Genomic DNA, 47,931 nt, shown 5'->3' on the forward strand with positions numbered 1-47,931 from the left:
CTAACCAAAATGCTTGAGTGGAATTGAGGTCGCGACTCATGATGATCTCCAATGCTAAAGAGACCACCAGTGTGATCAGTCAACAATAAGGTGGGTAGATGGGGTTTATGGCGCGCTTACATTTCTCTCGCATCAATTTAGCAGCTTCCCATGCCTTTACTGGCTCTTCATCCTCCCTGTCTTTATGGCACCTCTTATATTTCTTTCCCGAGCCGCACCAACAAGGATCATTTCGTCCAATTTTATTTTTACCCACCTACTGCTCCAGTCTCGATTGATGCTTTAACAACGTATTAGAATACGGTTTCTGATATTGAATGAACACGCTGCACTATTCAACATTCTTACCCTGCGCGCTCAAACATCTCTAATCATCTGTTATTTAAAAAATTAATAATAAATTGGTATTATATCCAAAACTCACGTACGCGCTAGTTTTGCTGTTCTAATCATACTCTATTCATAAAATTGGCTTAGGTCACGCCCTGGCAGAAAAATTTCTTTGCGCCATAGGTACATGCTGGTAATCGGCTTTGGTGGGAAGTAATTTGCGGTGGCAGCTTAGATGCTGATCGCCCAATGAATTGGGCTCTTACAACACCCCATGCAGCAGACTCTGTAAGAGCCCGACTTCGTCGGGCGATGGTTTACGGTGGCAGGATTACTGCTGATCGCGCAACAAGTTTCGCTCTTACAGCTCCTACAGCGCCCACAACTCAGCCATGGGGCACGATGTCTTGCGGTTGCCAAATAAATAGGCCCATTTCAATGGGGCTGCATCAGGCCTAGGGAAGCGACCGAAGTCGTCGGGTGATGGCTTCCGGTGGCTGTGGCTATAGCTCTATCCCCTTTTGGGCTTTGATACCTTGGTCCTTAAAAGCATGCTTAACCACTTTCATTTCAGTAACAGTGTCGGCGAGATCAATGAGCTGTTGCGGGGCGTAGCGGCCTGTTACCACAGCGTGCTGCATTGCTGGGCGGGCTTGTAGGTCGTCGAGGACTTGGTCTAGGTCTAGGTACTCGTAGCGCAGGGCGATGTTGAGTTCGTCGAGGAGTACCAAGTGGTAGCTTTCATCTTGCAGCATGCGTTTGGCTTCTGCCCAGGCGGCGGTGGCAGCTTCAACATCGCGTTCGCGGTCTTGGGTGTCCCAGGTGTAGCCTTGCCCCATGACGTGGTAGTCCACGTTGGGCAGGTTGCGGAAGAAGGCTTCTTCGCCGGTACTGAAGGCGCCTTTAATAAACTGCACCACACCGACTTTCATACCGTGCCCTAAGGCGCGGGCGAGCATGCCAAAACCGGAGCTGCTTTTGCCTTTACCGGGGCCGGTGAGCACTAGCAGCACGCCCTGCTCTTTATCGGCGCGGGCGATGCGCTCGTTCATGATTTTCTGCTTGGCCGCCATGCGCTGGGCATGGCGTTCGGGGGTTTTGGCGTTCTCGCGCATGGGGCGTCCTCTTTTTAAAGCGCTTTATTAAGCTCTCTATTAAGCTCTTTATTTAAATTCAGGCTTTTAATACGTAGCGCAACGTCTCAACCACCTGATCGGTCGTGGTGCACCAGGCTTGGGCTTGCGCGTCGACTTCTTTCAGCGGGTGAACGATGTCTTCGCTGTGTAGCGTGATGTAGGGCTTGGCCAAGGCGGCGCAGTAGCCTGCATCGAAAGCGGCGTTCCACTGCTTGTATTGCTCGCCAAAACGAACGACAACGAGGTCGGCCTGCTCGATCATGGTGCGGGTGCGGATGGCATTGACCTTGGATGACTGGTGATCACGCCAGAAGCCATTGTCAGGTTTACCCAGGTGGTCACCGGCGGCATCAGAGGCAGCGTGGTCGGTTACCGGGGCGGTGAACACGATATCCAGGCCCGCCGCATCAGCGCCGCGCTGAATCTCTTCGCGCCAGTCAGTGTGAATCTCGCCGGAAAGGTAGACGTAAAAGCTCATAATATTCTCCTGCTGAGTTAAATTCAGGTGTGAAAGGCACACAGCATAGCGCAGTTCAATTTTATGGAAAAATCTTCCACATCCCTCGTTAACCGTTATTGATGCTAATCGCCTGCCCGGTAAAAATATCCGCAACCAGCTTGGGCGCAGAGGGGAAGTAGCCGTGGAAGTAGCTCGCGACCAGCGCGCGCTCGCGGTAGATCGGTTCGGCTTCGCTACCGGCGAGTTTGCGGGTGCGTGCCAGCGGCGTCATGGTGGTTTCGAGTAACGAATGGTGATAGGTATGGCCACGCAGCTCGCCTGCCCCGGCGTGTAGGCTTTGCAGGCCTAGCGCGGTGAGCTTACCGGCCATTTTCGCGGTGCCGTTAAGCAGCCCAAGCATCGCGTGGCTTTCGCCTTCGCCATCCACCAATTGCTCAACGCAGGCCATTAAGCCGCCGCACTCTGCGAGTATCGGTTTGCCCGCGCGGTGATGGGCGCGAATGGCTTCTAACATGCTGTGGTTGGCGCTCAATCGAGCCGCGTTAAGCTCGGGATAACCACCCGGCAACCAGAGCGCATCGCACTCGGGTAACTGGTGATCAGTCAGCGGTGAAAAGAAGCTGACCTCTGCGCCCATGGCGCGCAGCACGTCGACATTGGCGCGGTAGATAAACGCAAAGGCGTCGTCTCGGGCGATCGCAATGCGCACGCCATTCAGGTAGTCCGGCACCGGCGCTGGCGTTTCCGCGCTAAGCGTGACCAGCTTGGGCAACCGGCCTAAGCCCGCTTCTTTCAACACCTCGGCGGCGGCATCCAACTGCGCATCCAGGCCGCTTAGCTCGCTGGCCTGCACCAAGCCCAAATGGCGATCAGGAATCTTCATTGCCTCATTGCGGGGAATGGCCCCCAGCAGCGCAATGCTTTCCGGCATGCTGTCGGCGAGGAGTTTGCCGTGGCCGGGGCTGCCGACGCGGTTGGCAATCACTTCATGAATAGCGAGATCGGGGTGGTAGTTGGCCAAGCCCTGCGCCACCGCGCCAAAGGTTTGTGCCATGCCCCAGGCATCAATCACCGGCAGCGCGGGGATGCCTGCCAAGATCGCCAAGTCGGCGCTGGAGGGCGAGCCATCAAACAGCCCCATGGAGCCTTCGACCAGAATCACATCGGCTTCCTGGGCGGCTTCGGCTAAGCGCCAGCGGCATTCCTCTTCGCCGGTCATCCAGGGGTGAAGCTGATACACCGGCTGGCCAGAGGCCACTTCCTGAATCATGGGATCAAGGTAATCGGGGCCGTGCTTGAAGACCCGCACGGTAAGCCCGGCGTTGCGGTGCAGCCGTGCTAACGCCGCGGTGACCATTGATTTCCCCTGGCCGGAGCCGGGTGCGCTAATTAACGCTGCGTGTGCTTTGCCCTGGAACATAACGCTCCTTTTAACGGTTGATGGTTAAGCATTTTCATGCGATCAGGGCTGAGTGTCGGCGGGTCGAACCTTTCTTTGCTAAAGTGAAGGTCTTCGTTTAATTCTATGTTCCGCTTCGTTTCACCAACCGGGGTTACCGCATGCGTATTCTGTTTACTGGCGGCAGTGGCAAAGCTGGCCGTCATGCCACTGCTTATCTTCGTGATCAAGGTCACCGCGTTACCAATCTGGATTGGGTGACATCTGACGTGCCCGGCATCACCACCCTGAAAACCGACCTGACCGATGCAGGGCAAGTGTTCAATGCCTGCCATGCTTATGCCGGATTCGACGAGCTTGAGCCGGGCACCGGCGTACCGCGTTACGATGCCATTGTGCATTTCGCCGCTATCCCCGCCATCCTGCACCGGCCGGATAACGAGACCTACCGCATCAATACGCTAAGCACTTACAACGTGCTGGATGCCGCCACCAAGCTGGGCATTCCCAAGGTGATCTTCGCTTCCAGCGAGACCACCTACGGGGTCTGCTTTGCCGATGGCGAGAAGAAACCGGACTACCTTCCCATCGACGAAGAACACCCCACCGTGCCGGAAGATAGCTACGCGATGAGCAAAGTGGTCAACGAGGTGACCGCCCGCTCCTTCCAGGCGCGTTCAGGCATCGACATCTACGGTCTGCGCATCAACAACGTTATCGAGCCCCACGAGTACCATCAGAACTTCCCAGCCTACATGGACGACCCTGCCCTGCGTCGCCGCAATATCTTCGCCTACATCGACGCCCGCGACCTGGGCCAGATGGTCGATTGCTGCCTGAAAACGGATGGCCTCGGTTACCAGGTGTTCAACGTCGCCAATCTCGATCTCTCGGTCGGCCTAACCAACGCCCAAGTGATCGAGCGCTTCTACGCAGGCGTACCGATCAAGCGCGAAATGGGCGAATTCGAGACCTTCTACAGTATCGAAAAGGCCCGCCGGTTGGTCGGTTTCGAACCTCGCCACACGTGGCGGGATGAACTGGCGCCATAAGCTAGGCCTTTATCGGCACAAACACCGGCGCGCCATCCACCTCTACCACTGCTAGCTTTTGGCGGTAGAGGCTTTCCAGCGCGCTGGGCACCAGCATGGTTTCTCTTGGGCCCCAGCAAGCATCCCCGTTGGGGTACATCAACAGCACGTGGTCGCACCAGCGGGCAGCCAAGTTCAGGTCGTGCAAGCACATCATGACGGCATACCCTGCGGCGGCCTGCTCCGCCATTAGCGCCATCACGGCACTCTGATGATGTAAATCCAAGTGGTTAGTCGGTTCATCCGCCAGCCACACATTGGGCGCCTGGGTGAGAACAGTGGCAATCGCCACCCGCTGACGCTCACCGCCGGAAAGCGTGCTCACCAAGCGGTCGCGTAGATGCGCTGCATCCAGGCGCTCAAGGGCGGCTTCTGCGCGGGCGTAGTCATCGGCGCCTTCCATCTGCCACGGTGAGAGATAGGGATGACGACCAATCAGCGCAGTTTCCAATACGGTCGCGGGAAAGCCATCCTGACGGTCTTGAAACACCAACCCCAATCGCTGAGCGACGTGGCGGCGGCGCAGCTGACCAAGCGCTGAATCGTTAAGCTGAACGCTGCCTGAACGTGGCGCCTGAAGCCCAGCCAGGGTGTGTAATAGCGTCGTTTTACCCGCGCCGTTAGGCCCTAACACGCCCCACACTTGCCCTGGCTCGATGGTTATATTTAGCGGCGTACCACCTTCGCGGCCGGGCACATCGATGATGAGATCGCGGGTAGCCAGTACGCTCATCAGCGGCTCCGGTAGAGCAGGAATAGGAAAGTGGGCACACCCAATAGCGCTGTGATCACCCCAACGGGCAGCTGTTCCGGAGCGATCAGGGTACGCGCCAGGGTATCGGCCAGCACCAACAGCGTGCCGCCCGCCAGTGCGCAGGCGGGCAGTATCAGCCGCTGGTCGTTGCCTAACAGCAGACGCAGTATATGCGGCACCACTAAACCGACAAAACCAATGCTGCCAGCGGTGGTGACCGCCGCCGCCGTCAGCAAGCTGGCAGTAACGTAGATACACCACTCCAGCGGTCGAACCGCCACGCCCAGCGCGGCGGCCTGCTGTGGGCCTCGGGCCAGCACATTCAGGCTACGCCCAAGCGGAATCAGCACTACGCAGGTGGCCAGCAATAGCAGTAGCGGCGGCCAAGGCGTGCGCGAATAGGAGAGATCGCCCATCAGCCAGTAGAGCATGCCCGGCAGGCGCTCGGCGGGGCTTAACGCCAGCATCAGCGTAATCACTGCGCCCCACCCCGCGGCCACTACAACGCCGGTTAGTAGCAGCCGCGAAGGTGTCCACCCGCCGCTGCCGTGGGCCAAACCAAAGACTAAAAACGTCGATAGCAGCGCGCCGCCAAACGCCGACCCTGAAATCGCCAGCCCGCCTAGCCCACCTAGCATGGCCGCCAATGCGCCTATTGAGGCACCGCCGGAAAGTCCGAGTACATAAGGGTCAGCGAGGGGATTGCGCAGTAGTACCTGCATCAACGCCCCCGCTACTGCCAACAAACCACCCACGGCAAACGCCGAGAGCGCCCTAGGCAAACGCAGCTCCATAACCATAGTGCGCGCCAGTGCATCACCTTCGCCTTGCAACAAGTCCATAATTTGCCCAGGAGAAATCTGCGCACTGCCGACACCAAGCGCTAACAGTAGCGCTGCCAGCGCCGCGAGTAATAGCAGGCTAAGCGGGAAACCCAGGCGCGTTAGCATTAGCTGCGCTCACGATTTTGGCGGGCAATATCAAGCTTTTCACACAGGAGCTCAGTGCCCTCCATCAGGCGCGGTGTGGGTCGCTGAATCAGTGAAGGCGGCACAAAGAAGAGATTCTCTTCCGCAACCGCTTTCAAGTTGGAGTACTGCTCCCAGTGGGTCAACCAGTGGCGATTCTCTTCACCCATGCCCCCGGCAATAATCGCTTCAGGGTTGGCTGCCAGTACCGCTTCATCGTCGATACGCGGCACAAGGCGCGTTTGCTCGCCAAACACATTTTCACCGCCACAAATCTCGACCACTTGACCAATCAGGTGCTGGTCGTTAACGCTCATTAATGGCTCATCCCACACTTGGTAGAACGTGGCGACCGGCTCGCGGTCTCGATAGCGCTCTTCCAGGTCATTCATGGTCGTACGGAAATTATCGGCCACCGCCTGCCCGGCCGCTTCCGTTCCTGCCAGCCGCGCCAAGCGTTCGATGGCGCTGGCCACGCCATCCATATCGCGAGGCTCAATGTAGAACACCGGCATGCCCAAGGCTTCGAGGGTTTCAAGCTGTTCAGCGGGGTTGCCGGTTACCCAGCCAATCACTAAATCCGGCGCCAAACCCACCAGTTTTTCTAAATCAATCCGGGTATGGCTACCCACCGACGCCACTTGTTTAGCTTCCGGCGGATAGTCGCTATACGAGACGACGGCGACCACTTGATCTCCCGCGCCAGCCGCGTAGGTCAGTTCAGTAGCGCCGGGGGAAAGTGTGGCAATGCGCTGAGCGGCATTATGAAGGCAGACCTCACGATCACGATCATCTACTGCGCAGCGCGACTGATCGTTTGCCAATGCAACCGTTGCCATGAATAGCAGCGCGAGGCCTAAGGCCCCGCGCGCTAAGCCATGGTGACTATTGGCCAAAGTGAACACTCAAAAACCCTGCCCGGCCGGCGTTGATATAATCGGCACCATCAAATGAACGGGTGGTGATGTAGTCTTGATCCAGCGCATTTTCAACCGTCACGCGCGCACTCCATAGCGGGGCAAATTGCCAGCCAGCTCGTAGATTAACAAGACCGTAGCCACTTAGGCGATCGTCATTCTGGGCGTCGCGGTAGCGGTGGTTTTGTGCTATCCAAGACCCTCCCAGCGACCAGTCGCCAAGCTCACGGTCTATATCGACACGTACGCTCTGCGTGGCACGGTTTTGCAAGCGATGGCCTGTCAACCGGTTTTCGGGGTCGGTATAGGTCAGTGCAGCGGCCAGGGTCCAGTCAGCTATTTCCACGCCACTGGAAAGTTCAGCCCCGCGGATTCGTGACGTAGGCACATTGGACTGGATACCTTGCCCGGTGATCAAGTTATCGATATCGGTTTGATAGAGCGCCGCGTCCCAGAACCAGTGGGCGTATTGCCCGCGCGCACCGACTTCCAACGTTTCGGAGGTTTCAGCTTCCAGGTCCGGATTACCGAAGCCTGGGTAGTAAAGCTGATTGTAGGTCGGCGCATTGAAAGCGGTGCCATAGTTGGCCCGTAGTGTGTGGTAGCTGTCCAGCTCGTAACCTACTCCTAGGCTGCCCGTTACTTCTTCCCCATAGGATTCGTTGTCGTCGAACCTCAGGCTGGCCTGCAAAATGACAGGGGAAAAATCCAGCAGCGCCTGTGAAAATACCGCTGCATTGCTGCGACTGGTTTCATCGTAATCGATGCTGCTGTCGACCTTGTCTTGGCTGTATTCAGCCCCTGCCACCAGCTCATGGGCGCCGGATGTAAAGGTGTTTTCCCAGCGCGCGGTGTGCACTTTGGTGTTGAACACGGAATCACCCGAATCGGCAAAATTATCGCTCTCATCGCGTGACTCGCTTAACGTGATGCGGCTACGCCAATAGTCGGTGAGCGGCAGCTCGCCGTATACCCCGGCCACTTGCTGAACAAAGTCGTTTTCGCCACCGTCGTATTCGTTGTTACCGCGGGCACGTAGCGCCAGCACCCCCATTTCGGCACCGGAATCGAAGGTGTGAGAAACCCGCGCCAGGGCAGACGTATTATCGTAACCCTTGTCATCACCGTCGCGGCGAATGGGCTGTCCGTCGGTAGCAAAATGGCTACCGGCGAAACTGTAGCGGGTGCCGCCTTCTTGGCCGCTGATACCGGCGCTTAGGCGCTGGGTGTTAAATGAACCACCGCCGACTGAAATACGGGGTTGCGGGCCCTCTTCTTCACCATCAGGCGTAAAGAGTTGGATGACACCCCCAATCGCATCGGCGCCGTAAAGGCTGCCGCGGGGGCCACGCACGATTTCAGCGCGGTCAAACATACGCGGATCGAGATACGACCAGGCAGCGCCGCCGCTGGTGGCAGAACGCAAGCGAATGCCGTCGATTAACAGCACATTTTGGCTACTGCCCGTGCCGCGAATATAAACGCTGCTGTTTTTACCAAAGCTGCCATTCGAAGAGACATCCACGCCGGGCTGCCCACGGAAAAGATCGGTAATGCTTACCGGGTCTTGGCGGCGAAAAGTGGCTTCATCCAACACGGTGACTGAAGAGAGGCTTTCATTAGCGGTACGCGGGGCAAGTGCCGCGGTCACCACCACAGGATTGAGGTCAGCATCAGCGGAAGTGGCGACGGGGTTCTGCTCGTTGGACTGAGCATGCACGGCCAGCGGTAGCGCGGCCATGACAAACGCAGCCCGTTTGGCGGTGGTGTGGAAACGGTGGTTCATGTGAGATCCCTTGCTCGTCGTGCTCACCCGCACAACACAGTTTTTTTGACCGAGCGCAGGGAAAAACAAGGGAGTAACGATAGCGTTGCGCCACCGTTCACTGCCCTAAGAACGCCCTCCGCGTCTCGGCATGGTTGGTTCAGTTAGAACCATTACTCTCGGGCCGGTCTCCGGGCTGACGAGCGAAAGGCGTCTCTAGCAATAGCAGAGCCACGCTTTTCCGAACGACCACCTTCCCGTGCGTGAGCACAGTGGCGTAATTAGCCGTTCTTATCTCGATCACCGTTGCGGGGGCAGCGTTGGAATCACGCAAAGCGTTCACCAACTTCCCGTTTCACTAGCGGCTGTTTAACCGCTAGCACCTGAGAGTGGGCGTAAACTAGCAACTTGCCAAAGGGAGGTCAATTGAATTGGAGCGGGGTATCACGCACAGGAAAGCCGCCAGTGGCTACTTGAGCGCCATCACCAACCCATGGCGCACATACCATACCTCTTCAGCTTGGGCGGTGGCGTCTTGGGTGAACCAGCCATTGAGATCACGCAGGCGCCGCTGCTCTGGTTCCATGGGCACAACCCCACGGCCAACGTCGGTGGCGATAATGATTAACGCCGCGTTTAACTCGTCGGCGCGCTGGCAAAGCTGGATCATATCGCGCTGCCACTGCTGGCGCAGGGCATCGTTATCATCACGTTCAAGAGCAGCACCTAGCCACTCAAGCACGCCGGTGATAATCAGCGGCGTATTGGCGACTAGCGCTTGCTGGCTATCGATGAAAGGCTGCGCAGCATCAAGCCGCCACCACTGCGCTTCGGGAAAGCGAGCGATTACGGCGTCGCGTTTGCCAGCGCAGGCACCGCCGATGAAGAGCTGCATTGCCATTCCCCTTTGCCATGTTCGTCTTTTTGATAAATAAGCTGCCACCGCCTGCCCTGGGCTTGAAGCACCGTGCCGTCCCAGAAGTGGATCGTTTCAAAACGGCGGCGCAGTTCACGAATCACGCCGCCATGGGTGACAGCCAGTATCTTTTTGTGACCATTGGCATGAGCATTGGTCGCCAGATCATAAAGCCAGCCATCCAGACGCTCGCGCAGTTGGGCTGCCGATTCGCCACCGGGAATTTGCAGCTCACCCACGCTATCAATCCAGGCACGGTAGTGCGGCAAGTCTTTTAGGTCGTCGTAAACCTTGCCTTCGTACTCACCAAAATCAAGCTCGCGCAGCCGTGGTTCGAGGGTGAGCGGCACGACAGCCTTGGTGATGTCCGCCCACGCCAGGGTTTGTTGGCAGCGGTTAAGATCGCTTGAGTAGATAGCATCAAACCGCTCATCCACCAACGCGTCGCGCAGTTCTAGAAGCCCAACTTCAGCGTCAGGAAACAGCAGCGGAATATCGCGCTGGCCTTGATAGCGACGCTCTAAATTCCAAGCGGTGATACCGTGGCGAACTGCCACCAGCTCCACAGTAAGATCAGTAGCCAAAGCTCTCCCCCTTCGATGGTGGCGCCTACCATATCGCCGTTAATCCCGTTAAACAGTCGCAACATTAGCCAGCGGATTAGTAACACAAAAACAGTGACCATTAGCATCATCAACACTATCGCGGGCGCTAGCAGTGCCATCAGCACGATCGGCACCAACGCAAGCGCCACATCTTGGCCGCTAAGCGACTGCTGCCAGCTCCACGCCAAACCCTTCTGTTGGGCGCAGGGAGTCAGCACCAGTAACGCAACGCCTGCCCAGCGCCCTAGCGCGGGAACGACTAATAGCCACCACCAGGGTGCGTGATAAGCCAGCAATGCCCACAGGAGCACGGCCTTCCAGGCAAGCAGAAACACCAGCGCCAACATACCAAAGCTGCCGATTTGCGGGTCTTTCATGATTTCCCAACGACGCGCCAGGGGCTGATTACTACCCAGCGCATCGGCGATATCCATAACGCCGTCTAAATGCAGCCCGCCCGAAATAGCCACCCAAATGCTTAGCAATGTCAGCGCGGTGATCGGCGCGGGAACGTTGTGTATTCCGAGCGCGACTAGCGCTAGCACAGTGCCAATCAACAGCCCCACTACCGGATAGGCGCGTACTGCCCAGCGTCGGATATCAGGTGTCCAGGGAACGGCTATTGGAATTGGGACGCGAGTAAGGAACTGCAGCGCAAGCAGAAGACCGAACAGGGCATTTCTCAAATCGACAGCTCCTTCATTAACAAAATGCCTTTGCGGACTTCCAATCAATGACGCACCCCGCCACCACTTCTATTACCGAGTCCGCCTCTTTCGCTAGCCAGCGGTGAACGCGCTGAAGAAACGCCAGATAGCGCCAGGTTTCAGCATCCGAGGGCGGCAGCGCTTCGTTGATATCATTGGAGACAATCACTAGATAGAGGCTACGTGCTCGGGCATCGGCAAGTGCGCTTGCTAGCAGCGCCAGGCCCTCCTCTTCGCTGAGCTCACTGGCGTACAGCACCTGGCTGGCCCAGAGCGTTAAGCAATCCAGCAGCACGGCACTACCACTTGGCACCTTAGCCAGCGCTTGATCAATGGCAAGTGGCTCCTCCAGTGTTTTCCACTGAGCGCTCTGCCACTCCTCTTGTCTGGATTGACGATGACGGGCTACGCGCGCGGCCATTTCGGCGTCGTATACGTCTGCGGTGGCTAAGTAGTAACAGGGCGAACTGCCCGCTGCATTCACAACCTGCTGCTCGGCAACATCGCTTTTACCAGAACGCGCACCACCGCTAACGAAGACAATCATTCAGCACCTTTATCAAGCGTCGATTGGCGGGCTCGTCGCGTAGCGCCACTCGCAGCCATTCGCCATTAAGCCCGGCAAAATTATGCGTATGGCGCACCAGTACGCCCCGGCGCAACAGGCGCTCAAACAGCACGTCGCTCGTGATGCCGCTTGCACGCTGCTCGGCCCCCGGGCGGAACAGGAAAAAGCACGCTTGGCTGGGCACCATGTCCAGCCCCAATTCAGCGAGCGTTTGGGCCATGCGTGGGTGCTCACTGGCCAACCATCGCTGAGTGCGTCGGGTAAACGCATCATCCGCCAGCAGAGGCGCTACCAGTTCCGCCGCCAGATGATTAACGCTCCACGGCGGTTGATGGGCCTGTGCTGCTTGAACCGTGGCCGCATCCGCTAGCAGGTAGCCCAGCCGGAGACCCGGCAGGGTATAAAATTTGGTCATGGAGCGTAGCAAGATCAGATGCGGGTAGCGCGCCAATAACGTTGTCAGCGGCGCCTTATCTTGGCTGTTATCCACCATATCGATAAAGGCTTCATCGACCACCACGCGACAATTCAGAGCAGCGGTGTGCTCCAGCAAGACCACCATGGTCGAGAAGTCGATAAGCGTCGCGGTAGGATTATTGGGTCGGCATAGAAACAGCACATCGATGTCGCTTAACGCTGTCAGCAGCGCATCAATATCCAGACTAAAATCCAGTGGGGACAGCGGAATCTCGCTAATCGACAGCCGGTGGGCATGACAGGCGCGGGCATACTCGCCAAAGCTTGGGGTTAGTATGGAGGCTCGTTTACCCGCATGTAACGCAGCGGTCAGAAAGATGGCCTCGGCACCTCCGTTGGTCAATAGCACCTGTTCGGGCTCAATCTGATGATGGGCGGAGATGGCCTGACGAGCAGCGGAATAATCGGGCGATGGGTAATGATCAAGGCCCGCTAGCTGCCGCGTTAGCCAATCGCGCACCCACGCGGGCGGCCCCAGCGGGTTGAGATTGGCGCTAAAATCGTCCAGACGGTGATCGGCAGGCAAACCGAAGTGCGTTAGCAGCGTCTCGGCCTGGCCGCCATGCTTGGGCCATGCAGAGCTGGGTAATGGAGAGCTGGTCCATTGAGAGCCGGGGCATGCGGGCGTACTCATAGCAATCCTCGCAGAATAAACATCAGTCCAGCCATCACGAGCACCGACAGCAACATAAAGAGTAGCCAGGCGCCGTGCATCAAACGGATAGTAGCGCCGATATGAGCAACACGCAGCGTCTCAAAGGGCTCGCCAAGGGTCGCTCGGTGGGAAACCACACCTTGATAAAAGTTGGTGCCGCCCAACTGTACACCCAGCAGCCTCGCTACCATGGCTTCCGGCCAACCAGCGTTCGGGCTGGGATGGCGAGGCGCATCCCGGCAAGTGCCACGTAGCGCACCTTTCCAGCGTAACGGTAAAACAGTAAAAGCGCTCAGCAGCAGGCCAGCGAGCAATAGACACAGCGCGGTTAAGCGTGCGGGTACCCAGTTGGCCACATCGTCCAGCTTCGCGGAGGCAAAACCAAAATCAGCATAGCGTTGGTTTTTATAGCCGACCATCGAATCCAGCGTATTTACCGCCTTATACGCCAGGGCTAGCGGCGCCCCGCCAATCAGGGCAAAAAACAGCGGTGCGGTAATGCCATCGACGGTGTTTTCAGCCACGGTTTCCACAGTGCCCCGGGTGATTTCCGCTTCGTCCAAGCGATGGGTGTCGCGGCCAACAATCATGCCCAGTGCTTGGCGTGCGGCGGGCAAATCGCCCTTGGTCAGCGGCTCTACCACAGCGCGGGCCGCATCGCCCAAACCTTTGATCGCCAGTGTCGTGGAGAGCAGCCAGAGTTCAGCGACCAATGCCAGCCCAGGGTGCAACTGCGTCAACACTGCTAACAGCAGCCAACTGATACTCCACACGCCGCCTACCACGATGAGCGTCAGCAGGAAGCCGCACACTCTACGCTGCTGCGCAGTCCCGCGATTCCACAGCTGTTCAAAGCGACTGATAAACCGCCCGACCAGCACCACTGGATGGGGTATTGAGCGTGGGTCGCCAACGATTAGATCGATCACAATCGCCAGGGCGATCAGGATGATGCCTGTTAAATCAAAAGGCGCGCTCATACTAATCCTTCGCTAGAGCAAGCTAGCGAGTTTAGCGTTGCCTGATACACCGCTCTTCCAATTGCTCGGCCAAGTGGTGTACCGGAACCTGCATAAGGGGTTTGCATCCCTTGCTGAGTGGCCGCCACACATACACAGTCCGTAGAAGTGCCTGTGGTGGCTGTACCGCTATACGTATCAATAATGCCAGCCTTATAGAGCGCTTGAACCTTGGTCTCTGTTATCGACAAACAGGTGTTTACTAGCGCGCCGTCAGTCAGTTGGGCATCGACAAACACAAACACGTTGATAGTGCCTGCCACGAGGCGAGGATCTTGTGAGTGAAGCGCGGTGATATCCACCGCATTGCCTGTCCCCGCCGTCACCAGCGCCATAACGCCATGCTCACGCTGCGCCAATGGCATGCTGACGATGGAGGCGCTGCTTAAACGTACGGCTGTCATCATGGCAATTGATGAAGAAGGTAACCCCTGGGCACCCAGCCAGGCGCTAAGATCCGCCACGGGGGTGCGCCCATCGTAATTTTTATCAACATGAAAGTTGGCAAAGCAGTGCGTACTGCCAAAGCCATCGCCTATCAGCGCACTACTTAGAGTGCGCAGCGGCACCTGAGAGGTTATCGCCAAGCAATGCTCGCTTTGCGAGAGCGTTAATGGCTGGTTAAAAGGAAGCGTTTTCGGCGTGCTCAACAGTGTGCTCATAGTGCAGCTTTATCGCTAACACCGGCATCGGTGAACGTAGCCATTTCCCCCATCATCGCTGTGGCCGCCTGCAGCAAGGGGTACGCTAGCGCCGCGCCGCTGCCCTCGCCTAGCCGCATGCCCATATCCAGCAGCGGCTTGGCGTCTAGTGCACGTAACGCAACATCGTGCCCCGGCTCTTGGGAACGATGGCCAAAAATCAAATAGCCGCGCACTGCGGGACACATCCGGCAGGCGGTGAGTGCGGCGACGGTGGCGATGAAGCCATCCACAATCGCAGGCAACCGATGCGCTGCTGCAGCTAAATACGCGCCGGTCATGGCGGCGATCTCCAGCCCGCCCAGCTTGGTCAACACTTCTAAGGGTGCCTGTGAATCAGCATTGCGCGCCGCGATGGCACGCTCAATGACGGCCACTTTAAGGGTTAGCTGCTGTGGGTCAATGCCCGTGCCAGCGCCCACTAGGCTTGCCACCGGCTCGCCGGTTAACACTGCTAACATGGCGCTGCTGGCGGTGGTGTTGGCAATACCCATCTCCCCGACTATAAGGCACTTTGCCCCCGCCTTTATTGCCCGCTCTACCGCCACCACGCCTGCATTAATGGCCTCTGCTGCCTGCTCAGGCTGCATCGCATCTTCTATCGCCATGTTGGCGGTACCGCGGGATACCTTGGCATTCACCACACCAGCTGCCGTGATATCGCTCGCCACGCCGACATCCACCACTTCAACACGCGCGCCAATCTGCCGGGCAAACACGTTAACCGCCGCGCCGCCCTGGGCAAAGTTAGCCACCATCTGAGCAGTCACCGCTTGCGGAAAGGCTGAAACACCCTCCGCGGCAACGCCGTGATCGGCGGCAAACACAATAACGGCCGGCGGTATTACGCTGGGCTTCAGTTCGCCAGTGATAGCGCTAAGCTGAATGGCTAATGTCTCTAGGGCACCTAAGCTGCCTGGCGGTTTGGTTAACGTATCCAAGTAGCGACGCGCTTGCTCACCTGCATGAAAATTAACTGGCTGGATGTCGTCAAGAATCGCGTGCATGCAGGCTCCGGCTTGGTGAGTAGACAAGAAATATTAAACGTAGCGCGCAAAAGGGTAGCAAAAGCCTGAGTGCTATACTTGCTATTTCACTGGTGGCTCTACCAAGCTGTTGGGGTTCTTTGGATTCATCCGCGCATTTGCGGGAAAAATTCGACGCCCCATATTCGGGTAATAAAACTACAATTGTGGTTTTTATTGCCGTAAAGTCTCTTATATCGACACTAAAAAATGTAAAATAACTACATGTGTTACACACCGTCTTTATCATGCAGAGGTCCCTATGCCGAGCTCAACACCTGCCACTCTAAACCCCACCGTTGCTGAGGTTACCCAGCGCATCCGTGAGCGCTCCAAGCACCGGCGTGCTCTCTATGAATCTCATATGGCTGACCAGCATAAGCAAGGCGTACATCGCGGTGAGCTCTCCTGCGGTAACCTCGCGCACGGTTTTGCAGGTTGCGACGTGCCTACCGATAAGGGCCGACTAAAGTTAACCAATAGTGCCAACTTGGGCATCATATCCTCCTATAACGATATGCTTTCAGCCCACCGACCATTTGAAGACTACCCTGCCGCTATTAAAGAAGCCGCACGCGGCATGGGCTCAACCGCTCAATTTGCCGGTGGTGTGCCCGCCATGTGCGACGGTGTTACCCAAGGTCAACCGGGCATGGAGCTATCGCTTTTCTCCCGTGATGTGATCGCCATGGCAACCGCGGTTGCGCTTTCCCATAATATGTTTGATGCAGCGCTGTATTTAGGTATCTGCGATAAAATCGTGCCAGGTCTCTTTATTGGTGCCGCACGCTTTGGCCACCTACCCGCCATTTTTGTCCCCGGCGGCCCCATGACAACAGGCCTGCCTAACGATGAGAAGGCTAGAGTCCGTCAGCTTTATGCAGAAGGCAAAGTAGGTCGCGATGAGCTTTTAGAGGCCGAATCACAGTCGTATCACAGCCCTGGCACCTGCACCTTCTACGGCACTGCCAACTCCAACCAGCTGATGATGGAGATGATGGGGCTACACCTGCCCGGCGCCTCTTTTGTTAACCCAGGTACTCCGCTGCGCGAAGCACTTACCCGTTACGCCACTGAACAAGCGATTCGCAATACCGAACAAAGCGGCAACTACCGTCCGTTCTACAAGCAGATTGACGAACGTGCGATCGTTAACGCTATCGTAGGTTTGCTTGCTTCCGGTGGTTCTACCAACCATACCCTGCACTTGGTTGCCATGGCGGCGGCGGCGGGCATTACCATTAACTGGGACGACTTCACGGACCTCTCAGCCGTCGTACCCAGCATGACCCGCATCTACCCCAATGGCCAAGCGGATGTTAACCACTTCCAAGCTGCTGGCGGCATGAGCCTGCTGATTCGTGAGCTACTCGAGGCTGGGCTTATCCACGGGGATATTCCCACTGTCTTTGGCACCGATATGATGGCCTACACTCAGGAGCCTTTCCTTGAAGAGGGTAAGCTTACCTGGAGAGAAGGACCGGCCACGAGCCATGACACTGACGTCCTGCGCCCGGTTAGCAATCCCTTCTCGCCCACCGGCGGGCTTACCGTGCTTGACGGCAACCTGGGCCGCGGCGTGATTAAAATCTCGGCAGTAAAACAGGACCATCGCGTCATTGAAGCACCGGTACAGCTGTTTGATGATCAAAATCAGGTAAAAGCGGCGTTTGAATCCGGCCAGCTTGATCGTGATGTGATTGTGGTGGTGCGCTTTCAGGGCCCCAAAGCCAACGGCATGCCTGAACTACACAAGCTCACCCCGTTCTTGGGTGTGCTTCAAGACCGCGGCTATAAAGTTGCCCTGGTTACGGACGGACGTATGTCTGGGGCGTCGGGCAAGGTTCCGGCCGCTATCCACGTAACGCCAGAGGCCGTTGACCGTGGGCCGCTCTCGAAACTTAAGGATGGCGATATCGTCCGCCTGGATGCCGATAGCGGAGAGCTAAACGTATTAATAGACGCCGCAAAATTCAATGCCCGTCCATGCGCCGAAGCCAATCTGGAACACAACCACTTTGGCATGGGCCGTGAGCTCTTTGGCGGCTTCCGCCACCTGGCCACCAAGGCCGAAGAGGGAGCGGGCGTATTTGGTGGTTTCGAGGCAGAAGTACTAGCGCGGGAGCTGGAAAAAATCGAACAGGAGGACCAATGAGCCGACCGGCCCTCATTGGCGACATAGGTGGCACCAATGCACGCTTGGCGTTAGTCACGCCAGGCGAGATCACGCCGCACGATATTGTGAATCTTCCCTGCGCTGACTACCCCGGCGTTATTGAAGCGGTGCAGGATTATTTACAGCGTGTCGGTGCTACCGGCGATAAAGCGCCTCAAGAAGCGTGCTTAGCCTTTGCTTGCCCCGTTCACGCTGAGCGGGTCAAGATGACCAATAACCACTGGGAATTTTTAAAAAGCGAGGTTCAGCAAGCGCTGAACCTCGCTGTTTTTAAAGTCATTAACGACTTCACCGCCCAGGCGCTGGGTGTGCCTCATGTCGCTGCCAGTGAATTGGTCGAAGTCCAGCCAGGCAAGTCACAAGCGCACGCCACACGCCTTGTCATCGGGCCTGGCACAGGGCTAGGCGTTGCCGGGGTATTCCCCGGCCAGCGCGCCTGGATTCCACTGCCTACTGAAGGCGGCCATGTTACCTTCGCGCCCACGGATGATACCGAGCGAGCGATTGTGGATGTGTTTAAACAGCGTCGTCCACGAATCAGTGTAGAGCGGGTCTTATGCGGCCAGGGTTTGTTAGAACTTTATCAAGCCTACTGCACGTTTGAAGGTGCTGAACCACGCTTAGCTAGCCCGGCGGATGTCACAAAAGCAGCTAATGAAGGCGATAGCCTCGCCACTACCGCCCTGCTGCGTTTTCTAAAAATTCTGGGCGATGTATGCGGCGACGCCACCTTGACCATGGGCGCGAGGGGCGGTGTTTATCTGTGCGGGGGCATACTGCCGCGCCTGCTCAATTGGTTACCCAAAAGCGAACTGCGCGCCGCTTTTGTCAATAAAGGACGCATGGGAGCTTATAACGCAGACATCCCCATCTGGGTGGTCGCCGCCCCCTGGACAGGCTTGTTAGGCGCCGCTGAGGCACTGCATAACGAAGAGGTTTTTTAATACCATTTCTAGCACCTCTAACAACACTCCTAACAACACCAATACGGAACCTGCTATGCCCGCCGCCTTTTTTGATGTGCCGTTTTTACTCGGCATGATGCGCCTGCACGAAGCACCCGCCATGCACGAACCTGAGCGATTAGCAGAATGGATTGAAGCGCGCCTGGAACAAGGCCTTAACTGGTTTGACCATGCAGACATTTACGGCAGCGGCCAAGGGGAGACGCTTTTTGGCGCCGCGCTACGGGCGCGCCCTGCCCTGGCTCAGCGGGTCAATGTCGTCACCAAAGCGAGCATCGCCAACGACAACCCCGCCCCTGGTTCGGGCAAGGTAAAGCACTACAACGCTAGCCCTGCTTATCTTAATAGCGCCATTGATGGCTCACTTGCGCGTTTGAATGTCGAACGTCTCGATCACTTCCTAATTCACCGCCCCGATCTACTGATGAATACGGAAGCGACCGGCCGGGCGCTGGACGACGCCATTGACGCCGGCAAAATTGGCGCAGCAGGTGTTTCCAACCATTTGCCCAGCCAGTGGCGGCGCTTACAGGGCGCCATGCATCACCGCTTATCAGCTAACCAAATCGAGCTCTCGATTGCCCACACAGCGCCACTGTTTGACGGCAGCTTTGATGATCTCTGTGCCGAAGGCCACGCGCCCATGGCATGGTCACCTTTGGCAGGTGGGCAGTTAATGCATGGCGCCGTTGGTGACTGTTTGGATAAGTGGGCAACAGAGCTTGATAGCACCCCTAGTGCTTTAGCGCTGGCATGGTTGCGCAGCCTCCCCAATTCACCGGTCCCGGTGATTGGCAGCGTTAAACCTGATCGAATCAGCGATATGCTCAAAGGCCCTGCTACGCTACCCCGGGAAGCGTGGTATGAATTGCTGGAAGCCGCCCGCGGCCACTGCGTGGCATAAGGCTATTTGTATAAAACGACGCGGTACAAAACAACTATTACGTTAATTACACTAAGGAGCCACTGATGACGCCAATCATCGCCTTTGGGGAAGCACTGGTGGATATGCTCTCCAGCCGTCTAGGGGCGGCAAAGGATGCACAGGAAACCTTTACGCCCTACGCCGGTGGTGCTCCCGCTAATGTGGCGGTCGCCTGCGCTCGTTTAGGCGTACCCAGCCAGTTTCTAGGCATGGTGGGCGACGATACGTTTGGGCACTTCATCGTGCGCGAACTCAACAGTCACGGCGTCGACACCAGCGGCGTGGTATTTACCCAAGAAGCCCGCACAGCGCTGGCATTCGTTTCCCGGGATGAGGCGGGCGAACGCACTTTTGATTTTTATCGCCCACCCGCGGCTGATCTGCTTTATCGTCTTGAACACCTACCCCACGGTGTCTTTGAGAACCCCGCTATTTTACACCTGTGTAGCAACAGCCTGACCGACCCTGAGATTGCCGATGTCACCTTGGCAATGGCCACCATGGCCAAACGGGCAGGTTGCCTGGTCAGCGTAGACGCCAACCTGCGTCACAATTTATGGCCCGAGGGCGAAGCGGATGCCAGCTTAGTCACGCAGTTACTAGACGGCGCTGAGCTGCTCAAACTCTCCCAGGAAGAGCTTGACTACTTACGTGCCGACCACCCTGCGGAGTCGTGGCTTTCAGAGCGGCTAGCGGCAGGGGTAAAAGTTATCTTAATCACCGACGGCCCCAACGATGTCTTACTCAAAGGCGTCGGTATCGACCAGCGCATCGCGCCACCCAAGGTTGAAGCAGTCGATACCACCGCAGGGGGCGACGCTTTCATTGGCGGACTGCTGGCGGAACTCTCGGCCCACGGCATTAATGAGAATTGGCACAACGATGCCGATTTTTTACGTCGCGCAGTGAATACCGCCTGCCGCTGCGGCGCCCATGCCGTTACTCGCCCAGGCGCTTATGCCGCCTTGCCCACCCGGGCTGATATTGGCCTTTAACTAGCCAAACGAAACTCCCAACGTGGCGCGCCTTTCACCCAGGCGCGCCATTTTTTAGGCGCGTTTTTTGAAGCCCTATCACAAACTCATAAGTGCGTTTTCAACTTGGACTTATGTCTACCTATGCCAGCTTGTTAAAATGTCAGACATTTAATAGACTGACAACAAAATAGCCCTCTGAGTGACGAGACACGCCATGACGCTGGACGCTCTACCGCCCCACCAGGGGGGCGCTGAACAGTTAGCGCGCCTACTCGCCCAGGCGCTGCTGACAGGCCATTGGCAGCCGGGTGATACCTTCCCCCGCGAGCTTGATATCGGTAAACACTTTGCGGTGAGCCGCAATCAGGTACGCAATGCGCTGACCAGCCTCTCCGCGGCAGGGCTACTGGAACGTACGGCGGGTCGGGGCACGCTGGTGCGCGAAATGGGCGACTGGCACCTGCTCGACCCGCTGATGAGCGAGTGGATGACCGGCCTGGTCAATCTTGACCCTCAGCTGGTACGGGCTATTTACGCCTTTCGTTTTTCTGCCGAACCAGTAGTCGCCGGGCTCGCCGCCCAGGCCGCTGAAGCTGAAGACCTCGAACGCTTGGAGCGCGCCTTTGCGGGTATGGAAAACACCGCAGGCAGCGTTGATGCGCGCGATGAACATGCGGAATACGACGTTGCCTTTCACGATGCCACCTATCGCGCTAGTCACAATTTAGTCTGGCGACAAATGGGGCATTTACTGCGCCCATCCATCATGGCGTTGATTCATGGCTCGCAACACCGTACTGACACTTTGGATGACAGCCTCGCCCGCCATCGCCAAGTACTTGACGCTATTCGCAATCGCGATGTCAGCGCTGCAGAAACCGCCGCCAGAGAAGTGCTGCGCCGCACGGCCATTGACCTTGGCATTGTTAGCTAACATTACTCACTAAATATTTCCTATCCAAAAGGATGACTGGACATGAAAATTACCAAACTCAAGACCTGGCAAGTTCCTCCGCGCTGGCTGTTTCTCAAAATCGAAACTGATGAAGGCTGCTACGGTTGGGGCGAGCCGGTGATTGAAGGCCGCGCCGCAACCGTTGAAGCCGCCGTGCACGAGCTTTCCGACTATTTGATCGGCCAGGACCCTCACCGCATAGAGCACTTGTGGAACATCATGTATCGCGCCGGATTCTACCGCGGTGGCCCTATTCTGATGAGCGCGATTGCCGGTATCGATCAGGCGCTATGGGACCTTAAAGGTCGCGATCTGGGTGTGCCTGTTCACCAACTGCTGGGCGGCGCCGTTCGTGACAAGATGCGCATGTATGCCTGGACCGGCGGCGATCGCCCGAGCGATGTGGGCGCTGGGGCCAAGGCCTTGGTCGAAAAAGGCTTTACCGCTTTCAAAATGAACGGCACGCCTGAACTGCAGATTGTCGACTCCCATCGCAAGATTGATGAAGCAGTGGCAAGAGTCGCGGAAGCGCGAAATGCCGTGGGCCCGGATATTGGCATTGGGATCGACTTTCATGGCCGCGTGCATCGGCCAATGGCCAAAGCACTGCTGCGCGAGCTGGAGCCTTTTCACCCGATGTTCGTGGAAGAGCCGGTCGCCCCGGAGCACTTGCCTTGCCTGAAGGATATTGCCGGTGGCCTGGGTTACCCGCTAGCCACCGGGGAACGGTTGCACACCCGCTTCCAGTTCCGTGACCTGCTGGCGGATGGCATGATCGACATTATTCAGCCCGACATTTCCCACTGCGGCGGTATCAGCGAAGGGCTCAAAATCGCTGCCCTGGCCTCGGCCTACGATGTCGCCCTGGCGCCCCATTGCCCGCTCGGCCCGTTAACGCTGGCCGCATCGCTACAGCTGGATGCAGTCAGCCACAACGCCTTTATCCAAGAGCAGAGCATGGGTATTCACTACAACCAGGGCAACGACGTGCTCGACTACTTGGTCGATAAATCGGCGCTCGCCATTGAAGACGGTTTCTGTGCCATTCCCCAAGGTCCAGGGCTTGGCGTTGAGATCAACGAAGAGTTCGTTGAGGAGCGCGCCAAAGTGGGGCACCGCTGGCGTAACCCGGTTTGGACGCATGAAGACGGTTCAATTGCGGAGTGGTAAGCCATGGAATCAAGCGCAATGCGTGAAACGACTGAAATAGCACATCAGTTGGCCTGGATTGCCGTGGATTGGGGTTCTAGCAACCTACGCGCCTGGGGTCTAGATCAACACGACAAGGTAATTGCCCAAGCCAGCAGCGATAAGGGCATGCTATCGCTTAAAGCCGATGAGTATGAAGCCGAGCTGCTACGGTTGGTGAGTGATTGGCTGCCCACGAATGCGCCTACAAAGGTGTTAGTGTGTGGCATGGCGGGCGCCCGCCAGGGCTGGTTGGAAGCCGCCTACCTGCCGGTTCCAACGCGACTAGACCAACTGAGCCAAGGCGCGGTGACGCCCGGGCTTGCAGGCAGCCAGCTGCACATTTATCTGCTGCCTGGCTTAAGCCAAACCCACAGCGCGACGGCCCACTTTGACGTGATGCGCGGCGAAGAGACCCAGCTGGCGGGTCTGGTCGCCGATACGCCTGACTTTTCAGGCCTCGCTTGTCTGCCCGGCACGCACGCCAAATGGGCTACCCTGGAAGCAGGCGCCGTCACTCAGTTCACTACCTATCTGACCGGTGAGCTTTATAAGCTCCTGGCACGCCAATCGGTTTTGCAGCACTCCATCGGCAGTGATGACTTGAATGATGCGGCCTGTCGTGACGCCTTTGTGACAGCGGTCAGCGAAAGCTATGAAGCGCCCGAAACCTTTAGCAGCCGCCTGTTCGGCGTGCGTGCGCAAGATTTACTCGATGGACGACTACCTACCGGCAAAATGCGAGGGGCCGTACTGGCGGCCAGGCTCTCCGGGCTCGCTATCGGCCTTGAACTCGCTGGCGCCTGCCGTGAGCCGTCAAGCCAAGCGCCAATCACGCTAATCGGTAACCAAGCCCTTTGTCAGCGCTATACGTTAGCCCTCAATGCAATCGGTTTTCAGACACGGCATGTGGATGGCGATGAGGCCGTGCTAGCAGGCCTTCGGCTTGCTCATCATGCATTGAAGGCTTAATGCTGCTCACTATTAACGGAGAAATTACCCATGTCGCTGCCACTGATTGGTATTTTGCGCGGTGTAACGCCTGATGAGGCCGTGGATATCGCGGAAGCGGTGCTAGCCGCGGGCATCACCCAAATTGAGGTGCCGCTTAACTCACCCAACCCACTAGAGAGCATTCGTCGCTTGGTGGAAGCATTTGGCGAGCGCGCAGTCATTGGTGCAGGCACGGTGCTCACGCCAGCTCAAGTACGCGATGTTCACGCTGCTGGGGGACGCTTGATCGTTTCGCCCAACTGTCGGCCAGCGGTGATTAAAGAAACCCACCGGCTGGGTATGGCGAGTTGGCCGGGGATTGTCACGCCCTCTGAAGCCTTTGATGCACTCGATGCAGGGGCGACTGGGCTTAAACTCTTCCCCGCAGTACAGGTAGGATTAGAAGGTATGAAAGCGGTACGTGCCGTATTACCGGCAGGCACACGGCTATATGCCGTGGGTGGCGTTGGGGTCGACAATTTCGCTGAGTGGCGCGCCGGTGGCGTCGACGGCGCAGGCTTGGGCAGTGCACTGTACAAACCCGGCCAAAGCGCTGCTCAGGTACGACAACAAGCGCAAGCCCTTGTTGATGCTTGGTCAGCGGGAGAATAATAAGGAGAGCAAATAACAATGAATACAGACATCAGTGTTTCAACGTGGCAGGCCGAGTTAGCGGTTGATAGCCGCTGCACGCTGGGGGAAGGCCCGCAGTGGGATGCTATTAATCAGCGCCTTTATTGGTGCGATATTCTCGGAAAGCGATTGCACTGGCTCTCCCCCGCTACCGGGGAAAGCGGCCACTATCAGCTTGATCATATGGTCTCGTTGGCCACGCCGCTTGAAGGCGGCGGGCTGCTGTTAGTCGGTGAAGACCGCTTATGCAGGTTCGATACCCATAGCGGTAGCGTAGAAACGTTTTGTGATTTCGAGACCGATAACCCGATAACGCGTAGCAATGATGCCCGTGTCGATTGCCATGGCAGTCTGTGGCTTTCCACCATGGGCAAGAAGGCCGAAAAAGGCGCGGGCAGCCTTTACCGCCTACATCGTGGCAAGCTCACACGGTTACGCTCCGGCTTAACGATTCCTAACGCTATTTGCTTCTCAGCCGATGGCTGCTTTGCCTGGCTTACCGATACGGTGACGGGCGTGGTGATGCGCTGGGCGCTCGACAGTGAAGGTTGGCCCAAAGGTGAACCGCAGCCCTGGGCGGACTTCTCCTCTACTCTGGGCAATCCTGATGGCGCGGTAGTCGATAGCGAAGGCTGTCTTTGGCTAGCACTGTGGGGTGCGGGACAAGTTGTGCGTCTGAATCACAATGGCGAAATCATTGGCCGCGTTGAGCTGCCGGTTAGCCAACCTTCCTGTTCAGCGTTTGCCGGTCCCGACCTAAAAACGCTCTATATCACCACGGCCCAAGAGGGATTTAGCGCTGAGCAGCTAGCCCAAGAGCCAACGGCAGGTTCGCTTTATGTGGTCGAACTCGATATTGCTGGGCTAGCTGAGCCGCCGCTGCGCCTAGAGTAGATTCCCTGTCATTGCAAGCTCACTCACTGTCATTGCGAGCGAAGCGAAGCAATCTCGGGGTATCTGCCACCGGAAGTTGAGATTGCCGCGTCGCTGCGCTCCTCGCAACGACGTGGCCTCGTTCCCGACAATCCCAGCTTAACCAGCAAAGCTTATATACATAACGATCACTAACACCACCAACACGATGCCAGCAGGCACGGCGCCTTTCCAGGGGGTTAGATCGACGTCGCCGCTGTATTCCTGAACCCAATCAGTTTCACGCGGGCGAAGCTTGCCGATGATCAGCATCACTGCCACTAATAACACGAACACCAGCGCCACGAAGTGGAACTCGTGCATGACCTGCGGCAGCAGCGTGAACGGTGGCACAAAATAACCGGCAGCAATCAATAAGCAACCGCCCACCAGGGCAATCTTGGCCGCCATAGGCGGAACACGTTTGGTCAGCAGGCCAACCAGCACCACCGCTAGAATCGGAATAAAGTAGATCGCGTTCATCTTCTGCAGGTAGCCAAACAGGCTTTCCTGGCCGGCCAGCAGCGGCGCGATGATCATGGTAATGATGGCCATGATCCAGCCAAACACCTTGCCTGATTTAACCACCTGCTCTTCGGTAGCTTCTTTATTCAGTACGCCTTTATAGATGCCCAGGCTGAAAATCGTGGTGGTACTGTTAAGCGCAGAGTTAAACGACGACAGAATCGCACCCACCATCACTGCGGCGAAGAAGCCAGTGAGGTAAGGCGGCAGTACGTTAAATACCAGGTGGCCGTAGGCTTCATCGGCTCGCACGCCCTGGTCAGCATAAAGGTGGTAAGCGATGATGCCCGGCAGCACCAGGTACAGCGGCCCCAGCAGCTTGAAGAGACCGGTCAGCAGAACGCCCTTCTGGCCTTCGGCAAGGTTTTTGGCCGCAAAAGTACGCTGGATAATCTGCTGATTGGTGCTCCAGTAAAAAAGGTTGATCAGGAATACGCCGGTAAACAGGGTGAAAAAAGGTACTTGCTGATCAGCGCCGCCAATGGAATTAAGCTTGTCTGGGTCACTCTCTTTAAGGATATTCCAGCCTTCCATAATGCCCGTGCCGTCACTGACGGCCTGCAGGCCGAAATAGACGATGACAAAACCACCGATCAGCAGCCCGACGCCGTTAAGCGTGTCGGAAACCGCTACCGTGCGCAGCCCGCCAAACAGCGCATACACTGAGCCGATAATGCCGACGATCCACACCGTTAACCAGAGCAGCGTCGAGGACGACTCAATGCCGGTTAATCCAGGAAGATCAAGCATTCCCTGTAACCCGATGGCGCCCGAATAGAGGATAATCGGCAGCAGAATCACCGCGTAGGCAATCAAGAAAATAATATTGGTGATTAGCTGCGTCGTTTTATCAAAACGTATTTCGAGTAACTGTGGCAACGTGGCAATACCACTTTTCAAAAATCGCGGCAGGAAAAAGAGCGCCAGCGCTACCAGCGCAATAACCGCCACCACTTCCCAGGCCATTACACTTAAACCATCGGCAAAGGCAGCCCCGTTTAACCCTACCATTTGCTCGGTAGAGAGGTTGGTCATCAATAGTGAGCCAGCAATCAGCGGAAAGGTTAGCGTGCGACCAGCCAGAAAGTAGCCGCTGGTGCTTGAGTGATCATCGCGGCGCGTAATGCGCCAAGTGATAAAGGCGACAAGTCCTGTAAAGAACAGGAAGGACGCCAGGGTCAACGCGTGCATATTGACTCACCTCATCATCATTATAAGTGGCACGCACGTTACGGTATGCGCGGATTAAAATGTCAGACATATTATTCAGTCATTTTAGACGAGCTGAATATAGCCCCGTTATACACCTTTGGTCTTAGTCGCTCCTTCAAAGCGCCAAGTGGGCACAGTCAGCACATAAAAAAGCCCCGACTCTGTTCTTAAACATAACGTTTAAAAACATAAACCAGGGCGGCTGCCAGCGCTGCTGCTATTGATACGCAGCGGCAGCTTACTTAATGATGAAAACGCTCGGCTGATTGGCGGGCGAGTTCACGGATACCGTCCCAGTCTTCCGCTTCCACCATTGCTTTAGGCGTCAACCAGGAACCGCCGACACACATCACATTCGGCAACGATAAATAGTCATCGGCGTTATCAACAGTGATACCGCCGGTGGGACAAAAGCGTGCTTCAGGAATAGGCGCTCCAAACGCTTTGATCGCTTTAGCCCCACCGCTGGATTCCGCAGGGAAGAACTTAAACCGACGGTAGCCGTACTGCCAGCCGGTCATCAACTCAGAAACGGTTGAGACGCCTGGCAGCATCGGTACCGGGCTTTCCACGCCATAGCGGTAGAGAGCGTCGGTGGCACCGGGAGTTACCACAAAATCCGCGCCGACCTGCTCAGCTTGGCGATACTGGGCCGGGGTTAATACCGTGCCCACGCCAATGCTGGCACCGGGTAATGCTTCGCGCATGCGTTTAACCGCTTCCAGAGCACAATCGGTACGTAGGGTGACTTCCAGTACAGTTAACCCCCCTTCCACTAGGGCGCGGCCCAGCGGGACAGCGTCCTCCAAGCGCTCAATAGTGATGACGGGGATCACTTCAGCTTTTAAGCAGATGCTATCAAGCTCGGCGGTACGTGTAGACGGTAACTGTTTATCGATAGTCATGAGTGAGTCTCCAAGCAAATTATTATTGACTAAGGCGGTTAACTCTCAAGGGCGGGCCTAAAGGATTGACCTTAGGGCGCCCAGTAAATCGCCAGTGGGCAGGTTAAAAAGACACGTATCGGCAGTTGACGTACATCGTCGCCGTTCAATGCCTTGGCCAATACGGCGCGTTTATCGTCGCCGGTAATATGTAGAAAATGACGGCGCGCTTGATGTAAGCGATCCGCTGAAAAAGTAATTCGTGGCTGCGGCTGGCTAGGGGTGCGTACTGCCACAAGCAGCTCATCCGTGGCGAGTGCCAGGTCAAGCTCACGGCTGTCAGGAAACAGCGAGGCGGTGTGACCATCGCCGCCCATGCCCAGAATTACGACGCTAGCGGGCCACGCCAATGCATCCATTCGCTTAGCGACTTCCTCGACCCCTTCTTCCGGTGTCGCGGCATCACAAGTTAACGGTATAAACTGAGCGGCCGTCGCTTCACCCTGCAACAGGTGTTCGCGTACCAGCTTGGCGTTGCTATCGGTACTTTCCTCTCCAACCCAGCGCTCGTCGGCAAGGGTGATGTCAATGCGATCCCACGGCAGTGGCTTGGCCGCCAGCGCCTTAAAAAATGGTACCGGTGTCGAGCCACCTGAGACGATTAACAGAGCGCGCTCTTGATGATTTAAATCGTCTTGAAGGGCTTGAAACACCGCTTCGGCAAGCTGCTCGGCGAGCTGTTGGCGTGCTTGGCTCATATTAATAATCCTCGTACCAGCTACGGCCGTCTTGGGTGATCATGGCGATGGAGGCGACCGGCCCCCAGGAACCCGCCGGGTAACGACGCGGCGGCGTGTCACGTTTTTTCCAACCGTCAATCAGTTGGTCACACCAGCGCCATGCGTGTTCGATTTCATCGCGGCGAACGAACAGGTATTGCTGCCCTTTCATGACTTCCAGCAATAGCCGTTCGTAGGCATCGGGAATGCGCGATTTCGGGAAGGCACTGTTAAAGTCCAAATGTAGCGGGCCGGGGCGCAGGCGCATGCCTTTATCCAGGCCACTGTCTTTGGTCAACACTTGGAGAGCGATACCCTCTTCCGGTTGTAAGCGGATGATCAGCTTATTGGAGGCAATATTGCGCTGGTCCGGGTCGAAGATATAGTGCGGCTGCTGGCGGAAGTGAATCACAATCTGCGACAGTTTCTCCGGCATCCGTTTACCGGTGCGCAAATAAAACGGTACGCCCGCCCAACGCCAGTTAGCCACTTCGGTTTTCATCGCGACAAAGGTTTCGGTCTGGCTCTGGGTATTGGCGCCCTCTTCTTCTAGATAGCCGGGTACCGACTGTCCATCGCTGTTGCCCGCGATGTACTGACCGCGCACCACGTCTCGATCTAGCGCTTCGCCCACAAAGGGCTTGAGTGCTTTCAGCACTTTCACCTTCTCGTCACGGATGGCATCGGCATCCAGGTTTGAGGGTGGATCCATGGCAATCAGGCAGAGAAGCTGAAGCAGATGGTTTTGTACCATGTCGCGCAACTGACCCGCCTCATCGAAGTAGCCCCAGCGACCCTCAATGCCCACTTTTTCCGCTACGGTAATCTCCACATGGGAAATGTTGTTCTGATTCCATTGTGTGCCGAATAGCGGGTTGGCAAAACGTAGTGCGATCAGGTTTTGTACGGTCTCTTTGCCCAAGTAATGGTCGATGCGGTAAATCCGCGACTCGGGAAACACCTCGCCAATGGCGTCGTTAATTTCAATTGACGAGTGCAGATCGGAGCCAATCGGTTTTTCAACCACCACGCGGGACTCTTCATCCAGGCTTTTGCTGGCCTGAAGATGGCGGCAAATATCACCGTAAATACGCGCGCCGACAGAAAGATACACCACCATCGGGCGGGGTGACCCCTTTCGCCACTGGCGGATCGCGTCGTACCCGTCGACACTGGAAAAATCGAGCTGCAGGTAATCCAGGCGGGCGAGGAAGCGTTCTAAGCTTTGCTTGTCCTGCTCGCCGCTTTTCAGCCGCTTTTGCAGCACGTCGTTAACCAGTTGCCGAAACGACGCCACGTCGTGCTCTTGGCGAGCCAGTCCCATGATGCGCGTGCTTTCAGGCATTAAGCCTTCACGGTCAAGATGGTATAAGGCAGGAAACAGCTTGCGCATGGCAAGATCACCCAGCGCCCCAAATAGCGCTAAATCGATAGCATTATTTGGATCGCCCAGCGGCGCACCGTGGGAAGCATTGGACTGGCTCATCGTTGCTCCTATTTATAGTTAGTCAATCTAATGTAGTTAGATTACCTAAAACCTACCTGAAAGAAGACATTGTACGCAATAATTTGTGTAATTTTACTACAAAAATTGGGATTATCTACCGTCAACAGCTCATAACATTCTCTCTGCGTTGCTAAAGCGCGAAATGGGCCCGTGACAACAGAGCTATTCCACAAATAATTATCTAAACGACTTGGTTTTTACAGACTTTTTATGGAAGGCCATGTTCTCTTAGCGCATGCTTCAGAATACTAAATGGCGAGTCAGGTATATGACACCTTTTACACCGTTGTTTCATCGCAGTAGGGATATGTATCGGCACTGGGCCCCTGTCTTTAAAATCATGTCGATTCTCTGGGTAGTACTGGCCCTATTCATGCTGGCTCCTCTGATTGTATTGCTTGTCGAGCATGATCCCGACGCCCCCGCCTTTGGTATCTCTGTGCTGTTCATAGTGGGGGCGGCCGCACTTACCTGGCTACTCACCTTCCGGGCCACGTTGGAGCTGAAGCCCTGGCAGATGTTCATTCTGACCGCTGCCAGCTGGGTCACCATCAGCGGTTTTGCCAGCCTACCGCTCGTACTTGGCGCACCCCAGTTGACATTTACCAATGCCGTCTTTGAATCTGTTTCGGCGATTACCACCACGGGGTCGACCATCCTGGTCGGCATCGAACACTTTTCCGATGGCCTGAAACTGTGGCGGGGGCTGATGCAGTGGATGGGCGGCATCGGCATTATCGTCATGGGCATCGCCATCTTGCCGTTTCTGAAAGTGGGCGGTATGCGGCTGTTCCATACTGAATCATCCGACTGGTCGGATAAAGTGATGCCGCGCACGGGTGGTATCGCCAAAGCAACCCTTACCATTTATGTGGCTTTGACCCTGGTCGCGATTGGCAGTTACTGGACCGGAGGGATGACGCTATTGGACGCCACCGTACATGGCATGACGTCGCTTTCCACCGGCGGATTTGCCAACTCCGACGCCTCCTTTGGAGCCTATAGCGGCCAGCCTTGGTTACTCTGGATGGCCAGCTTTTTCATGCTCAGCGGTGCGCTTCCCTTTGTGCTGTATATCCGTTTTATACGAGGTTCAAGCAGCGCCTTATGGCAAGACCAGCAGGTACGGGGGCTGTTGCAGCTGCTGTTTACCGCGGTTCTGCTTATTAGCCTCTGGCGAGTTGCTCACGGAGATAACTGGTTTGAGTCGTTGACCCACGTCACCTTTAACGTCGTATCCATAGTAACCACCACCGGCTATGCCTCTGACGATTATACGCTTTGGGGTGCTCTCCCGATGATGGCATTTTTCTACCTCACCTTTGTCGGAGGCTGCAGCGGTTCGACCAGCGGTGGGATGAAAATCTTCCGCCTGCAGATTGCCACCTTGATGCTGCGTAATCAGTTGCACTACTTGATCCATGCCAATGGCATATTTACCACTCGCTACAATCAGCAGCCAGTAACCAGCGACATCTCACGCAGCGTAGTCGCCTTTTCGTTCTTTTTCTTCATTACCATCGCTGCACTGGCACTAGGCCTTTCCGCGTTGGGACTTGACTTGGTAACCGCCCTTTCCGGCGCCGCCACGGCGGTTACCAACGTGGGTCCCGGTCTGGGTGACATCATCGGCCCTGCGGGCAACTTTGCCGCCCTGCCGGATGCTGCCAAGTGGCTACTATGTATCGGCATGCTGATGGGACGTCTGGAAATTTTGACGGTCGTCGTACTGCTGACCCCGATGTTCTGGCGCCGCTAGCGAATTACCATGAAGGACGACAACATCATGCCGCTTGGCAAACCAATTAGCAGGTCCGCCTCGCACTTCGTTCGTCGGTTGCGCGCTCCCACGCCGTTTGAAATTCTCATCGCGCTGGCGAGTACTGGCGCTGCGCTGCTGATCGCCTGGGGACTGTACGCCTGGCTGGCACTAGCCAATCTTTCGTTGATCTTTCTTACCGCGGTACTCACCAGCGCTGTTTTGGCTGGAAGCTATGCGGCTTTGCTCAGCGCCCTGCTGGGGTTTCTGACCTTCAACTTCTGCTTTACCGTCCCGCATTTTTCGCTTGCGGTCGAAGAGCAGGAGCAGCTACTGACGCTGTTATTCTTCCTATTGGTGGCACTCGTAGTGGGCAAGCTCGCCGGTGATAGCCGACAACGGCTGCTGGAGCTGAGTGAGGCGCGCCTTGCTGAAGAGCAGGAAAGGCTGCGGTCCGCGCTACTCTCATCGGTATCCCACGACTTGCGTACCCCGCTGGCATCAATCATTGGTGCTGCCAGCTCGCTGCGCACCCTGGATGCTCAGTTGACCCAGCAGGATCGCTTCGAGCTGCTGGATGGCGTGTTGAGCGAAAGCGAACGGCTAAATCGCTATATACAGAACCTGCTGGACATGACTCGCCTCGGCCATGGAGATATGAAAAGTGAGCGTGACTGGGTCGCGTTTGACGACCTGGTCTCATCGGCTCGTAAGCGGCTGGGCAGCACCCTCAATGGCCTGCAGATAAAGCAGCACTGGCCTGACGACCTGCCGCTGCTCTACGTGCATCCGGCCCTGATCGAGCAGGCCCTGGTCAATGTGCTGGAGAATGCGGCTCGTTTCTCGCCCCCAAATGGCTGCATCACAATCGAAGCCTGCTGCTCTAGAACTTACAAAGCTGGGAAAAGTGGCTCTGCTAAGCCCAACACTGATGATACGTCTACCCTGCTATTTTCAGTCACCGACGAGGGCCCCGGAATTCCGCCAGCGCTGAGCGAACGGGTATTCGATATGTTCGTTACTGGTCATGAAGGTGATCGCAGCCGACATGGAAGTGGCTTGGGGCTGGCGATTTGCCGCGGCATGCTGGGCGCCCACGCAGGGCAGATCCACGCTAGTCAAGGGCCCGCAGGGATCGGCACTACGATCACCATGTCACTGCCGCTACCCTCCACCAGCGAGGAGGCAGACAATGAGCAGTGATCAAGCGCGGGTGTTGGTCATTGATGACGAACCCCACATTCGCCACTTCTTGCGCATCAGCCTTGCCTCCCAGGGTTTCCAGGTGATCGAGGCCGCCACTGGTCGTGAAGGGTTGGAAAAACTCAGCGCCGGTGCCTCTGCACCCAACGCGGACATCGTTCTGTTGGATCTTGGCCTACCCGATATGGATGGTCAGCAGGTACTCGATGCCATCCGCCAGCATTATGAAGTGCCTGTTATCATCGTTTCGGTCCGCGGGCATGAGGCAGAAAAAGTTCGTGCACTGGATAACGGTGCTAGTGACTACGTTACCAAGCCATTTGGTATCCAAGAGTTGTTGGCCCGAATTCGAGCTTTATTAAGACGGCGCGCCAGTCCCAGTGCTCAGCGATTCAAGCATGGCGGACTGGTGGTCGATATCGCCGCCCACCAAGTCAGTTTGAATAACATCGCGGTTCATTTAACACCTAAAGAGTTTGCCATTCTGGCCCATCTTATCGCTAGTGCTGGACGCGTCGTGACGCAGACCCAGCTACTTCGTCAGATCTGGGGCCCCACCCACCAGGACGACAGCCACTATTTGCGAATTGTGGTGAGCAAACTGCGCTACAAACTCGGCGACGATCCCCAGTCGCCTACCCTGTTACAAACAGAACCCGGCATTGGTTACCGGCTCTCCCTTGAGCCTGACCGTGAGGACAATAGCCCATGAAGATCATTATTCTCGGCGCCGGCCAGGTCGGCGGCACCTTGGCAGAACACCTCGCCCGCGAGGAGAACGACATCACTGTCGTTGATACCGATGCCAAAAAACTGCGCGATCTGCACACCAAACTCGATATCCGCACCGTGACCGGCGCGGGCTCTTACCCTATTGTGCTGCGCCAGGCAGGCTGCGAAGACGCCGATATGCTGATCGCCGTCACCAGCAGCGATGAAATTAACATGATCGCCTGCCAAGTTGCCCACACGCTGTTTCGCACTCCGACCAAGATCGCCCGGGTGCGTGCTACGGCGTATTTAACCCGTAAAGGCCTTTTTGCCCACGAAGCGATACCCATTGATGTCCTCATCAGCCCCGAGCAGGTGGTCACCGACCACGTGCGCCGCCTGATCGAGCACCCCGGCGCCCTACAGGTGCTGGAGTTTGCCGGTGGCCTGGTACAGCTGGTGGCGGTGAAAGCGTTTTACGGCGGCCCGCTAGTGGGTCAGGATTTAGCCTTTCTGCGCCGCCATATGCCCAACGTGGATACCCGTGTGTCGGCTATTTACCGGCGCAATCGACCGATTATTCCCCGCGGCGATACGGTCATCGAAGCTGACGATGAGGTCTTCTTTCTCGCCGCTCGTCGAGATATTCGTGCGGTGATGAGCGAGCTACGCCGGGTCGAGCGGGATTTCCGCCGCGTGGTGATTGCCGGTGGCGGCAACATCGGCGAGCGGCTGGCTGAGCATCTGGAGCATAGCCATCAGGTCAAGATCATTGAGCACGACCTGGAGCGCTGCACCACGCTTTCCGAGCGGTTGGATCGCACCGTGGTGCTCCACGGCAGCGCCACCAGCAAGCGCCTGCTGGAAGAAGAGAACATCGAAGAGTGCGATATCTTCTGCGCGCTGACCAACGACGACGAGGTTAATATCATGTCATCGCTGCTGGCCAAGCGTTTAGGCGCCAAGAAGGTGCTGACGTTGATCAACAACGCCGCTTATGTTGATTTGGTGCAGGGTGGCGAGATCGATATCGCTATTTCGCCCCAGCAGGCGACTATTGGCAGTCTGCTGACGCACGTGCGACGCGGCGACATCGTCAACGTCCACTCGCTGCGCCGGGGCGCCGCCGAAGCGATTGAAGCCATTGCCCATGGCGACAAGCAGTCGTCTAAGGTGGTTGGCCGCACCATCAGCGAGATCGACCTACCGGAAGGCACCACGATTGGGGCAATTGTGCGCGGCAAAGAGGTCATCATCGCCCACGGCGATGTGATGGTTGAGAGCGGCGACCACGTGATTCTGTTTGTGGTCGACAAACGCCGCATTCGCGACGTGGAACGCCTGTTCCAAGTCGGCTTATCGTTCTTTTAATTGGCGCTTTTGAGAGGCTAAATCTCGACCGCGCGACCAATAAATTCAATGGGCCCAGTGGGCAGGCCAGTGGCCGAACCGGTTTCGTCTTCAAGCGTTAGCTCAAACAGCTGGTTATCTTCAAGCGGCGGCAGCTGGTCTAAGCGCATCCGAATGGGTTGGCCTGGCTCCACTAGCCCCAGCGATACCGGAGCCTGCCACTCATCCGCCTTGGTCCAGAACTCTAGCGCCTTACCTTCAGGCACTTCGAACGTACCCAGCGGGATAAGCTCTATTTCCTGCCGCGATGATGCCTGAACTACCCAGCCCGCTGATTGGGTTTGCGGGGCAAGCAGAACCACCATGTACTCAGGCGTAGTTGAAATAGTTGGTTCAGTGACTTCATTTGCCAGCATTACCCCCATGACTAACGCCGCCGCCAAACCAAACCCGGCAGCGCCACGCCAAAATGGCAAGCTATGTAGAATGCGACGAGGCCTTGGAGGCACAACAGCGGAACCCGTACGATTAGCGGGTGTTTTTTGTGCCTTTAAGCTGCGCTCAATACGTGGCCACAAATAATCGGAGGGAGCGACAGGCGTGGTGATAGCGGTATAAGGTAAAAAGCGCTCTTCCCAGGCCATCACGGCTTTTTGCAGTTCAGGCTCATTGGGTAACCGAGCTTCCAGCACTTTGCGCTGCTCTAACGACAGTGTGCCTAGCACGTATTCACCCGCCAAGGCATGGTCATCTTCGCGTTCGTGATCATTAGGGCGGGTCATGCCATACACTCCCGTAAGCGCAGTAAACTGCGTTTTATCCAGGCTTTAACGGTACCGAGGGGCGCCCCAGTATGGGCAGCAATTTCCGCGTGACTGAGGCCATCAACATAGGCGTGAAGTACACAGTTACGCCGCTCGGGCTCAAGTTGCTCTAAACAGCTATCCATCCGCTGGCCGGTCTGCCAATCAAAGGCTTCTTCGGCAACATCAGCGTGCTGGAAGTGTTCGTCGTGATCTAATTCGGTGGGGGCGTTGCTATCGAAGGTAATTTCACGGTCACGGTAACGAATAGCATTTAATGCCAAGTGACGCGCGACACTAAATATCCATGCTCGCGCAGACCCTTTGTCAGGGTCAAAACTATCGGCGCGTTGCCAAATATTTAGGCAGGCATCGTGAACAATATCTTCAGCCATACCACGGTCTTTGACGATTCGTAGTACCACACCTAAAAGCCTGGCACCTTCATGAACGTAAAGTTGATGCAAAGCGTCATGCTCACCATGGGCACATTTGGCCAATACAGCAGCATGATCAAGTTCTGAAGACACGTCAGTCAAACCCTAGCTCCCTGGTGACGGCACCGACGCCAGTCGTCGTTTTCACAGACAGCATATCCGCTAGGGACTCAACAAACGAGTCCCCAGCGAAATTAGCGTTCCAGTCGACTTATTCAGCCGCCCAGAAGATATAATCCGCTTGATAGGTGACTACGGCGGTAGCGCCGTCATGTTCCATATCACAAGCCACATTGGGCGCAACGCCACCCTGGGTGTTTAAACGCTGAATGTAGCTGACGCCTGTCATTGCGCCTTCGCCTTCAGCAGGGTTGGCTTCAACAAGCTGGAGCGGAATGTTGCCATCACCATTGGTGGCCGTGGCTAGCTGGGTACCGGTCACTTTAGAACCATCCAACGCTTCCCACGTGGCTGGCGGGCCATAGTAGCTACCTACTTGGCTGCCATCGCTAGCATTAAGTGCAGCGTCTGGGCCTTTGAATACCCAGCCCATGTTGCCGTCCTCTTTGGTTTCACACATGTAGGTAATGGCGCCAACGCCAACCGTTTCGAGGGCGATGGTGTTGCCGTCCGGCACTTGAACGTCCGCAGGCGTTTCGGCCAAAACGGCATGACTGAAGGATGCAATCAGAGTGGCGGCCAAGGTAGCGCGCGTTAGATGATGAAGTGTCATTTCAGTCTCCTAAAAGGGTTGTTATCAGCTGCCGTAAATAGCGGCTGTATAGGGAATACCCGCGAGAAGACGTTTTGGATGCACTATGTTTAAAAAATAAAAAACCCTGAGCAAGGGCTCAGGGTAACGAGTAGGAATAGTTAGCAGTGTTCGCTATAGCTTAAGCGGTCTTTTGCATCGCAATGGCGGTGTCCAGCATGCGGTTGGAGAAGCCCCACTCGTTGTCGTACCACGCCATAATCTTAACCAAGCGACCATTTACACGGGTGTGATTGGTATCGAAGGTGGATGAGTTGGCATCGTGATTGAAGTCGATGGAGACCAGCGGCTCGGCATTAACCGCCAGCACTGGCGAATTCGCAGCAGCCTTCTCGACAATGGCATTGATTTCTTCTTTGGTGGTATCGCGGCTGGCGGTGAAAGTAAGATCCACCAGCGACACGTTGATCACCGGCACGCGAACTGCCAGGCCATCGAACTTGCCAGCCAGTTCCGGCAATACTAAACCTACCGCCGCTGCCGCCCCGGTCTTAGTCGGGATCATGGAGTGGGTCGCACTACGAGCGCGGTAAGGGTCAGAGTGGTAAACATCCGACAGGTTCTGGTCGTTGGTGTAAGCATGCACCGTGGTCATCAGACCGTTCTCTATCCCTACCGCATCGTTCAGCGCTTTTGCTACCGGCGCCAGGCAGTTCGTGGTGCAGGAGGCGTTGGAAACCACCGTATGCTCGGCGGTTAGAATATCGTCATTCACGCCGTATACAATGGTGGCATCAGCGTCGGGGCTGGGCGCAGAAATAAGCACCCGCTTGGCGCCAGCAGTAATGTGCTTGGCAGCCGCCTCGCGCTTGGTAAACAGCCCCGTGCACTCCATCACCAGGTCGATATTCATCGACGACCACGGCAACTGTGCTGGGTCACGCTCGGAGGAGATCGCGATACGATCACCATCCACCGTGATGCTCTCGTTGTCATGCTCTACCTTGAAAGGGAAGTGGCCATGCACGGTGTCGTGACGCAACAGGTGGGAGTTCAGCGAAGGATCGCCCAAATCGTTGATAGCGACAACCTGTACACGGTCGCGGTAGCTGTTCTCGTAAAGGGCGCGCAGTACATTGCGGCCGATACGGCCAAACCCGTTAATCGCAACTCTTATTGTCATGATATAACTCCTCAATTAACCAATGGTAGCAAGTGTCGCATTTAGTAAAAAATTACTAAAAATACGTATTTAAGCGTCATGAGGCTGAAAATTCGTATAACAACGGCCCCAAAAGGCTTGTAAATATCCAATATGTAGTAAAATTACTATATAAGCGCTACCGTAGTCCAACATTAAAAGCTGGTCTTAGAAAGCCAATACAAGTAAAGGGTTCCGCCATGAGTGATGCACAACCGCCCCGCCAAGCTATCCGCACTCTACAAGCACGCAAACGCATTGCACTGATTGCCCACGACGGCAAGAAGGTCGAAATGCTGGAGTGGGCGACCCGCTGGCAAAGCGTGCTCAGCCAGCATGAGCTGATCGGCACCGGCACCACCGCCGGGCGCTTGAAAACCGCGCTGGGGCTCGATGTTGAAGGGTTGATGAGCGGGCCGTTGGGCGGCGACCAACAAATTGGTGCACGCATCGCCGAGCAGCGTCTGGATGTACTGATTTTCTTTTGGGATCCTTTCTCGCCTCAACCCCACGACCCGGATGTTAAGGCGCTGCTGCGCTTAGCGGCCCTGTGGAATGTGCCGGTTGCCTGCAATGCGGCGACCGCCGACTTCCTACTTTCATCGCCCTATCTGGGCGAAAGTTACGATATGTCGATTCCAGATGCGAGTGCCTGGGCCCAGGCCAGAACGGTCTAAGCATCAAAGCGCTGTGTTCAGCGGGTATGCAGGTGGCGGGCAACCACCTGCAGCCCGCACTCGTAGTGGCCGCCCAAGGCGGCCAACGCGCAGCTCAGCGTCAACGCAGCAATTCGGTCATAATCCTGCAACGCTGAATTGACCGGCTGGGGGAGGAAATCCAGCAGCCGGTGATCGCCAAAGGTGGCCAAACGGATATTTTCTGGTAAGCCTCCACGCTCCAAGAACACATCAAACACTCCTTCCAGCAGCGTATAAGACGCTGTTACCAGCGCATCGGCGCCGCCCTCCTCATCCAGCAACCGGGCTGCAAGGCGCGCCCCTTCGCTTCGCTCATAGCTCGCCCCACTTAAGATCAGCGGCACAACTTCCATGCCGCTCAATGCCGCCTGGAAACCAGCCCGCCGTTCGCGGCTGATCGACAGGTTCGGCATTGCCTCCAGCCACGCCACACGTTTGGTTGCCCCACCAATTACCGAGCGAGTCAACGCCTCGGCCGCTTCGCAGTCATTGCTCACCACGCTGGAAAACAGTGCGGGATTCAGGCCACGATCCATGCCCACCACACACCAGCCCTCGTCTACCAGATCGGCGTAGAAGGTGTCGTCGCTGGGCAGACAACTGGCGGTGATCAACACCTCACAGCGCTGGGCACGCAGCGCCAGGGCGAGTGCTCGCTCGCTCTCTGCACAGTCATCTGAACTAACAATCAGCAACTGATAGCCCTGCTCCCGCGCACCACGCTCCAGGCGTTTCGCCAGCCGGGCATAACTGATGTTCTCAAGGTCCGGCACGATAAGGCCCAGCAGACGGCTAGCCCCACGACGCAGAGCGGCCGCCTGCGGGTCTATGTGGTAACGGTGCTGACGTACTACTGCCATCACTTTCTCAATCGTTGCCACGCTAATACGGCGCTGCTCGGCCTGGCCATTAATCACGTAGCTAGCGGTCGTGCGCGAGACGCCGGCTAGCCGGGCAATATCGGCGAGTGTCATTCGGGTTCCCCTTGGTGTGACCGGGCAGTTTATCAGCAAGTAAGCGCCTACCAGACCAAAGTCTAAAAGCACGAACCTTGCGTCACGAAGTGAATCGATTCAGCATAGCACTAACACTAGATTCATTGGCAAGGATGAATCACCGCTGAAGGGTCGATTCATCCCACTGGCATCAATGCCATTACCATGATCATTTAACGACGATCACTTATGTACACGCCCTGCACTCGACCCAAAGTACTCACCGGAAGTACTTCGCAGCAACAGAGCGCGTTTACAGGAGAATGCTATGTTGACACTCGGCCCCGATGACATCCTGCTAGGCCGCCACGCGGATAGCTGGCAAACCGCGCTGGACAGTGCCGCTGAAGCGCTGGTAGACGCCGGACTGGTTGAGGCCGAGTACCGCGGCGGCCTGCACGCCCGCGAAGCCCAGTCATCGACGTTCCTGGGCAATGCCATCGCGATCCCCCATGGCACGCCAGAAAGCCGCCGACATGTGAAGCAGACCGGCGTCCGCGTGCTGCAGTTTCCCCAAGGAATCGAGTGGCACGACGGTCAACAGGTGCATGTGCTGGTGACCATCGCGGCCCAGAACGATGAGCACTTGGATATTTTGCGCCAGCTCACTCACGTGCTGGATCGTGACGGCGTTGCCGAGCAGTTAGCCAGCGCCAGTTCCGCTGCCGATGTGGCGCGCCTGCTGTCCAAACCGGCGCTTGAGCCACGCTTGGATGCTGATACGCTATGTGTCAATTTTCCCGCCCAAGATCCGCAAGAGCTTGCCTTGGCCGCCGCTGCCCGCCTGCGTCAAAGCGGCTGCGTCGATAACGCCTTCATTGCCGCTGTCGCCGCCGCTCAACCCACCTGGTTAGGCAAGGGGTTGTGGCTGGCCAGCAGCTCGCAAGGGGTTAATCAGCCCGCGCTTGGGGTCGCCACGCCAGCGTCGCATACCTTGGAAAGCGCTGGCCACCCGGTCCATGCGCTGTTCTGCTTAGCTGCCCACGGTGATGCCCACCGTCCGCTGTTAGAGCAATTAATGGCCTTGCTGGATAGCGGCGCCAGCGACACGCTGCTCACACGCAACAGCGCTCAACTGCTTTCCCTGCTGGCGGGCGAGACCGCAAGCACGCAAACCCGTCGCGTGCGGGTGCTTAATCCCCATGGCCTGCACGCCCGCCCCGCCAAGCAGTTGGTGCAAGTCGCCCGCGCCCAGGCAATGGCGATCAATGTGCGGCTGGAAGAAGGCAGCGCCACGCTGGTCTCGGCGGCCAGCTTGACCAAGGTGATCGGCCTGGGCGCACGCCGCGGCCAATGGCTGGTGCTGTCCGCCGAAGGTGATAACGCGCGTCAAGCGCTCGAGAGCGTGGCGGAAACGATTGAGGCTGGCTTGGGCGAGAAAGTGACGCCCCTTGACGGCGGCTTTGACACCGCGCCCGAAGCCAGCACGACTCAACCGGCCGTCGAGCCACTGGCTGCCGACACGCCCCATACCGGCGTGGCCGCTTCGCCGGGCTTGGCCATTGCCCCGGTGTTTGTTATCCGCCCCATGCAGTTCGACTACCCCGAGCACGCCGATGACGCGGAGCAACAGCTCATCCGCTTGAATCACGCCATTAAAGAGGGCGCGGCCCAACTGGAGGCGCTGGTTCGCAATGCACAGGGCGGCGAAGTCGCCGATATTCTCTCGATGCACGAAGAGATGCTCGTTGACCCGGAACTTCATCACGCGGCCTCGGATGCCATTCGCGAAGGACGCTCAGCGGAAGCGGGCTGGTGGGAAGCGATTGAAACCGCTGCCCACGCCCAGGAAATGCTGGCCGACCGCCTGCTGGCCGAACGCGCCGCCGACCTCCGCGACGTGGGTCGTCGGGTGTTGGGCGTGCTCTGCGATGTGACGCTTCCTGAACCGCCTGACCACCCCTATATTCTGGTCATGGACGACATCGGCCCTTCCGATGTGGCGCGCCTGGATACCTCCCGTGTGCGTGGCCTGCTCACTGTACGCGGTGGTGCGACAGCCCACAGTGCCATTCTGGCCCGCGCGCTGGGCATTCCTGCCGTCGTTGGCGCGGGGCAGGCGGTGATGGCGCTCAACAACGCCAGCATGATGATTTTGGATGGCGATCGTGGCCGGGTAACATCGCAGCCTTCCGAAGAGCGGTTACAGCGTGCCGAGCAGCAGCTGCTCGACCACCAGCAACGCGAAGCCGCTGCCTGGGAAACCCGCTTTGAGGTTGGTCAAACTCGCGATGGCCACCGTGTCGAAGTCGCCGCCAACCTGGGCAATACCGCCCACGCTGCCGATGCAGTAGAGCGCGGCGCCGAGGGTGTTGGCCTGCTGCGTACCGAGTTCCTATTCATGGCCCATGCCAGCGCCCCGGGTTTGACCACTCAGATCGGCGAGTACCGCCAAGCGGTGGAAGCGTTGGGCGGCCGCCCGCTGGTGGCACGTACCCTGGATGTGGGCGGTGACAAGCCGCTGCCTTACTGGCCGGTTCCCCAGGAAGATAACCCCTTCCTAGGGCTGCGCGGCATTCGCCTGGCACTGACCCAGCCCGACGTGCTCGAGACCCAACTGCGCGCGCTGTTGATGGCCAGCAAAGATCACCCTTTGCGCATCATGCTGCCGATGATCAAGGACATTGCCGAGTTTCGGGCGGTCAAGGTGATCTATGATCGCCTGCTGCAAGAGATCCCCGCCTCCCAGCGCGCTACCGATGTGCAGCTCGGGGTGATGATTGAAGTACCTTCCAGCGCGCTGCTGGCACCCAGCCTTGCCGCCGAGGTGGACTTCTTCTCGGTGGGCACCAATGATTTGACCCAGTACACCCTGGCGATTGACCGCGGTCATCCGGAGCTTTCTGCCCAGGCCGATGGCCTACACCCGGCGGTGCTGCGTCTAATCCAGATGACCGTGGCCGCAGCGCATAGCCAAGGCAAGTGGGTCGGTGTGTGTGGTGAGCTGGCCTCGGATGCCGTGGCTATTCCCGTATTAGTTGGCCTGGGCGTGGATGAACTCTCGGTCAGCGCGCGGCAGATTCCTTTGGTGAAAGCTCGCCTGCGCGAGTTTGATTTTGCAGACGCCCAGGCCATCGCTCAGCTAGCGCTTTCACAAGCGACCAGTGACGAAGTGCGTGATGCACTGGAGGCGCGCTAATGGCCCGCGTGCTTTGCATTACGCTCAACCCAGCGCTGGATTTAGCGTTTAACCTTGACGCCTTAGTATTGGGCAGCGTCAACCGCCCTACCAGCGCGCAGCTCGAAGCCGCTGGTAAAGGCGTTAATGTTGCCCGTGTATTGGCAGAGCTTGGTCATAGCGTCACGGTCAGCGGCTTTTTAGGCAGCGAGAACGACGCGCCCTTCGCCCTGGCTTTCAAACAGCTGGGGCTGGCCGATGCCTTCGTGCGGGTGCCTGGCAGCACGCGTATCAATGCCAAACTGGCTGAACAGGGTGGCCGCGTTACCGATATCAACGGTCCCGGCATGCCGATTAACGCCACACATTTACAAACGCTAATCGACACGTTGGACGCCGAACTGAGCAGCGCGATGCCACCCCAGGCAGTGGTTGTCGCTGGCAGCCTGCCCCCAGGGCTGTCATTGGATGGTTTTTGCCAGCTGCTGGAGCACTTGAACGCCAGTGGTGTGCCGCTATGGGTGGATACCAGCGGCCCGGCTCTTAACGCCGCCATCGACGCCCACCCGGCGGGCATCAAGCCCAATGAAAATGAACTCGCCGACTGGGCAGGGGACACTCTCGACACGACGCCAGCACGCTTGGCGGCCGCCAAGCGGCTACATCAAAGCGGCATCGCCCATGCGCTTGTGTCAGCGGGTGCCGAAGGCGTGCTGTGGGTGAACGCCCAAGGTGCCTGGCACGCCACGCCCCCCAAGGTGACGGCAACCAACACGGTGTGCGCTGGCGATACCTTTGTCGCGGGCATGCTTCACGGCTTACTGAATCAACACGACCCGGAACGAACGCTGCGCTTTGCTACCGCACTCTCTGCCGAGGCCGTACGCCATGTCGGTGTCGGCAACGCCAACGCTGCGGATTTCGACTCACTCCAACAACACACCCGGATACGGCGTCTTGATGACTCCATCACCGAGGGAGCTACGCTATGAACATAATTCTGATTACCGCCTGCCCCAGCGGCATGGCCACCACCTTCCTCGCTGCCAAGCGCCTGGAGCAGGCTGCCCAGCGCCAAGGCTGGTCGGTACACGTTGAAATGCATGGCGAAATCGCGCCACTGCAGGCTGCTACTGCTGATCAGATTGCTAACGCCGATTTGATTGTGGTCGCCGCCGATCACGTGCCCGCCCCGGAACGCTTCGAAGGCAAGCGCCTGTTCCAGGCACCGATTGCCAGCGCGCTCCCCGACCCTAGCGGTTTTCTGGCCCAGGCCAAGCGTGAAGCGCCGATTTACAGCGCGCCTGCCGCGCCTGCAACTTCCGTTTCTACCGCTGCAAGCAGCGCGGGTGGCAAGAAAATTGTCGCGGTCACCGCCTGTCCTACCGGCGTCGCCCACACTTTTATGGCCGCCGAAGCGCTCTCGGAAGCAGGTAAAGCCATGGGCCACGCCATTCGCGTGGAAACCCAAGGCTCGGTGGGCGCACAAGATAAATTAACGGAAGAAGAGATCGCTCAGGCCGATGTGGTGCTACTAGCCTGCGATATCGACGTTGATCCGTCGCGGTTTGCAGGCAAGCGCATCTACCGCACGTCTACCGGCAACGCACTGAAAAAGCCGCGCCCCACCATTGAAGCCGCACTGGAAAACGCGGCACTGGAAAATAGCGGTTCGGCCAATACCGCTAGTGACAATAAGGGCGTCAAAGAGAAAGGCGTTTATAAGCACCTGCTCACCGGCGTTTCCTTTATGCTGCCGATGGTCGTGGCGGGCGGCCTGCTGATTGCACTCTCCTTTGTGTTTGGCATTGAAGCGTTTGAGCAGGAAGGTACTCTGGCCGCCGCACTGATGCAGATCGGTGGTGGTACCGCCTTCGCGCTGATGATTCCGGTACTGGCAGGCTATATCGCTTACTCTATTGCCGACCGCCCCGGCATCGCGCCGGGTATGATTGGCGGCATGCTGGCGGCCAATATCGGCTCCGGCTTTATCGGCGGTATTTTGGCCGGTTTCCTGGCGGGCTATGTGGCGCTGGCGGTCACCCGTTACGTCAAACTGCCCTCCAGCGTTGAATCCCTGAAGCCGATTCTGATTATTCCGCTGGTTGCCAGTTTGGTTACCGGCCTGACCATGATCTACGTGATTGGGGAACCGGTCGCGGCAGTGCTTAGTGCCCTCACCAGCTTCTTGGAATCCATGGGCTCCACCAATGCGGTACTACTGGGTATTCTGCTGGGCGCAATGATGTGCTTTGACCTGGGTGGCCCGGTTAACAAAGCCGCGTACACCTTTGGCGTGGGCCTGCTTGCCTCAGAAACGTACGGCCCCATGGCGGCGATTATGGCGGCTGGAATGGTACCTGCCATTGGTATGGGCATTGCCAGCTTTGTAGCGCGCAACAAGTTTTCAGCACCTGAGCGCGAAGCGGGTAAAGCGTCATTCGTGCTGGGCCTTTGCTTTATCAGTGAAGGCGCGATCCCCTTCGCGGCGAAAGATCCGCTGCGGGTCATTCCGGCCTGTATCGCGGGCGGGGCATTGACCGGCGCGCTATCGATGCTGGTGGGTGCGAAGCTAATGGCGCCCCATGGCGGTATCTTCGTACTGCTGATCCCCAACGCCATTACCCCGGCGCTGCTCTACCTGGGCGCTATTATAGCGGGCTCGCTGGTTACCGGGTTAGGCTATGCATTTATCAAACGCGGTGCAGCTCAAGTGGCGGTGGCTACCTAACGACTGATCCTACCCTGTGTGGGCAGGCAATCGTGCTTGCCCACATAAATACGTAGCTTTACGCAGTTAATGCAAGTCTAAGCATAAATGCTCTCTACTCCTCGCCGCTTTTTATGTAGTATTTTTACATAACGCCACGTTTAGTTTGCCATTCGGTTCTGGTTACTACATTCACTTAATAACAAACGGATCGCCCTATGTTTCAGCTCACTCGTAGTGTCACCTGGCAGGCGCTTGACCGCCTGCGCGACAAAACCGCTAACGACCGCATTCGTGACTACTTCACCAATGACCCGCAGCGCTTTGAGAAAATGAGCCTTCGGGTGGGCGGTCTGTTTCTTGACTACTCCAAGCACCATGTCTCCGATGAAGTGCTTACCAAGTTGATTGAGCTAGCCGACCACTCCGCACTGGTACAGCGCCGGGCGCAGATGTTCTCCGGCGACATCATCAACGTCACCGAAAACCGCCCGGTACTGCATACGGCTCTGCGTCACTTAGGCGATGAGCCGGTGTATGTGGACGGCGAAGACGTTATGCCCGAGATCACCCGGACCCGTGAGCAGATCAAGCTGTTCTCTGAAGCGGTGCGCAATGGCGAGTGGAAAGGCTACAGCGGCAAACGTATTAAAGATGTGGTCAATATCGGTATTGGCGGCTCGGATCTCGGCCCTAACATGGCGGTGCGCGCACTGCTCAAATACCGCCACCCGGAACTGCACTTCCACTTCGTTTCCAACGTAGACGGCACCCATATCCAGAAGGTGCTTTCGCGCCTCGACCCGGCGACTACGTTGTTTATCGTCTCTACCAAGACCTTTTCTACCCAGGAAACGCTGCTAAACGCCAAAACCGCACGGCGCTGGTTCCTGGAGAACGCTGGTGAAGACGCCGACGTGGGTGCGCACTTTATCGCTGCCTCCACTAACCGCAAAGCGGCGATGGAGTTCGGCATTCGCGAAGAGAACGTGTTTGAGTTCTGGGCCTGGGTGGGCGGGCGCTACTCCATGTGGTCCTCCATCGGCCTGCCGATTGCGCTTTCGGTCGGTTTCGAGGGCTTTATCGAACTGCTCGAAGGCGCCCACGAAATGGATAATCACTTTATCCATGCGCCCTTCTCAGAGAACATGCCGGTGCTGATGGCGCTGATTGGTATTTGGTACATCAACTTTATTGGTGCCGAAACCCAGGCCATCGTGCCCTACGATCAGGCGCTGAACCAGCTGCCTTCTTTCCTACAGCAGTTGGATATGGAGTCTAACGGCAAGTCGGTAGATATTTTCGGCCACCCGGTGAACTACAAAACCGGCCCGATTGTGTGGGGCCAAACTGGCTCCAACGGTCAGCACGCTTTCTTCCAGCTGCTGCACCAGGGCACCCGCTATGTGCCGATTGATTTTATCGCCTCGCTCAAGCCCGAGCCAGGCGTAGAAGACCACCACTTCGCGCTACTGACCAATATGCTCGCCCAGGCCAACGCCTTTATGGAAGGCAGCCAGGGGGACAGCAAAGAGCTAAGCCAACATGACCCCTACAGCTGCCCCGGCAACCGCCCCTCCAGCACGCTACTGCTGGACGAGCTAACGCCAAAAAACCTGGGCGCGCTGATTGCGCTTTATGAGCACAAAGTGTTCGTCCAAGGCGTTATCTGGAACATCAACTCGTTTGACCAGTGGGGCGTACAGCTCGGCAAGCGCATCGCCGGTGAAATCAGCGAACGTATCGACACTAACGCCGCTGATTTTGACGCCTCCACTCAAGGCCTGCTGGAGTTGGTGCGGGCGCACTTTCCAAATGGCGGCAGCGGCGAAAAGGAAAGCGCACTGGCCAGTGCCGAGAAGAAGCCAGCACGAAAGAAACGTTGAACGGATAGGTTGGTAAATCTTTATAAAACTGCGCCTTGGCTTGAGTACGTCAAGGCGTTTTCCGTTCTTGGTTCTTTCAGTCTTAATAATTGGCAGTCCTGAAACTAAGTACCTGATCTAAAGTTTTCGTGTAATATCCATGCCAGGATTTCTGACACGGACAGAACCATGGAAAAACGCTTCGTTGCCCCTCTCACTGAACCTGAACAACAGACGCTGACCTC

At 57.1% G+C, this 47,931-nt stretch carries 44 protein-coding genes and 1 riboswitch; of the genes, 19 read left to right on the forward strand and 25 right to left on the reverse strand.

Translation table 11 applies throughout. The features are described 5' to 3' along the window. Positions 1–79: 79 nt before the first annotated feature. The 4 genes from HUO07_RS22295 to HUO07_RS18520 all read right to left on the reverse strand — a co-directional run bounded on the left by HUO07_RS22295 (position 80) and on the right by HUO07_RS18520 (position 3,346). Positions 80–256: an SEC-C metal-binding domain-containing protein gene (locus tag HUO07_RS22295; RefSeq protein WP_217908963.1), complete on the reverse strand. Its 177-nt coding sequence runs from the start codon at positions 254–256 to the stop codon at positions 80–82. A 577-nt stretch (positions 257–833) separates the two neighbouring features. Then, positions 834–1,445, reverse strand: coding sequence for a cob(I)yrinic acid a,c-diamide adenosyltransferase (gene cobO / locus HUO07_RS18510; RefSeq protein WP_176304727.1), 612 nt, complete (start codon positions 1,443–1,445; stop codon positions 834–836). 58 nt (positions 1,446–1,503) lie between these two features. Further along, on the reverse strand, positions 1,504–1,944 hold the full coding sequence (locus HUO07_RS18515; RefSeq protein WP_176304728.1) for a YtoQ family protein: 441 nt from the start codon (positions 1,942–1,944) through the stop codon (positions 1,504–1,506). An 88-nt stretch (positions 1,945–2,032) separates the two neighbouring features. Continuing rightward, positions 2,033–3,346, reverse strand: a complete 1,314-nt coding sequence (locus tag HUO07_RS18520; protein ID WP_176304729.1) for a cobyrinic acid a,c-diamide synthase CobB — start codon at positions 3,344–3,346, stop codon at positions 2,033–2,035. A 140-nt stretch (positions 3,347–3,486) separates the two neighbouring features. Here HUO07_RS18520 and HUO07_RS18525 point away from each other — a divergent pair, with 140 nt between their 5' ends. Continuing rightward, entirely contained in the window at positions 3,487–4,377 is an 891-nt protein-coding gene (locus HUO07_RS18525; RefSeq protein WP_176304730.1) for an NAD-dependent epimerase/dehydratase family protein, read from the forward strand. Position 4,378: 1 nt separating this feature from the next. On the opposite strand, the gene HUO07_RS18530 is transcribed toward HUO07_RS18525, so the two are convergent. The 12 genes from HUO07_RS18530 to cobT all read right to left on the reverse strand — a co-directional run bounded on the left by HUO07_RS18530 (position 4,379) and on the right by cobT (position 15,475). Continuing rightward, positions 4,379–5,149, reverse strand: a complete 771-nt coding sequence (locus HUO07_RS18530) for an ABC transporter ATP-binding protein (protein WP_176304731.1) — start codon at positions 5,147–5,149, stop codon at positions 4,379–4,381. After that, a complete protein-coding gene (locus HUO07_RS18535) occupies positions 5,149–6,120 on the reverse strand; it encodes a FecCD family ABC transporter permease (protein ID WP_176304732.1) in 972 nt (323 codons plus the stop codon). Before HUO07_RS18535 ends, HUO07_RS18530 begins: the two co-directional genes overlap by 1 nt. Continuing rightward, a complete protein-coding gene (locus tag HUO07_RS18540) occupies positions 6,120–6,977 on the reverse strand; it encodes a cobalamin-binding protein (protein ID WP_217908964.1) in 858 nt (285 codons plus the stop codon). Before HUO07_RS18540 ends, HUO07_RS18535 begins: the two co-directional genes overlap by 1 nt. Positions 6,978–7,023: 46 nt before the next feature. Then, a complete protein-coding gene (locus tag HUO07_RS18545) occupies positions 7,024–8,841 on the reverse strand; it encodes a TonB-dependent receptor domain-containing protein (protein ID WP_176304734.1) in 1,818 nt (605 codons plus the stop codon). A gap of 144 nt (positions 8,842–8,985) precedes the next feature. Next, a riboswitch (cobalamin riboswitch) is annotated at positions 8,986–9,222 on the reverse strand. A gap of 67 nt (positions 9,223–9,289) precedes the next feature. After that, positions 9,290–9,715 (reverse strand): bifunctional adenosylcobinamide kinase/adenosylcobinamide-phosphate guanylyltransferase, encoded by a 426-nt coding sequence (locus HUO07_RS18550; RefSeq protein ID WP_176304735.1) that lies wholly within the window; start codon positions 9,713–9,715, stop codon positions 9,290–9,292. Then, on the reverse strand, positions 9,667–10,320 hold the full coding sequence (locus tag HUO07_RS18555; RefSeq protein WP_176304736.1) for a histidine phosphatase family protein: 654 nt from the start codon (positions 10,318–10,320) through the stop codon (positions 9,667–9,669). Before HUO07_RS18555 ends, HUO07_RS18550 begins: the two co-directional genes overlap by 49 nt. Beyond that, on the reverse strand, positions 10,257–11,027 hold the full coding sequence (gene cobS, locus HUO07_RS18560) for an adenosylcobinamide-GDP ribazoletransferase (protein WP_176304737.1): 771 nt from the start codon (positions 11,025–11,027) through the stop codon (positions 10,257–10,259). Before cobS ends, HUO07_RS18555 begins: the two co-directional genes overlap by 64 nt. A 16-nt stretch (positions 11,028–11,043) precedes the next feature. Then, the gene (locus HUO07_RS18565) at positions 11,044–11,595 is read right to left on the reverse strand and encodes a bifunctional adenosylcobinamide kinase/adenosylcobinamide-phosphate guanylyltransferase (RefSeq protein WP_176304738.1); all 552 of its coding nucleotides are present in this window, start codon (positions 11,593–11,595) and stop codon (positions 11,044–11,046) included. Beyond that, complete coding sequence (gene cobD, locus HUO07_RS18570) at positions 11,579–12,727, reverse strand: threonine-phosphate decarboxylase CobD (protein WP_176304739.1); 1,149 nt, start codon at positions 12,725–12,727, stop codon at positions 11,579–11,581. Before cobD ends, HUO07_RS18565 begins: the two co-directional genes overlap by 17 nt. Further along, entirely contained in the window at positions 12,724–13,728 is a 1,005-nt protein-coding gene (cbiB, locus tag HUO07_RS18575; protein WP_176304740.1) for an adenosylcobinamide-phosphate synthase CbiB, read from the reverse strand. Before cbiB ends, cobD begins: the two co-directional genes overlap by 4 nt. After that, positions 13,725–14,429: an adenosylcobinamide amidohydrolase gene (locus HUO07_RS18580; RefSeq protein WP_176304741.1), complete on the reverse strand. Its 705-nt coding sequence runs from the start codon at positions 14,427–14,429 to the stop codon at positions 13,725–13,727. The genes cbiB and HUO07_RS18580 overlap by 4 nt, the downstream gene beginning before the upstream one ends. Further along, positions 14,426–15,475 (reverse strand): nicotinate-nucleotide--dimethylbenzimidazole phosphoribosyltransferase, encoded by a 1,050-nt coding sequence (gene cobT / locus HUO07_RS18585; RefSeq protein WP_176304742.1) that lies wholly within the window; start codon positions 15,473–15,475, stop codon positions 14,426–14,428. Before cobT ends, HUO07_RS18580 begins: the two co-directional genes overlap by 4 nt. Before the next feature lie 280 nt (positions 15,476–15,755). Here cobT and edd point away from each other — a divergent pair, with 280 nt between their 5' ends. From edd to HUO07_RS18630, 9 genes are all read left to right on the forward strand, one after another. Next, on the forward strand, positions 15,756–17,648 hold the full coding sequence (edd, locus tag HUO07_RS18590) for a phosphogluconate dehydratase (RefSeq protein WP_176304743.1): 1,893 nt from the start codon (positions 15,756–15,758) through the stop codon (positions 17,646–17,648). Beyond that, entirely contained in the window at positions 17,645–18,613 is a 969-nt protein-coding gene (glk, locus tag HUO07_RS18595) for a glucokinase (protein ID WP_176304744.1), read from the forward strand. The genes edd and glk overlap by 4 nt, the downstream gene beginning before the upstream one ends. A gap of 55 nt (positions 18,614–18,668) precedes the next feature. After that, positions 18,669–19,538 carry an aldo/keto reductase gene (locus HUO07_RS18600; RefSeq protein ID WP_176304745.1) on the forward strand — a complete coding sequence of 290 codons (870 nt, stop codon included), beginning with the start codon at positions 18,669–18,671 and terminating at the stop codon, positions 19,536–19,538. 65 nt (positions 19,539–19,603) lie between these two features. After that, entirely contained in the window at positions 19,604–20,554 is a 951-nt protein-coding gene (locus HUO07_RS18605) for a carbohydrate kinase family protein (RefSeq protein ID WP_176304746.1), read from the forward strand. A gap of 196 nt (positions 20,555–20,750) precedes the next feature. Next, positions 20,751–21,470, forward strand: a complete 720-nt coding sequence (locus tag HUO07_RS18610) for a FadR/GntR family transcriptional regulator (RefSeq protein WP_176304747.1) — start codon at positions 20,751–20,753, stop codon at positions 21,468–21,470. Between the two features lie 42 nt (positions 21,471–21,512). Further along, a complete protein-coding gene (gene dgoD / locus HUO07_RS18615; protein ID WP_176304748.1) occupies positions 21,513–22,661 on the forward strand; it encodes a galactonate dehydratase in 1,149 nt (382 codons plus the stop codon). Positions 22,662–22,664: 3 nt separating this feature from the next. Next, positions 22,665–23,651: a 2-dehydro-3-deoxygalactonokinase gene (locus tag HUO07_RS18620; protein WP_176304749.1), complete on the forward strand. Its 987-nt coding sequence runs from the start codon at positions 22,665–22,667 to the stop codon at positions 23,649–23,651. Positions 23,652–23,681: 30 nt separating this feature from the next. Next, positions 23,682–24,284, forward strand: coding sequence for a 2-dehydro-3-deoxy-6-phosphogalactonate aldolase (locus tag HUO07_RS18625; RefSeq protein WP_176304750.1), 603 nt, complete (start codon positions 23,682–23,684; stop codon positions 24,282–24,284). A gap of 18 nt (positions 24,285–24,302) precedes the next feature. After that, on the forward strand, positions 24,303–25,199 hold the full coding sequence (locus HUO07_RS18630) for an SMP-30/gluconolactonase/LRE family protein (RefSeq protein ID WP_176304751.1): 897 nt from the start codon (positions 24,303–24,305) through the stop codon (positions 25,197–25,199). Between the two features lie 138 nt (positions 25,200–25,337). Here HUO07_RS18630 and HUO07_RS18635 read toward each other — a convergent pair whose 3' ends face one another. From HUO07_RS18635 to zwf, 4 genes are all read right to left on the reverse strand, one after another. Then, entirely contained in the window at positions 25,338–26,933 is a 1,596-nt protein-coding gene (locus tag HUO07_RS18635) for a solute:sodium symporter family transporter (RefSeq protein ID WP_176304752.1), read from the reverse strand. 263 nt (positions 26,934–27,196) lie between these two features. After that, a complete protein-coding gene (locus HUO07_RS18640) occupies positions 27,197–27,859 on the reverse strand; it encodes a bifunctional 4-hydroxy-2-oxoglutarate aldolase/2-dehydro-3-deoxy-phosphogluconate aldolase (RefSeq protein WP_008956979.1) in 663 nt (220 codons plus the stop codon). A 71-nt stretch (positions 27,860–27,930) separates the two neighbouring features. After that, positions 27,931–28,596 carry a 6-phosphogluconolactonase gene (gene pgl, locus HUO07_RS18645; RefSeq protein ID WP_176304753.1) on the reverse strand — a complete coding sequence of 222 codons (666 nt, stop codon included), beginning with the start codon at positions 28,594–28,596 and terminating at the stop codon, positions 27,931–27,933. A 1-nt stretch (position 28,597) separates the two neighbouring features. Next, the gene (zwf, locus tag HUO07_RS18650; RefSeq protein ID WP_176304754.1) at positions 28,598–30,103 is read right to left on the reverse strand and encodes a glucose-6-phosphate dehydrogenase; all 1,506 of its coding nucleotides are present in this window, start codon (positions 30,101–30,103) and stop codon (positions 28,598–28,600) included. A gap of 289 nt (positions 30,104–30,392) precedes the next feature. On the opposite strand from zwf, the gene HUO07_RS18655 reads away from it, so the two are divergent. Genes HUO07_RS18655 through trkA form a run of 4 tightly spaced genes read left to right on the forward strand, consistent with a single transcriptional unit; the run spans position 30,393 to position 35,168 of the window. Then, positions 30,393–31,883, forward strand: a complete 1,491-nt coding sequence (locus HUO07_RS18655; RefSeq protein WP_176304755.1) for a TrkH family potassium uptake protein — start codon at positions 30,393–30,395, stop codon at positions 31,881–31,883. A 9-nt stretch (positions 31,884–31,892) separates the two neighbouring features. After that, a complete protein-coding gene (locus tag HUO07_RS18660) occupies positions 31,893–33,086 on the forward strand; it encodes a sensor histidine kinase (RefSeq protein WP_246286829.1) in 1,194 nt (397 codons plus the stop codon). Further along, on the forward strand, positions 33,076–33,798 hold the full coding sequence (locus HUO07_RS18665) for a response regulator (RefSeq protein ID WP_176304756.1): 723 nt from the start codon (positions 33,076–33,078) through the stop codon (positions 33,796–33,798). The genes HUO07_RS18660 and HUO07_RS18665 overlap by 11 nt, the downstream gene beginning before the upstream one ends. Continuing rightward, positions 33,795–35,168 carry a Trk system potassium transporter TrkA gene (gene trkA, locus HUO07_RS18670; RefSeq protein ID WP_176304757.1) on the forward strand — a complete coding sequence of 458 codons (1,374 nt, stop codon included), beginning with the start codon at positions 33,795–33,797 and terminating at the stop codon, positions 35,166–35,168. The genes HUO07_RS18665 and trkA overlap by 4 nt, the downstream gene beginning before the upstream one ends. 17 nt (positions 35,169–35,185) lie before the next feature. Here the strand turns inward: trkA and HUO07_RS18675 are convergent, their stop codons facing one another. The 4 genes from HUO07_RS18675 to gap all read right to left on the reverse strand — a co-directional run bounded on the left by HUO07_RS18675 (position 35,186) and on the right by gap (position 38,282). After that, positions 35,186–35,929, reverse strand: coding sequence for an anti-sigma factor (locus HUO07_RS18675; RefSeq protein WP_176304758.1), 744 nt, complete (start codon positions 35,927–35,929; stop codon positions 35,186–35,188). Continuing rightward, a complete protein-coding gene (locus tag HUO07_RS18680; protein ID WP_340162507.1) occupies positions 35,926–36,480 on the reverse strand; it encodes a sigma-70 family RNA polymerase sigma factor in 555 nt (184 codons plus the stop codon). Before HUO07_RS18680 ends, HUO07_RS18675 begins: the two co-directional genes overlap by 4 nt. A 118-nt stretch (positions 36,481–36,598) precedes the next feature. Then, positions 36,599–37,120, reverse strand: coding sequence for a DUF3455 domain-containing protein (locus HUO07_RS18685; RefSeq protein WP_176304760.1), 522 nt, complete (start codon positions 37,118–37,120; stop codon positions 36,599–36,601). A 160-nt stretch (positions 37,121–37,280) separates the two neighbouring features. Further along, on the reverse strand, positions 37,281–38,282 hold the full coding sequence (gene gap / locus HUO07_RS18690; RefSeq protein WP_008956989.1) for a type I glyceraldehyde-3-phosphate dehydrogenase: 1,002 nt from the start codon (positions 38,280–38,282) through the stop codon (positions 37,281–37,283). A gap of 218 nt (positions 38,283–38,500) precedes the next feature. On the opposite strand from gap, the gene HUO07_RS18695 reads away from it, so the two are divergent. Then, entirely contained in the window at positions 38,501–38,977 is a 477-nt protein-coding gene (locus HUO07_RS18695; RefSeq protein ID WP_176304761.1) for a methylglyoxal synthase, read from the forward strand. A 17-nt stretch (positions 38,978–38,994) separates the two neighbouring features. On the opposite strand, the gene cra is transcribed toward HUO07_RS18695, so the two are convergent. Beyond that, positions 38,995–39,972 (reverse strand): catabolite repressor/activator, encoded by a 978-nt coding sequence (cra, locus tag HUO07_RS18700; protein ID WP_176304762.1) that lies wholly within the window; start codon positions 39,970–39,972, stop codon positions 38,995–38,997. A gap of 289 nt (positions 39,973–40,261) precedes the next feature. On the opposite strand from cra, the gene ptsP reads away from it, so the two are divergent. From ptsP to pgi, 4 genes are all read left to right on the forward strand, one after another. After that, positions 40,262–43,132 (forward strand): phosphoenolpyruvate--protein phosphotransferase, encoded by a 2,871-nt coding sequence (gene ptsP, locus HUO07_RS18705; RefSeq protein ID WP_176304763.1) that lies wholly within the window; start codon positions 40,262–40,264, stop codon positions 43,130–43,132. Further along, positions 43,132–44,103, forward strand: coding sequence for a 1-phosphofructokinase (pfkB, locus tag HUO07_RS18710; protein WP_176304764.1), 972 nt, complete (start codon positions 43,132–43,134; stop codon positions 44,101–44,103). Before ptsP ends, pfkB begins: the two co-directional genes overlap by 1 nt. Beyond that, on the forward strand, positions 44,100–45,842 hold the full coding sequence (locus tag HUO07_RS18715; protein ID WP_176304765.1) for a PTS fructose-like transporter subunit IIB: 1,743 nt from the start codon (positions 44,100–44,102) through the stop codon (positions 45,840–45,842). The genes pfkB and HUO07_RS18715 overlap by 4 nt, the downstream gene beginning before the upstream one ends. 197 nt (positions 45,843–46,039) lie before the next feature. Further along, a complete protein-coding gene (pgi, locus tag HUO07_RS18720; RefSeq protein ID WP_176304766.1) occupies positions 46,040–47,707 on the forward strand; it encodes a glucose-6-phosphate isomerase in 1,668 nt (555 codons plus the stop codon). The last annotated feature ends 224 nt before the right edge of the window (positions 47,708–47,931 follow it).

Source organism: Vreelandella maris (genome assembly GCF_013371085.1).
GTDB lineage: Bacteria > Pseudomonadota > Gammaproteobacteria > Pseudomonadales > Halomonadaceae > Vreelandella > Vreelandella maris.

Coding starts and splice junctions, on each gene's coding strand:
- cobO (WP_176304727.1), bottom strand. CDS start 1,445: ATGCGCGAGAACGCCAAAACCCCCGAACGCCATGCCCAGCGCATGGCG.
- HUO07_RS18515 (WP_176304728.1), bottom strand. CDS start 1,944: ATGAGCTTTTACGTCTACCTTTCCGGCGAGATTCACACTGACTGGCGC.
- HUO07_RS18520 (WP_176304729.1), bottom strand. CDS start 3,346: ATGTTCCAGGGCAAAGCACACGCAGCGTTAATTAGCGCACCCGGCTCC.
- HUO07_RS18525 (WP_176304730.1), top strand. CDS start 3,487: ATGCGTATTCTGTTTACTGGCGGCAGTGGCAAAGCTGGCCGTCATGCC.
- HUO07_RS18530 (WP_176304731.1), bottom strand. CDS start 5,149: ATGAGCGTACTGGCTACCCGCGATCTCATCATCGATGTGCCCGGCCGC.
- HUO07_RS18535 (WP_176304732.1), bottom strand. CDS start 6,120: ATGCTAACGCGCCTGGGTTTCCCGCTTAGCCTGCTATTACTCGCGGCG.
- HUO07_RS18540 (WP_217908964.1), bottom strand. CDS start 6,977: ATGGCAACGGTTGCATTGGCAAACGATCAGTCGCGCTGCGCAGTAGAT.
- HUO07_RS18545 (WP_176304734.1), bottom strand. CDS start 8,841: ATGAACCACCGTTTCCACACCACCGCCAAACGGGCTGCGTTTGTCATG.
- HUO07_RS18550 (WP_176304735.1), bottom strand. CDS start 9,715: ATGCAGCTCTTCATCGGCGGTGCCTGCGCTGGCAAACGCGACGCCGTA.
- HUO07_RS18565 (WP_176304738.1), bottom strand. CDS start 11,595: ATGATTGTCTTCGTTAGCGGTGGTGCGCGTTCTGGTAAAAGCGATGTT.
- cobD (WP_176304739.1), bottom strand. CDS start 12,727: ATGAGTACGCCCGCATGCCCCGGCTCTCAATGGACCAGCTCTCCATTA.
- cbiB (WP_176304740.1), bottom strand. CDS start 13,728: ATGAGCGCGCCTTTTGATTTAACAGGCATCATCCTGATCGCCCTGGCG.
- HUO07_RS18580 (WP_176304741.1), bottom strand. CDS start 14,429: ATGAGCACACTGTTGAGCACGCCGAAAACGCTTCCTTTTAACCAGCCA.
- cobT (WP_176304742.1), bottom strand. CDS start 15,475: ATGCACGCGATTCTTGACGACATCCAGCCAGTTAATTTTCATGCAGGT.
- edd (WP_176304743.1), top strand. CDS start 15,756: ATGCCGAGCTCAACACCTGCCACTCTAAACCCCACCGTTGCTGAGGTT.
- glk (WP_176304744.1), top strand. CDS start 17,645: ATGAGCCGACCGGCCCTCATTGGCGACATAGGTGGCACCAATGCACGC.
- HUO07_RS18600 (WP_176304745.1), top strand. CDS start 18,669: ATGCCCGCCGCCTTTTTTGATGTGCCGTTTTTACTCGGCATGATGCGC.
- HUO07_RS18605 (WP_176304746.1), top strand. CDS start 19,604: ATGACGCCAATCATCGCCTTTGGGGAAGCACTGGTGGATATGCTCTCC.
- HUO07_RS18610 (WP_176304747.1), top strand. CDS start 20,751: ATGACGCTGGACGCTCTACCGCCCCACCAGGGGGGCGCTGAACAGTTA.
- dgoD (WP_176304748.1), top strand. CDS start 21,513: ATGAAAATTACCAAACTCAAGACCTGGCAAGTTCCTCCGCGCTGGCTG.
- HUO07_RS18620 (WP_176304749.1), top strand. CDS start 22,665: ATGGAATCAAGCGCAATGCGTGAAACGACTGAAATAGCACATCAGTTG.
- HUO07_RS18625 (WP_176304750.1), top strand. CDS start 23,682: ATGTCGCTGCCACTGATTGGTATTTTGCGCGGTGTAACGCCTGATGAG.
- HUO07_RS18630 (WP_176304751.1), top strand. CDS start 24,303: ATGAATACAGACATCAGTGTTTCAACGTGGCAGGCCGAGTTAGCGGTT.
- HUO07_RS18635 (WP_176304752.1), bottom strand. CDS start 26,933: ATGCACGCGTTGACCCTGGCGTCCTTCCTGTTCTTTACAGGACTTGTC.
- HUO07_RS18640 (WP_008956979.1), bottom strand. CDS start 27,859: ATGACTATCGATAAACAGTTACCGTCTACACGTACCGCCGAGCTTGAT.
- pgl (WP_176304753.1), bottom strand. CDS start 28,596: ATGAGCCAAGCACGCCAACAGCTCGCCGAGCAGCTTGCCGAAGCGGTG.
- zwf (WP_176304754.1), bottom strand. CDS start 30,103: ATGAGCCAGTCCAATGCTTCCCACGGTGCGCCGCTGGGCGATCCAAAT.
- HUO07_RS18655 (WP_176304755.1), top strand. CDS start 30,393: ATGACACCTTTTACACCGTTGTTTCATCGCAGTAGGGATATGTATCGG.
- HUO07_RS18660 (WP_246286829.1), top strand. CDS start 31,893: ATGAAGGACGACAACATCATGCCGCTTGGCAAACCAATTAGCAGGTCC.
- HUO07_RS18665 (WP_176304756.1), top strand. CDS start 33,076: ATGAGCAGTGATCAAGCGCGGGTGTTGGTCATTGATGACGAACCCCAC.
- trkA (WP_176304757.1), top strand. CDS start 33,795: ATGAAGATCATTATTCTCGGCGCCGGCCAGGTCGGCGGCACCTTGGCA.
- HUO07_RS18675 (WP_176304758.1), bottom strand. CDS start 35,929: ATGACCCGCCCTAATGATCACGAACGCGAAGATGACCATGCCTTGGCG.
- HUO07_RS18685 (WP_176304760.1), bottom strand. CDS start 37,120: ATGACACTTCATCATCTAACGCGCGCTACCTTGGCCGCCACTCTGATT.
- gap (WP_008956989.1), bottom strand. CDS start 38,282: ATGACAATAAGAGTTGCGATTAACGGGTTTGGCCGTATCGGCCGCAAT.
- HUO07_RS18695 (WP_176304761.1), top strand. CDS start 38,501: ATGAGTGATGCACAACCGCCCCGCCAAGCTATCCGCACTCTACAAGCA.
- cra (WP_176304762.1), bottom strand. CDS start 39,972: ATGACACTCGCCGATATTGCCCGGCTAGCCGGCGTCTCGCGCACGACC.
- ptsP (WP_176304763.1), top strand. CDS start 40,262: ATGTTGACACTCGGCCCCGATGACATCCTGCTAGGCCGCCACGCGGAT.
- pfkB (WP_176304764.1), top strand. CDS start 43,132: ATGGCCCGCGTGCTTTGCATTACGCTCAACCCAGCGCTGGATTTAGCG.
- HUO07_RS18715 (WP_176304765.1), top strand. CDS start 44,100: ATGAACATAATTCTGATTACCGCCTGCCCCAGCGGCATGGCCACCACC.
- pgi (WP_176304766.1), top strand. CDS start 46,040: ATGTTTCAGCTCACTCGTAGTGTCACCTGGCAGGCGCTTGACCGCCTG.